This is a genomic window from Paenibacillus sp. FSL L8-0644, from assembly GCF_038008165.1.
Taxonomy (GTDB): Bacteria; Bacillota; Bacilli; order Paenibacillales; family Paenibacillaceae; genus Paenibacillus; species Paenibacillus polymyxa_D.
This window is the reverse complement of the sequence record NZ_JBBOYN010000001.1, coordinates 2,478,771-2,536,441: the sequence shown is the minus strand read 5'-3', so window position 1 is coordinate 2,536,441 and position 57,671 is coordinate 2,478,771. Positions and strand designations below refer to the sequence as shown.

53 protein-coding genes and 1 pseudogene (2 of these 54 cut by a window edge) are annotated in these 57,671 nt (G+C 46.2%); 13 read left to right on the top strand and 41 right to left on the bottom strand.

The features are described 5' to 3' along the window. A protein-coding gene (locus NSS94_RS11680; RefSeq protein WP_209950364.1) for a rhamnogalacturonan acetylesterase crosses the window boundary here: on the bottom strand, positions 1-167 show its 5' end (the start). 994 nt of this gene lie to the left of the window's left edge; the window shows 167 of its 1,161 coding nt (coding positions 1-167); it begins with the start codon at positions 165-167; the stop codon falls past the left edge of the window. Between the two features lie 227 nt (positions 168-394). Further along, the gene (locus tag NSS94_RS11675; RefSeq protein ID WP_029518442.1) at positions 395-817 is read right to left on the bottom strand and encodes a hypothetical protein; all 423 of its coding nucleotides are present in this window, start codon (positions 815-817) and stop codon (positions 395-397) included. Positions 818-985: 168 nt separating this feature from the next. Between NSS94_RS11675 and NSS94_RS11670 the strand changes: the two genes are divergently transcribed. The 4 genes from NSS94_RS11670 to NSS94_RS11655 all read left to right on the top strand — a co-directional run bounded on the left by NSS94_RS11670 (position 986) and on the right by NSS94_RS11655 (position 4,759). Next, positions 986-1,411, top strand: a complete 426-nt coding sequence (locus tag NSS94_RS11670; RefSeq protein WP_023988435.1) for a CHRD domain-containing protein — start codon at positions 986-988, stop codon at positions 1,409-1,411. A 223-nt stretch (positions 1,412-1,634) separates the two neighbouring features. Then, complete coding sequence (locus NSS94_RS11665) at positions 1,635-2,825, top strand: acyltransferase (protein ID WP_341040407.1); 1,191 nt, start codon at positions 1,635-1,637, stop codon at positions 2,823-2,825. Between the two features lie 110 nt (positions 2,826-2,935). Next, entirely contained in the window at positions 2,936-3,637 is a 702-nt protein-coding gene (locus NSS94_RS11660) for a response regulator transcription factor (protein ID WP_341039328.1), read from the top strand. A gap of 15 nt (positions 3,638-3,652) precedes the next feature. Next, positions 3,653-4,759, top strand: a complete 1,107-nt coding sequence (locus NSS94_RS11655; RefSeq protein WP_069012375.1) for a sensor histidine kinase — start codon at positions 3,653-3,655, stop codon at positions 4,757-4,759. Between the two features lie 12 nt (positions 4,760-4,771). Here the strand turns inward: NSS94_RS11655 and NSS94_RS11650 are convergent, their stop codons facing one another. The 10 genes from NSS94_RS11650 to NSS94_RS11605 form a co-directional block, all read right to left on the bottom strand. Next, positions 4,772-5,527, bottom strand: coding sequence for a LutC/YkgG family protein (locus tag NSS94_RS11650; protein ID WP_341039327.1), 756 nt, complete (start codon positions 5,525-5,527; stop codon positions 4,772-4,774). Beyond that, entirely contained in the window at positions 5,520-7,040 is a 1,521-nt protein-coding gene (locus tag NSS94_RS11645) for a LutB/LldF family L-lactate oxidation iron-sulfur protein (RefSeq protein ID WP_341039326.1), read from the bottom strand. Before NSS94_RS11645 ends, NSS94_RS11650 begins: the two co-directional genes overlap by 8 nt. Further along, entirely contained in the window at positions 7,037-7,765 is a 729-nt protein-coding gene (locus NSS94_RS11640; protein ID WP_039275138.1) for a (Fe-S)-binding protein, read from the bottom strand. Before NSS94_RS11640 ends, NSS94_RS11645 begins: the two co-directional genes overlap by 4 nt. 252 nt (positions 7,766-8,017) lie before the next feature. Next, positions 8,018-8,776 (bottom strand): DeoR/GlpR family DNA-binding transcription regulator, encoded by a 759-nt coding sequence (locus NSS94_RS11635; protein WP_029518449.1) that lies wholly within the window; start codon positions 8,774-8,776, stop codon positions 8,018-8,020. A 20-nt stretch (positions 8,777-8,796) separates the two neighbouring features. Beyond that, entirely contained in the window at positions 8,797-10,272 is a 1,476-nt protein-coding gene (gene rhaB / locus NSS94_RS11630) for a rhamnulokinase (RefSeq protein ID WP_341039325.1), read from the bottom strand. Next, positions 10,269-11,489 carry an L-rhamnose isomerase gene (gene rhaI, locus NSS94_RS11625; protein ID WP_341039324.1) on the bottom strand — a complete coding sequence of 407 codons (1,221 nt, stop codon included), beginning with the start codon at positions 11,487-11,489 and terminating at the stop codon, positions 10,269-10,271. The genes rhaB and rhaI overlap by 4 nt, the downstream gene beginning before the upstream one ends. A gap of 242 nt (positions 11,490-11,731) precedes the next feature. After that, positions 11,732-13,801 (bottom strand): bifunctional aldolase/short-chain dehydrogenase, encoded by a 2,070-nt coding sequence (locus tag NSS94_RS11620; RefSeq protein WP_341039322.1) that lies wholly within the window; start codon positions 13,799-13,801, stop codon positions 11,732-11,734. A gap of 289 nt (positions 13,802-14,090) precedes the next feature. Continuing rightward, a complete protein-coding gene (locus NSS94_RS11615) occupies positions 14,091-14,732 on the bottom strand; it encodes an acetyltransferase (RefSeq protein ID WP_341039321.1) in 642 nt (213 codons plus the stop codon). Continuing rightward, positions 14,729-15,868, bottom strand: coding sequence for a DegT/DnrJ/EryC1/StrS family aminotransferase (locus NSS94_RS11610; RefSeq protein WP_029518454.1), 1,140 nt, complete (start codon positions 15,866-15,868; stop codon positions 14,729-14,731). The genes NSS94_RS11615 and NSS94_RS11610 overlap by 4 nt, the downstream gene beginning before the upstream one ends. 34 nt (positions 15,869-15,902) lie before the next feature. Beyond that, positions 15,903-16,769 carry a glycosyltransferase family 2 protein gene (locus tag NSS94_RS11605; protein WP_029518455.1) on the bottom strand — a complete coding sequence of 289 codons (867 nt, stop codon included), beginning with the start codon at positions 16,767-16,769 and terminating at the stop codon, positions 15,903-15,905. Positions 16,770-17,005: 236 nt separating this feature from the next. Between NSS94_RS11605 and NSS94_RS11600 the strand changes: the two genes are divergently transcribed. Further along, entirely contained in the window at positions 17,006-18,535 is a 1,530-nt protein-coding gene (locus NSS94_RS11600) for a glycosyltransferase (protein ID WP_341039320.1), read from the top strand. A 130-nt stretch (positions 18,536-18,665) separates the two neighbouring features. Here NSS94_RS11600 and NSS94_RS11595 read toward each other — a convergent pair whose 3' ends face one another. The 5 genes and pseudogenes from NSS94_RS11595 to NSS94_RS11575 all read right to left on the bottom strand — a co-directional run bounded on the left by NSS94_RS11595 (position 18,666) and on the right by NSS94_RS11575 (position 25,372). Further along, positions 18,666-19,055 carry a hypothetical protein gene (locus NSS94_RS11595; protein WP_341039319.1) on the bottom strand — a complete coding sequence of 130 codons (390 nt, stop codon included), beginning with the start codon at positions 19,053-19,055 and terminating at the stop codon, positions 18,666-18,668. A gap of 478 nt (positions 19,056-19,533) precedes the next feature. Continuing rightward, a pseudogene (locus tag NSS94_RS11590) lies at positions 19,534-20,916 on the bottom strand (hypothetical protein); the annotation flags it as partial. Between the two features lie 494 nt (positions 20,917-21,410). Next, entirely contained in the window at positions 21,411-21,764 is a 354-nt protein-coding gene (locus NSS94_RS11585; RefSeq protein WP_029519178.1) for a hypothetical protein, read from the bottom strand. Between the two features lie 517 nt (positions 21,765-22,281). After that, positions 22,282-23,358, bottom strand: coding sequence for a glycosyltransferase (locus tag NSS94_RS11580; RefSeq protein WP_080658678.1), 1,077 nt, complete (start codon positions 23,356-23,358; stop codon positions 22,282-22,284). A 1,000-nt stretch (positions 23,359-24,358) separates the two neighbouring features. Next, the gene (locus NSS94_RS11575; RefSeq protein ID WP_029519174.1) at positions 24,359-25,372 is read right to left on the bottom strand and encodes an LLM class flavin-dependent oxidoreductase; all 1,014 of its coding nucleotides are present in this window, start codon (positions 25,370-25,372) and stop codon (positions 24,359-24,361) included. A 244-nt stretch (positions 25,373-25,616) separates the two neighbouring features. Here NSS94_RS11575 and NSS94_RS11570 point away from each other — a divergent pair, with 244 nt between their 5' ends. The 5 genes from NSS94_RS11570 to NSS94_RS11550 all read left to right on the top strand — a co-directional run bounded on the left by NSS94_RS11570 (position 25,617) and on the right by NSS94_RS11550 (position 29,484). Then, positions 25,617-26,093, top strand: a complete 477-nt coding sequence (locus tag NSS94_RS11570; RefSeq protein ID WP_080658677.1) for an Rrf2 family transcriptional regulator — start codon at positions 25,617-25,619, stop codon at positions 26,091-26,093. Positions 26,094-26,124: 31 nt separating this feature from the next. After that, on the top strand, positions 26,125-27,006 hold the full coding sequence (gene hslO / locus NSS94_RS11565) for an Hsp33 family molecular chaperone HslO (RefSeq protein ID WP_318626561.1): 882 nt from the start codon (positions 26,125-26,127) through the stop codon (positions 27,004-27,006). A 155-nt stretch (positions 27,007-27,161) separates the two neighbouring features. After that, on the top strand, positions 27,162-27,995 hold the full coding sequence (locus tag NSS94_RS11560) for a class I SAM-dependent methyltransferase (protein WP_165147210.1): 834 nt from the start codon (positions 27,162-27,164) through the stop codon (positions 27,993-27,995). Between the two features lie 37 nt (positions 27,996-28,032). Beyond that, positions 28,033-28,263 (top strand): hypothetical protein, encoded by a 231-nt coding sequence (locus NSS94_RS11555; protein ID WP_029519170.1) that lies wholly within the window; start codon positions 28,033-28,035, stop codon positions 28,261-28,263. A 351-nt stretch (positions 28,264-28,614) separates the two neighbouring features. Then, positions 28,615-29,484: an aminoglycoside 6-adenylyltransferase gene (locus NSS94_RS11550; protein WP_341039317.1), complete on the top strand. Its 870-nt coding sequence runs from the start codon at positions 28,615-28,617 to the stop codon at positions 29,482-29,484. A gap of 61 nt (positions 29,485-29,545) precedes the next feature. Here the strand turns inward: NSS94_RS11550 and NSS94_RS11545 are convergent, their stop codons facing one another. The 12 genes from NSS94_RS11545 to NSS94_RS11490 all read right to left on the bottom strand — a co-directional run bounded on the left by NSS94_RS11545 (position 29,546) and on the right by NSS94_RS11490 (position 38,758). Continuing rightward, on the bottom strand, positions 29,546-29,887 hold the full coding sequence (locus NSS94_RS11545; protein WP_069010190.1) for a cupin domain-containing protein: 342 nt from the start codon (positions 29,885-29,887) through the stop codon (positions 29,546-29,548). Positions 29,888-30,008: 121 nt separating this feature from the next. Then, a complete protein-coding gene (locus NSS94_RS11540; RefSeq protein ID WP_029519167.1) occupies positions 30,009-30,344 on the bottom strand; it encodes a YolD-like family protein in 336 nt (111 codons plus the stop codon). A gap of 12 nt (positions 30,345-30,356) precedes the next feature. Continuing rightward, the gene (locus NSS94_RS11535) at positions 30,357-30,551 is read right to left on the bottom strand and encodes a hypothetical protein (RefSeq protein WP_013310131.1); all 195 of its coding nucleotides are present in this window, start codon (positions 30,549-30,551) and stop codon (positions 30,357-30,359) included. A gap of 104 nt (positions 30,552-30,655) precedes the next feature. Next, complete coding sequence (locus NSS94_RS11530; protein ID WP_341039316.1) at positions 30,656-31,144, bottom strand: hypothetical protein; 489 nt, start codon at positions 31,142-31,144, stop codon at positions 30,656-30,658. Between the two features lie 85 nt (positions 31,145-31,229). Continuing rightward, on the bottom strand, positions 31,230-31,592 hold the full coding sequence (locus NSS94_RS11525) for a response regulator (protein ID WP_029519165.1): 363 nt from the start codon (positions 31,590-31,592) through the stop codon (positions 31,230-31,232). Positions 31,593-31,925: 333 nt separating this feature from the next. Next, a complete protein-coding gene (locus NSS94_RS11520; RefSeq protein WP_029519164.1) occupies positions 31,926-32,915 on the bottom strand; it encodes a metal ABC transporter substrate-binding protein in 990 nt (329 codons plus the stop codon). A 54-nt stretch (positions 32,916-32,969) separates the two neighbouring features. Beyond that, positions 32,970-33,818: a metal ABC transporter permease gene (locus NSS94_RS11515; protein WP_341039315.1), complete on the bottom strand. Its 849-nt coding sequence runs from the start codon at positions 33,816-33,818 to the stop codon at positions 32,970-32,972. After that, on the bottom strand, positions 33,764-34,471 hold the full coding sequence (locus NSS94_RS11510; RefSeq protein WP_039273487.1) for a metal ABC transporter ATP-binding protein: 708 nt from the start codon (positions 34,469-34,471) through the stop codon (positions 33,764-33,766). The genes NSS94_RS11515 and NSS94_RS11510 overlap by 55 nt, the downstream gene beginning before the upstream one ends. 217 nt (positions 34,472-34,688) lie before the next feature. Continuing rightward, positions 34,689-35,711, bottom strand: coding sequence for an ABC transporter substrate-binding protein (locus tag NSS94_RS11505; protein WP_340955340.1), 1,023 nt, complete (start codon positions 35,709-35,711; stop codon positions 34,689-34,691). A 64-nt stretch (positions 35,712-35,775) separates the two neighbouring features. Next, on the bottom strand, positions 35,776-36,564 hold the full coding sequence (locus tag NSS94_RS11500) for an ABC transporter ATP-binding protein (RefSeq protein WP_318626564.1): 789 nt from the start codon (positions 36,562-36,564) through the stop codon (positions 35,776-35,778). After that, complete coding sequence (locus tag NSS94_RS11495; protein WP_318626565.1) at positions 36,561-37,685, bottom strand: FecCD family ABC transporter permease; 1,125 nt, start codon at positions 37,683-37,685, stop codon at positions 36,561-36,563. Before NSS94_RS11495 ends, NSS94_RS11500 begins: the two co-directional genes overlap by 4 nt. Then, positions 37,682-38,758, bottom strand: coding sequence for a CobW family GTP-binding protein (locus NSS94_RS11490; protein WP_341039314.1), 1,077 nt, complete (start codon positions 38,756-38,758; stop codon positions 37,682-37,684). The genes NSS94_RS11495 and NSS94_RS11490 overlap by 4 nt, the downstream gene beginning before the upstream one ends. A 235-nt stretch (positions 38,759-38,993) precedes the next feature. On the opposite strand from NSS94_RS11490, the gene NSS94_RS11485 reads away from it, so the two are divergent. From NSS94_RS11485 to NSS94_RS11475, 3 genes are read left to right on the top strand one after another with little or no spacing between them, the layout of a single operon-like run. After that, a complete protein-coding gene (locus tag NSS94_RS11485; RefSeq protein ID WP_029519157.1) occupies positions 38,994-39,995 on the top strand; it encodes a permease in 1,002 nt (333 codons plus the stop codon). A gap of 8 nt (positions 39,996-40,003) precedes the next feature. Then, positions 40,004-40,981: a TIGR03943 family putative permease subunit gene (locus NSS94_RS11480; RefSeq protein ID WP_029519156.1), complete on the top strand. Its 978-nt coding sequence runs from the start codon at positions 40,004-40,006 to the stop codon at positions 40,979-40,981. 18 nt (positions 40,982-40,999) lie between these two features. Beyond that, positions 41,000-42,109 (top strand): CobW family GTP-binding protein, encoded by a 1,110-nt coding sequence (locus NSS94_RS11475; protein ID WP_341039313.1) that lies wholly within the window; start codon positions 41,000-41,002, stop codon positions 42,107-42,109. A gap of 111 nt (positions 42,110-42,220) precedes the next feature. On the opposite strand, the gene NSS94_RS11470 is transcribed toward NSS94_RS11475, so the two are convergent. The 12 genes from NSS94_RS11470 to NSS94_RS11415 all read right to left on the bottom strand — a co-directional run. Beyond that, entirely contained in the window at positions 42,221-42,466 is a 246-nt protein-coding gene (locus tag NSS94_RS11470; protein WP_013310118.1) for a type B 50S ribosomal protein L31, read from the bottom strand. Positions 42,467-42,550: 84 nt separating this feature from the next. Then, entirely contained in the window at positions 42,551-42,772 is a 222-nt protein-coding gene (locus NSS94_RS11465; RefSeq protein WP_238437774.1) for a hypothetical protein, read from the bottom strand. Positions 42,773-42,976: 204 nt separating this feature from the next. After that, on the bottom strand, positions 42,977-43,126 hold the full coding sequence (gene rpmG, locus NSS94_RS11460) for a 50S ribosomal protein L33 (RefSeq protein WP_013310116.1): 150 nt from the start codon (positions 43,124-43,126) through the stop codon (positions 42,977-42,979). Between the two features lie 68 nt (positions 43,127-43,194). Then, the gene (locus NSS94_RS11455; RefSeq protein ID WP_029519154.1) at positions 43,195-43,764 is read right to left on the bottom strand and encodes a hypothetical protein; all 570 of its coding nucleotides are present in this window, start codon (positions 43,762-43,764) and stop codon (positions 43,195-43,197) included. Between the two features lie 80 nt (positions 43,765-43,844). After that, positions 43,845-45,227, bottom strand: coding sequence for an MFS transporter (locus NSS94_RS11450; RefSeq protein ID WP_069010194.1), 1,383 nt, complete (start codon positions 45,225-45,227; stop codon positions 43,845-43,847). 93 nt (positions 45,228-45,320) lie between these two features. After that, positions 45,321-45,788, bottom strand: coding sequence for a MarR family winged helix-turn-helix transcriptional regulator (locus NSS94_RS11445; RefSeq protein ID WP_029519152.1), 468 nt, complete (start codon positions 45,786-45,788; stop codon positions 45,321-45,323). 230 nt (positions 45,789-46,018) lie between these two features. Next, complete coding sequence (locus tag NSS94_RS11440) at positions 46,019-49,042, bottom strand: GAP1-N2 domain-containing protein (protein ID WP_341039312.1); 3,024 nt, start codon at positions 49,040-49,042, stop codon at positions 46,019-46,021. Next, complete coding sequence (locus NSS94_RS11435) at positions 49,039-50,304, bottom strand: TRAFAC clade GTPase domain-containing protein (protein WP_029519150.1); 1,266 nt, start codon at positions 50,302-50,304, stop codon at positions 49,039-49,041. The genes NSS94_RS11440 and NSS94_RS11435 overlap by 4 nt, the downstream gene beginning before the upstream one ends. Before the next feature lie 16 nt (positions 50,305-50,320). Further along, positions 50,321-50,974 carry a hypothetical protein gene (locus tag NSS94_RS11430; protein ID WP_029519149.1) on the bottom strand — a complete coding sequence of 218 codons (654 nt, stop codon included), beginning with the start codon at positions 50,972-50,974 and terminating at the stop codon, positions 50,321-50,323. A gap of 18 nt (positions 50,975-50,992) precedes the next feature. Continuing rightward, a complete protein-coding gene (locus tag NSS94_RS11425) occupies positions 50,993-52,282 on the bottom strand; it encodes a vWA domain-containing protein (RefSeq protein ID WP_165147237.1) in 1,290 nt (429 codons plus the stop codon). Between the two features lie 46 nt (positions 52,283-52,328). Further along, positions 52,329-54,695: a transcription initiation factor TFIID gene (locus tag NSS94_RS11420; protein WP_341039311.1), complete on the bottom strand. Its 2,367-nt coding sequence runs from the start codon at positions 54,693-54,695 to the stop codon at positions 52,329-52,331. Positions 54,696-54,698: 3 nt separating this feature from the next. After that, positions 54,699-57,671: the 3' portion of a tubulin-like doman-containing protein gene (locus tag NSS94_RS11415; RefSeq protein WP_165147240.1), read on the bottom strand. The gene runs 417 nt beyond the window's last position; only the last 2,973 of its 3,390 coding nucleotides appear in the window; its start codon lies beyond the right edge, outside the window; it ends in the stop codon at positions 54,699-54,701.

Genomic DNA, 57,671 nt, shown 5'->3' with positions numbered 1-57,671 from the left:
GACAGCGAAGCGCTCACTCCGGTATAACCCGTTTCGACCGTACCTCCGCCAAAATCAAACTTGTACTCGCCAGCGGATGCCTGGGCCGGGAGAGCTATGCCCACACCTGTTGCACCACATAAAAAAGCTGCTAAAAGCATATGAGTCAATCCTTTTTTCCACACCATTCTTCATTCCTCCTCCAGATTTTTAATTGTACGAAGCAATGGATATTTACTGTAAGCGCATACATAAAATTCTACCCATTGTTGCAGGGTTATGCCTGTGTAATTCTTATGCAAAAGAAAAGTAGTTTAATCGTTAAGCTTGAAACTTGTCTTGTACACAAAAAAGCTTCGCAGTTACATCTGCGAAGCCTCATGAAGCGATATTTCGTCATATCAAAATTACTACATTAATCCGCAACCAAAATTCCGTCAAAGCTCTCTGGACCTACACGTATTGTACCCAGCAGGTTAGCTGAAACAAAAGCAGTGTACACCAATTGTTCCGTAATCGGCGGGTTAAAGTCATCGGCTGAGAATGCAATAACCTGTGGAGCCAACAAACTCAAACTAAAAGTTGACGTGGCCGAATAAACAACAGGGTCAGTAACCAGGGTACCTCTTACAATAGTGATCGTTATTCCGACTAAAGCAAGCGGAAGTTGAAGCGATATAGTTCCTTTAAGCAAAACCCGTGGCGTACCTGTAGCTCCCAGTGTGTTTAACCCGATCTGCCCGAACAATTGAGGCGTATTTATAAGAGTGATCGGAATGGCAATAGAGTTGGCTGTCGAAGCATTTTGGGATGTTCTCCCATCAATAAATGTTCCCATGGTTTCTCCTCCTCTCTCTATCAGATACTCATAGACTATGAAAAAGTTTGTTTTGTGCTTGGACTGAATAACTTGTAAAACACACAACTTCTGATGAATAGGCTAATGTGCAGCCCCTTCTCTAGCCCTGTGAATACACTAAACCAACACTGAGAAAGGAGGGATGTCATGTCTAATAAGTTTAGAGCCACCTTAAGGGGGGCTAATGAAGTGCCTCCTGTCAGAACAAATGCGACAGGAACAGCCGAATTTCGTTACCGTCCAACGAGCCAACAATTAAGCTTTGAACTGACTGTACGCAATATCTCACGGGTAACCGAAGCGCATATTCATCTGGGACGAAGAGGTGAAAATGGCCCTGTTGTTGCTACACTGTTTGGTCCTTCGAAGTTTGGAATAACCGTTAGAAGAGGCGTCGTTAGCGGCGTGCTCCGTGCATGTGATCTTACCGGTCCACTCAGAGGCAGAACCATTTATGATTTGGTGTGCCAAATTAGAGAAGGTAATGCCTACGTCAATGTCCACACGATCCGTCATCCGAATGGTGCTATTCGTGGACAAATTAGACGCGCACCAATCAAACGTTGCAAATAACGAATAATCATGAGTATAAAAAAGAACTTCCATACCACTCATTTTGAGGCTATGGAAGTTCTTTTCTTAATTCAGGATTTTTGCAAAATCCTCAATTCTTAACAAAAGTTAAGAAGTTCATAAGCGTTTCTTAAGCCGTTCCCTTTAGGATTGTTAAGAACTTTATCTTTTAATAGAAAGAGTTCAACAAGATACAGTTCACTCCTGAAAGGAAATGAAGCTTATGAAGCCTACGACCAAAGAAAAAATTCCCGAATTGCAGTTGGTCAGAGCCATGGCGATTTTAGCCGTCTTGATGGTACATGCCACTTCTTATGCAACGGTTCAGCTTACAAATTCCAGCCTATATGTTGTATACAATGCGCTCAATGTGTTGATGAAGTATGGAACCCCCGTATTTATCGCGCTTAGCAGCATGGTACTGTTCTACAACTACAAGGATCGTCCAATGGGACGACAGCTCTTAAGTCGCTTTTATAAGCAGAGATTGCTGTATATTCTCTTACCTTACGTCATGTTCTCCCTATTTTATTTCATCCTGTCTCTTATGGCTGGCAGTTCCGGACCATGGAGTTTAGCTACACTTGCGAAAAGCTTTGCTCTGAAGCTGGCGACAGGCAAAGCGTATACCCATTTATATTATATTTTTATCATGATGCAATTCTATCTTGCATTTCCATTCGTACTGTGGCTGTTCCAGCGATATCGGCAACTTCCACAATGGTCTATTGTCCTTGGGCTGTTGCTACAGTGGTCATTTGTAATTGGCAATAAATTTCTATTTCAGGTGCAAAATAAGGGCAGTTGGGCACTGTCTTATGTAGCCTGTTACATGCTGGGTGCTGCTCTAGGTTATTACTATCCACAGCTGAAAACGTGGCTTCTGATGCATAAGGGGCAACGAAGTGTTGCCGGAGTGCTGACATGGATCACAATTTGGGCTTTATGGCTGATTTCAGCCACCATGCATGTCTATATGTGGTACGAAAATAGAATGTACGTAATCTCGTATAATTCGCTAGTTTTCGAACTTATGTATAATATGTACAGCCTGTCCAGCACACTGGTAATACTACAGATTTCCTTTTTAATGTATAGACGACAACATTCCTTTGTCACTCGCAAGCTGGAACGTCTGGGCACACTGTCCTTTGGTGTGTATCTGATTCATCCGTTTTTCCTGCTTCTGTATCGGCAGTTATCACCACATATCGGTTCTCCGCAGCTTATTCATGTGTGGTACGCTGGAGGTTTTTTCTTTGCACTTCTTTGCTCTTGGCTCGTCGTGTCTACCATCTCCCGTTTCCTACCATTTGCTTGGATCCTGTTCGGTCAACTACCGGGAATAGAAAAAAGACAATTCAAGCAAGAAAACCGTATTTCTTCAACTGAAACAGCACTATCCAAAGGCTGACGTCCCCAAGCAAGCGAACTGAGAAGAGTGTCCATAGCCTCCATCTTTAAAAAAGTATATAATACGCCATATTGAATACTGCTGGAAAGAACAGAAAGGGTGCACGGGCCATGCATAACGGAACCATTTTATTAGTAGACGATGAGCCTGAAATTATTAAGCTGATGCAAATTTATTTGGAAAATGAAGGATATCGACTGCTTATGGCACGAGACGGACTGGAAGCTCTGGAGCAAATCAGTCGGGAATCGATAGATGTGATGGTGCTTGATGTGATGATGCCCAATATGGACGGGGTTGAAGCTTGCATGAAGATCAGGGAAACCGAGCATTTTCCGATTATTATGTTGTCTGCGAAGGGACAAGATGTGGACAAAATCACAGGACTCAGCGTTGGGGCCGATGATTACGTCACTAAGCCGTTCAGCCCGTTGGAACTGGTGGCACGCATTAAATCCCAGCTGCGTAGAGTACGGAAATATACCCATTCCTCCCCTGTATCGGAGCATGAAATGATACTGGATGAACTCTCCATTAATTCTGCTACGCATGAGGTCACTCTCGCCGGAGAATCCATTAAGCTGACCCCACGAGAATTTGCCATTGTCGAGCTGTTGGCACGTAATCGTGGTCAAGTGCTGAGCATGGAGCAGATCTATGAAAAAGTGTGGAAGGAGCAATATCTGGAATCCAACAACACGCTGATGGTTCATGTGCGTAAAATTCGCGAGAAAATTGAGGCTGATCCGAGAAAACCCAAATATCTAAAAACGGTGTGGGGCATCGGCTACAAAATGGAAAAATTCGATTAATGGAGGATTCACGTCTTGAAGGCAAAACGATATGATACGTTGGGATGGAAGCTGGCAGCCCTTAGCCTTGCCGCTTTCGCTCTAACCGGACTGATTTTGATGGTGTCTTATTATGGAGCATCTTTGCTACTATGGCTGAATCCTTCCCGTTCATTTTTTGGCACCCGTCTGGTTCGCTGGACCGTAAATCACATTGGGTCCCCACTGATCATGCTGGTAGGCGGGCTACCTACATATATTTATTTCTTTTTCCTTTTTACCAAAAATACGATTGGTTACCTTCGCGAAATTACGACGGGGATGCAAGAGTTTGCTGACGGAGACCTGTCCTATACGATTCCTGTTTCTTCAGCGGACGAGCTGGGTACCTTGGCGAAAAATATGAACACCATGGCGGACAAGCTCCGTCTCTCGCTGGAAGAAGAACGGGCTTCTGCCAAGGCCAAAAACGACCTGATCACTGGCGTATCCCATGATCTTCGTACCCCGCTAACATCCGTGATCGGTTTTTTGGAATATATTGAAACCGACCGCTATCGGGATGAAATTGAGCTGCGCTATTATGTGAACATTGCTTATGAAAAGTCATTGACGCTTAAGAAGCTGATCGACGAGCTGTTTGAATACACGCGTGTGAGCGGTGGCAGCCTGCCACTGGAGCTGGAGCCTGTAGACCTCGGCAAATTGCTCACTCAGCTTGCTGAGGAATTTGTACCCTCTCTGGAACAGGCAGACATGTCCTACCGTGTCCGAATCGTCGAGCCTGTTCGGATTCTAGCCGATACCGACGAGATGGTACGCCTGTATGAAAATTTGTTTTCCAACGCTATTCGATACGGAAAAGACGGCAAACGCCTCGATATCACCATAGGACGCGAAGACGACGAGGCGGTGGTAATCTGCACCAACTACGGCACCCCAATTCCTGCGGAAGATGTCCCGTACTTGTTTGAACGGTTTTACCGGGTGGACAAATCACGTTCCAAGGAAACTGGAGGCACCGGGCTGGGCCTTGCGATTACAAAAAGTATTACCGAGCTGCACAATGGCCGCATTTCGGTTAGGAGTAATCGCAGACAAACAGATTTTGAAACCCGTTTTCCCCTCTATCATGCTCGTTAGGCGGTCTACACGCTAGCCCACTAACAACGTATAGACGATACCTGGCCCGTGTACACCGATCGTCAAATCATTTTCAATATCCGACGAGCGGCTTGGTCCAGTAATAAAATGAATGCCTGCAGGCAGTTGCTCACGCCCGACTTCGTCAAAGCGGCTTAGAATCTCGCCCAGTCGTGTTCGCAAGCGCTCTACTGGCAGAAGAATGATCAGTGCGGTTGGCAAAAGGCTGACCGCACGGCCTTTCTCCGGCGAGGATAGCACCGCTACCGAGCCGGTGTAAGCAGCCGCTTCGTCGGCGATGACGATGCCGATATCCGCCTCAGCGGCGCGGGCCTTCCAATCCTCGACTGGATCGGTGTTCCACACCGATAAACGGACTTGCGGCAGTGCCGATTCCAGCTGGAGCGCATCCAGGTCCAGCTCATTCTGCCGGACGATATAGGCCGCTCCCAGCTCTCGCGCTTTGCACGCGATCCAGTCTGCGGTCTGCTCCAAATTCGGCAGACGCACGACATGCCCGCCAACACTTGTAAAGTTAGCAGTGAACTCCTCGATGCGCCGCTCCGCGCTCCAATCGAATTCGTACCAAAATGCAGGTGCCCCGCGAAACGGCTGAACTGGCGGCTCCGTCTGTCGTGGACGCTTGAGCCGCGTCGCGATGCCGTCCATAAAGCGTACCTGCTTGGCACGGGATTCTTCTTCCATTTGATGAAGCCACGCTTCATGGGCCGCTTTTGCTTGCGCAGAAGGATTACTATGCTCACTCATGCTGCGTCCCTCCTTTACTTCTATCTGCCAAAATCTTCTCCATTCGGCTGAGAACATCCGGCTGCATCACGTTGCGTTCCTGCTCCAGCTTATGCTCCAGCGTGTTCCATTGCTGACGGAAGGATTTTTTCGCCAGAGAGGGAGCCACACGGTACGTATTCCAGCCTTTTAACGGGCCCAGCTTCAAGGTAATTTCACCTTTACGGACGATCGCTTTCTGGGCGATCTGCCCTAGCCGAATCGCCACTGCGAATCCCTTCGAGTTGGAAACTACGGTCGCAAAACCTTTCATCCCTGCCGTTTCCAGCTTATCTCCTTGTCCCGCCTCCACCTTGCGTCTGCGCAAATATACCAGCATATCATGCAGCGGTATTTTGACCGGACAGGCTTCATAGCACGCACCACACAGACTGGACGCACTCGCAATATCGTTCCACTCTTCGATGTTGCTATGAAGGGCAGGCGTAAGCACCGCACCGATAGGGCCACTATATGTCCCGCCATACGCGTGCCCGCCAATGTGTCGGTACACCGGACAGGCATTCAGGCAAGCACCACAGCGAATGCAATTCAGCAACTCTTGAAACTCGGGATTGCCCAGCTGTAGTGAACGTCCGTTATCTACGATGATGATGTGCATTTCGTCAGGCCCATCGGCATCTTGGCTGCGCCGAGGGCCTGAAATACCAGACATATACATGGTCAGCTTCTGCCCCGTAGCGGATCGTGGCAATAATGTAGCCATCACCTCCAAATCCGTCCAGGATGGAATAATCCGCTCCATGCCCATCAGCGTAATTTGGGTTTTGGGCAGAGTGGATACCATCCGTGCGTTCCCTTCATTTTCAAACAGGACCATGGAGCCTGTCTCGGCGATGGCGAAATTACAGCCCGTCATGCCAATATCCGCTTCTAGAAACTTCTCACGCAGCTTTTTGCGGACAAAGCCCGCCAAAATCGTCGTATCCGCGGACAGTTTCTCACCTGCTTCTTGGGATAACAGTTCGGCAATCTGAAAGCGGTTTTTGTGAATCGCCGGAATGACGATATGAGACGGGGGCTCTCCTGCCAGTTGAATAATATATTCACCGAGGTCACTTTCAATCGTCTCGATATCCGCACCCTCCAGCGCCTGATTCAAATGTAACTCCTCCGACACCATCGACTTGGATTTGACGACGGAACGGGCTTGGCTATGTGCAGCAATATCCAGGGTAATACGTACGGCATCGGCTGCTGTATCGGCAAAATGGATATGCACCCCGTTGGCACGGGCATTTTCTACAAATAGATTTAAGTAATAGTCCAGATGGGCAATGGTATGCAGACGAATTTGACGGCCCCGTTCACGCCATTCTTCCCAATTTCCGTGTTGCTCTGAAGCCACCTGCTTTCCGTTACGCAAACGCTCTGTAGTGAAACGAACTGCATTCCGCAGAAAATCATTATTTAGGGCCAGCTCTGCACGTTTTTTGACCTTTTGGTTCATGGAATGTGAGTGTACGACGGTCATGCGTGCTTCACCCCTTCGTACAGCAGCTCAGCCAGATGCATGACCCGAACTGGCTCCTCCCGATACCGAAGATTTCCGGCAATGTTCATCAAGCAGGCCATATCTAGTCCGACCAGTACCTCGGCTTCGGTCTCCCTGATATGGTCCACTTTTTCAGTCACCATCGCTCCCGAAATATCTGGCATTTTCACCGCGAAAGTCCCGCCAAAGCCACAGCAGTCCTCAGCAAAGGGAAGTGGTACTAATTGCAGCCCCTTTACACTGCCAAGCATCTTCATCGGTTCCTCCTTCACGCCGAGCAAACGTGTGCCATGGCAAGACGGATGATAGGTTACTGTATGCGGAAAAGACGCGCCCACATCGGTCACGCCAAGCACCTGTACCATAAATTGCGTAAACTCATACGTCTTTTGTTCCAGCCTCCGTGCTGAATCGAGCCATTCGGGCTCATCCTTAAACAACTCCGGGTAATGATGAATCATATATGTACAGGAACCGGAAGGAGATACGACAAAATCGCTGTCGTTAAACGCTTTCAGAATTGTTTTGGCAGCAACCCTCGTTTCATCCCAATAGCCGCTGTTATAGGACGGCTGTCCGCAGCATGTCTGTACCTTCGGAAAATCCAGCTGAACACCATATCTGGAAAGCAAGCGTGCCATCGCTTCCCCCACCTTGGGATAAATCGCATCACTCAGGCAAGTAATAAATAAGGATACCTTCATACGGAACACCCCTTACGTCTATGGAATAGCTATTACTTTATAGAGGATACCAGCGGATCGGTTCATTTGAATCTGGAGAAGCGTCAGCGTTTGCCTAAAAGCTTTCCAAAGGAAAGCTCTCTACGTAAGCATAAGCTTGCAGTGGGATTCTCACCTAAACGTGTTTTACATCATCAAAGAATCCCACTGCAACAGCGAGCGTAAGAGCAAATGAAACGCGGAGCGACACTCTCCACCTCGACATTTTTAAATTCACACAACCGTAACTGGAATAGCCTGCTCCGCAAGTTGACTGCGAATCGGATCCGACAACCTCGAATCCGTAATAATCTCGGATACCTGCGACAGGTTCACGACATGCGTAAACGCCTGTTGCCCAAATTTGCTCGCATCGGCCAGTAAAATCACACGGTCTGCAATGCTGACCATTTTCTGCTTCAAACGAGCTTGCAGTTCATTCGATTCACTAATACCGCGATCCAGATGAACCCCCTGGCTGGAGAAAAACAATTTATCCACATAATAGGTTTCCAGGGAGCGCTCTGCGAGCGGGCCTACAAATGACAGCGAGCGTTGAAGCAACTGCCCCCCCGTCGAAATGACCTCGATTTTTTCTTTACCCGCCAGCTCTGTAGCTACCCGAATCGAATTCGTTAATATCGTCAAAGGAATATCCGGTAAACTTGAGGCCATATACCAGGCGGTTGTGCTGGCATCCAGCAAAATACGATCATTCGGCTGAATCTGCTTAACCGCTTCTTCGGCAATTCTGCGCTTTTCCTCTGCGTTCATAATTTCCCGTACCGCATAGGGCGTTTCAGGCTGCTCGTTTTTGACACTTACCGCTCCCCCATGCGAACGGCGCAGTCGTCCCGCCTGCTCCAGACGGTCCAGATCACGACGAATCGTTTCCTCCGTTACTTTGCACAACTCACTCAATTCGGACACTCGTATGCTTCCTTTTTCATTCACGAGCTGCACAATCATCTCATATCTTTCTGCGACCAGCATGGCAATCTCACTCCACATCTTTAATGTACAAAAAGTCCCGCTACCCGCCGGAATTGCCCATAGGCATCCTCCCACGCTTCTGACTCGGCAGGCTCATATTCCTCCACGGAAATAGAATTCGCGATGACCCGGCGGGCTTCCCATATATCGGCGAACTTTCCCTGTGTCATCCATTGTACCGCAAGATTGCCGATTGCGCTCGCTTCTGCAGGTCCCGCCCACACTGGTTTTTGAATCGAATTGGCCGTCCATTGGCACAACAAGCGATTTTGAATCCCTCCTCCGACCATATGTAAACCATTAAACCGTTGTCCTGACACCTGTTCTGTAAGCTCCAAAATGTAACGGTACTTTAACGCCAGACTCTCCAAAATACAACGCGTGATTTCTCCCGGCGTCTCGGGCAATGGCTGTCGGGTATTGCGGCAATATTGGCGAATTCGTGTTTTCATATCCCCGGCGTGCAGAAATAATTCATCGTCCGGATCAATCAAAGAAGTGAATGCTGGAGCCTGTTCTGCCATATGAACCAGTTCAGGGAAGGAATAGGAGTACCCCTGCCGTTCCCACTCCCTACGCGCCTCCTGTAAAATCCACAAGCCCATGATGTTTTTAAGCAGCCTGTAAGTTCGGCTGACCCCACCTTCGTTCGTAAAATTAAAACGAAGCGTATCGTCATTGATTACAGGCTGTGCCGTTTCCGTTCCCATCAGGGACCATGTTCCACAGCTCAAGTACGCAAACGAGCGCTCCAGCGCAGGCACGGCAGCCACAGCAGATCCCGTATCGTGCTCTGCTACTGCAATCACAGGAATCGCTCCAATGCCCAGATCGTTCATAACCGACGAGCGGATCGTTCCTGCAACATTTCCTGGCTCCAGCACCTCACCAAACCAGGAATGGGGAATGTTGATTCCAGACAAAAGCTCATCATCCCATTTTTGCTGCATCGGATTATATAATTGCGTGCTGGTCGCATTGGAAAACTCATTGTACATTTCACCTGTCAGAAAATACCGTAGCAGATCTGGAATCATCAAGAAATGCTTTGCCTGCTCCAGCAACGGTGAACTCGCATTTCGCATAGCAGCCAGCTGATAAATGGTATTAAACGTCAAAAACTGAATGCCTGTGCGCTGGAAAATAAACTCTTTTCCCAGCCGTTCCTGTACTTCTTCCATTACCCCATGGGTGTGCCAATCCCGATAATGATAAGGGTTGCCCAGCAGTTCTCCGGTTTCTCCGATCAGTCCAAAATCGACCGCCCAGGAGTCAATCGCCAGGCTGGATGGATTCATTCCCCTATGCTTGGCTTTGATCAATCCTTGCTGAACCTCGTGATACAGACGCAACAGATCCCAGTGCAGATGTTCCCCAACCTTGACCGGATCATTCGAAAAGCGATGGATTTCCTCCACCACTATACGTGAATCCGTCAATTCTCCGAGTAGAACCCTTCCGCTGCTTGCCCCCAAATCATAAGCGAGGATACTCACCAGCTTGCACCACCCTTGCCTCTTTGCAAAATCTGCGTGCCATACTCAGACGCTAAGTAAGCTTTCATCGGGTCTGCTGGTAACCCTTGCTCTTCACGGATCGCTCTGAGCAATGGTGACACATCAAACTCAAACGCTTGTCGCACAGCATCCTCCGCACCCAGCACATTCTGGCGGCTCGATGCTTCCTCCACTTCTGCATGATTAATTAGGAGCGCTTTCGCATATTGAGTCTGCACATTCAGCACCGAACGAATCATCGCCGGAATTTTTTGCTCAATATTGTGCGACTGATCGATCAAATAAGCAATTTTGTCCACCGTATGCCGAATATCTTTATCCACATCCTGAGCCGCATTTAAAATTTGATAAAAAATCAAGAACAGTTCATACGGATTCGCGGAGCCCACGATCAGATCATCATCCGCATATTTGTAGCTATTAAAATGAAAACCACCTAATCGCTTCTCATCAATTAGAAACGCCACAATATGCTCCACGTTGGCTCCCGGCAGATGATGCCCAGTATCCACCAGCACCTGTGCCTGCGGCCCCAGCTTGGTTGCGTAATTATACGCCATGCCCCAATCGGCAATATCCGTATGATAAAAGGCTGGCTCGAACGCCTTGTATTCAATCAGCATGCGCATGTCAGATGTGAGCGCCTTATACATTTCACTGAGCGCTTCCAGCATCCAATTTTTCCGTTTGCGAATGTCCCCCTGACCGGGATAATTCGTTCCGTCTGCGAACCATAAGCTAAAGTCGTTCGAGCCCGTTTCCTTCGCAATATCTACGCATTCTAGCAAATGGTTGATGGCCTTGCGGCGGATGGCCGGGTCTACATTGGTGACACTGCCGAGCATGTAGTCCTCGTCTTGAAACAGATTAGGATTCACGGCCCCAATCCGCAGACCGAGGCTTTCCGCATGACTGCGAAGCTTGCCGTAATTGTCTACTTTATCCCACGGAATGTGAATGGCAACGGATGGACATAAGCCTGTCACGGCATGAACCTGCGCCGCATCCTCTAACTTTTCGAACGGATCACGCGGCACGCCCGTTTTCTGAAAGACTTTAAATCGTGTACCTGAGTCGCCATATCCCCAGGATGGTGTTTCTATGCTAAGCGATTTCAGCTTTGCCTTTACTCGCTCCAGGTCAATGCCTCGTTGTTGCTGTTGTTCCTCGAATAAGGCGTACGCTTTGTCACTCATCATGGTTCCTCCTTGGAAAAATGAAGTGAGTTATGGGAGATCGCTTCGCGTGCGGATTGTTCTTCCGATCGCTCCGCTGCTGACCACCCATAAAGTCACTTCTATTTTTAAAGTGTTAGTGTGTGTATAACATGTGGCTTGGATTAGTGAAATAGATTAGTACATTAAATTAGTTCGTTATAATCCTAAGTGTTGAGCCGTTGAAATGAGTCTATCGCTTACCCAGGTTCATTTTAATTCGGCTAGCGTGTAAAGGCAGCGGGGACGCCGCCGTCGATGGTCAGCATACAACCTGTCGTTTTCTCTGCCTTGGATGAGGCGAAAAAGGCAATGCCCTCAGCGATATCCTGCGGGTAAATATTGACCAGCAGCGTCGTCCGTTTGCGATAATGCTCCTCCAGCTGGTCGGGCTCAATGCCGTAGGCAGTGGCGCGTTCATTACGCCAGTTGGAGTTCCAGATTGCCGAGCCTTGCAGAATGGCATCCGGCAAAATGGTGTTCACACGGATACCATATTCACCACCTTCTGCGGCAATACAACGGGCTAAGTGCGCTTCCAGCGCCTTGACCGAGCTGTAGGCCGTTACATTTTTACCTGCGTAGACCGAGTTTTTGGAGCCGACGAACACCATGCTGCCGCCAAGTGTCTGCTCCTTCATGAGCTTGAACGCTTCTCGTGCAACCAGAAAATAACCCGTTCCCAGCACATTCACATTTAAATTCCATTCCTTTAACGATGTTTCATCGAACGGACTGGATGTAGCAAGGCCTGCATTGTTGACGATGATATCTACACCGCCATAGGTCAATGCCGTTTCTGCATAGGCAGCCTGAATTTGCTCCTCCTGCGTCACATCCATTTTTACGGCAATGGCACAGTTTTCTCCGTAGCTACTATTGATCTCTGCGGCTACCTTTTGCGCGCCTTCCAGATTCAGGTCTGCCAGTACGACATGTGCGCCTTCATCCACCAAACGACGTGCGGTTGCACTGCCAATTCCGCCTGCACCACCTGTAATGAACGCAATTTTACGGGAAAATTCAACTTCTGCTGGCGCGAGTGACAGCTTATAAAGCTCCAGCGGCCAATATTCCACGTTATATGACTCGTTCTCACTGAGTGAAACAAACTCTCCTAACGTCGTTGCCCCTTGCATGACAGCGATAGCCCGATGGTACAGAGCACCGCTTACCTGCGCATTGCTCCAGCTTTTACCTGTGTTGATCATACCAACACCCGGAACCAAAATTACACGTGGCGCAGCCTCAAACATAACATCTCCCTCATGCCGATTGCGCTCGAAATAAGCTTGATACTGCTCCTTATAGGCTGCAATACCCTCGGCAAGCTTAACTTTCAAGCCCTCTACATCCTCCACATCCGGTGTCCAATCTACATAGAGTGGCTTCATCTTGGTATGGACCAGATGATCCGGGCACGCAGCCCCGACCTGGGATAAAGCAGCAGAATCCCGGCCGTTCACAAACTCCAACACATCTTCCGCGTCATCAAAGGTTAAAATCATCTTTTTCTCATCACTGACCGCTCCCCGAATCGACGGCATAACTTGAGATGCAATGCTACGGCGCCCTTCATAAGTAAGCGCTTTATATTTTGTTCCTCCAAACGCCTGCTTTTCCTCTTGACGAGCTTTAATATAGCTTTCTGCTTCTCGGATGATATCGATCGTTTTGGCATAAGCCGCTTCGGATGTGTCTCCCCACGTAACCAGACCATGTTTTTCCATCAATACCAATTCAGCTTGTGGATGATCGAGTACACCTTGGGCAATCATTTTCGACAGCTTAAATCCAGGACGGATATAAGGCACCCATACAAAACGGTCACCGAAAATTTCCTTAGCGATTTCCTTACCGTTGTGCGCACAGCACAAGCTAATAATCGCGTCCGGGTGCGTATGATCGACATGTCTAAAAGGCAGAAAAGCATGTAATAGCGTCTCAATTGAAGCCCGTGGATGCTTGGCATCTATCATACAGTTCGCCAAATATGCGACCATATCCTCGTCAGACATATCTTCTCTTTCAAATAAAGGACGAATATCCTCCATACGAAGTCCTGTGAAGTTATGCGTTTTCATTGTTGCGAGATCGGAACCGCTGCCCTTGACGTACATCACTTCTACTTCACGCCCGCGAAAATCTGGTATCGTCGTTTTGGCCGAAGTATTACCGCCTCCCCAATTGCACACACTCCTCTCTGTACCAATCAGGTTAGAACGGTATACGAGCTGTTCCAGCATGCTTTTCTGCTCAGACGCTTGTGAAGAAATCCACAGACTTTGTACCATAGGAAAAAGACCTCCAAGTTTAGTTTTAGTTTTGAAAGGCTTTATTACAGTGGTTATTCTTTGTTTATGGAGACTATAACACCTTTGTTTTAATTTGAAAATAAGTAATACAAAAATAATCAAAAATAAATTTTAATTTTCATCCATCTGTAATCTGTGTACATTAATCAAAAGCCGCGCCGGGATCAGGTTATGAGAACCTTTTCCGGCACGGCCTTTTGGTAGGTAAATCACTTCATTGCCAAGCATATTACTACAAATCGAATACGTCCGTCCAAAGAAAGACTACTCAGGGAATATCAAGTCGTTTTTTAACGACTGCTGGTACCCCTGCAGCCATGGTAAAGCTGGGTATATCATCTTTAACAAAGGCACCTCCACCTATCATAGACCAACAACCAATGTGACATCTCTCCCGTACCGAGACACCGACGCCGATATAGGCCCCCTCATCTATGGTTACGTTACCTGCCAAATTCACACCAGGGGCTATGGTTATATAATCGCCAATAACCGCATCATGACTCACGTTAACACTCCGATTGATAATCACATGCTGTCCGATCTTAATATTGTCCGACAGGACAGCCCCTTCAAAGATCATACTTCCCTCTCCAATGGTGTTTCTTCGAGACAAACGAACACGCGGATGTATTAGCGGGGCTGCGATACGAAATCCCGATTGAATTGTATGATAAGCGAATCGTTTCTTTAATGCTGGGTCACCCACTCCCGCACATATCAGTTCCACCTCATATTTTAACGCTTTAATGTCGGTCAACGTCCCCAGTACAGGAACCCCATTTACGATCTGCCCTTTCGTCTCAGGCCGTTCGTCTAAGAATCCTATCACTCGAACTCCTAACTCTTCACATAACCAGTTAATTTCCTTGGCATGTCCGCCCGATCCCCAAATCACGAGTTTCCTCATCTGGCTGTCTCTCTTCCCAAGCTTCTTAGAACATTTACAATTCTTCGAACGATAATCTCATCCAGTTCCTCCCACAAGGGCAGGCTGACAATATGTTTGGTAATATGCTCGGTAACATGAAGAGTAGACCGGGGATAACTTTGGAACTGCTTCTGCTGATGGCACGCCGGAGAAAAATAGGTTCTGGCTTCTATTGAATTAGAGGCTAATAACTTAACGACCTCTTGATTCGTGTGTGAATCCGGACTAAGAATAGGGATAAATTGATGGACAACCGATCCTTGTGTTTTTTGTACAGACCATCCTCGTTCTAATAAGTCTGCTTGGAGCAGTTCTTGAAGATAATATTCGTAGATCGTCCTTCTATTCTCCCGTACAGTTTTGAAGTGATCGAGAGTAGCTAAAGCGATAGCAGCGGTATACTCGGATATCTTACTGTTAAGACCTTGGGTGACAGACTCCCTGCTGCTGGAGAAACCGAAATTCCCCGCCTGACGAATTCGCTTAATGAGATCCTGGTCCAAACTGTATACCAATCCACCCTCTCCGATACCAAAAGATTTGGTGGCATGAAAGCTGAATACTACGGCCCCTCCAAAGCCTTTACCAAAATGGGTGGCTTCCTCGGGAGATATAGTCCCAAAACTGGCAGCAGCATCAATGACTACCGGAATTCCTTGCTCCTGCAGCTTATTGTATACAGACAAATCAATGGCTGTACCGAAAGTGGCATAAGGAACGATTACCGCAATCTCATCTCCCAGCAGCTTGACTGCCTGCTCTAACTGCTCCCTATTCATTTGCCAATTCTCCGGTTCAATGTCAAGGAAATAGGGTTCTAACCCGCACCACTCAGCAGCAAGTGGGGTGGCAGCAAAAGTAAAACTTGGCATAACTGCATATTTGCCCTGTGGTCGCTTGCTGTGAGCGATAGCCAAAATCAAGCCGATGGTAGCGTTACTAACAGTCACAGCCGAACCGATTCCATTAAACACTTGCGCAATGACCCGCTCTTCAAACAGGTTATTTAAGGGGCCATAATTGGAGTAAATTCGCGTCTCTTCTATTTTCTCAAAATTAGCAATAAATCGTTCCTTTTTTACTAAACTAGGTCGTAAGAAGGGAATTTCAAACATAAGCCAAGCCTCCTTTGCACATGGGATGAGCAAGTTAGGATTCCAATGTTTTTAATATCATTTCAATTCGCTTGATATCTGCAACAAATTGTGGACGGCCTTTTATACGTTCATGATAAGAATGAAGTGCAGTTTTAAACAAATCGTTGGTATCAAGAAATCCATCATCTCTCGAGGCAATCATAATATCTAACCATTCCGTGAACGCATTTTGACCAAGCGTTTGATTATTTTGATTGGGATGTATTCGAAAATAGCTTAGCGCTTCAGGAATATAAACTGCTTTTCCTTTGGATAGTAAGTTCAACCAGGAAGCTAAATCATTAAGAAGAGAATACTGTTTCCCTTTATAAACTCCAAACCGTTCGATAAGATCTGTTTTTTTGAAAAACACTGTTGTAGGTTCACCAATCACATTTAAACAACGAGTTAATGCAACGTTTGCCAACATTCTTCCGTCCATTATCCTTGTTTCTTCGTATAACTTTTCCGTTGCATAGAGCGGTGGGAGAATAGCCCCTAATTCATTCATGGTTTGCCGATACGAGGTAACCAGTGTGATGTTTTCAAAATTTTCAAAAAAATAGAGCATCCTTGCTATTTTTTCTTTATGAAACATATCGTCATCCATCAAGTAATTGATATATTCACCTGATGCCAAATCAAAACATTTATGCCAATTTCCAAGAAAAAGATTTTTATCATTTTTATAATATTTAACTTGGGGAAAAGAATCTAAATAAGAATCAATCATTTCTTGTACTTCATTCGTTGTACTGTCATCACAGATAATAATTTCGATGTTCGGGTAAGTTTGTTCCAATACACTGTCGATGGCGATTTTTAGTGTATGCGGCCGGTTATATGCAGGTATAACTACACTTACTAATGGGCATTCCACACTTACTCCACCTTTCTTTAATGCTTCGGTGTTTACGACGGAGGTTTCAAACGGTTTATTCGCTATGTTCATATGGGCTGGTATTTTTCTCACATCCCCGAACACATACACATACATATATACTACTGGGAAATAAAATGATGCCAGGAAAATGGTTGTTTCAATAAAAACAATAGCTTACGTCTGAACGGCACCTCCCTCTCGTTGATGTTCGAAACTGGTAAAGGGGAATGATCATGTCATTGAATTTCACTCCGCTACTGACAACTCATTTATTTGTATCGAAGAAGGTTTTAAAGGATCATGTAAAAGAATTGATAGATAGATTGGAAGAAAATAACATTACAATAAACTTGTATGAGGCTGATCAGCCACTTATAGACAATAGCCTCCAAAAACCTCGGGTTTACGTCTCGATCGGAGAAGAGTGGGGAGAATTTTCAGCACTAAAAGCATTGCCTGGTCACGAAAAAAAACGCTGGTTACACTTCCAATCACCTGACGAAATTCAACCTATGCATTTATTTTTCTGCTGGCTTAAGGCAACAGATCCTCTTTCGGAGAATAGAACGATTCCTCCTACACATTTTTCTTCAAACACACCTTTAATATCCGTCTTTACTGCCAGCTACAGATCAAAGGAAAAAATTCAACGACCTTATCAATCTTTATTGAAGCAGACCTACAAGAACTGGGAATGGGTAATCGTGGATGATTCCGGTGATGAAGATGAAACGTACAAGGAGTATTTACTCCCTTTAGAGGATCACCGTGTGCGGAGATATCGCCAGGATTCCCGCAATGGTTATATAGGGGCTATCAAAAGGTTTGCAGCAGGTCTATGTACAGGGGAAATTTTGGTAGAAGTCGATCATGATGATGAGCTAACTCCTGACTGCCTGGAGAAAATCGTCAAAGCATTTCAACAAAACCCTGACTGTGGCTTTGTTTATGGGGATTGTGCTGAAGTGTATGCAGGGAGCAATCATGCACATTGGTATGGCTGGGATTGTGGCTTTGGCTACAGTGTTCATTATCGAGTCTGGCTGCATGAAATGAACAGATGGCAAAATGTACAAAAACATACGACCATTAATGGCAAAACCATTCGACATTTGGTCGGTTTACCCAATCATCCCCGTGCGTGGACAAGGGACTGTTATCATCTGATCGGGGGACATCGCAATGAACTACTGGTTGCAGATGATTACGATATGCTGGTCCGGACGTTTCTTTGCACTAAATTTGCAAACATCCCCGATTTGATATATATCCAATATCGTAACGAACATGGGAATAACACTACATTCCTAAGAAATAAGCAGATTCAGGTTCTTGTAGGGGAACTAAATAGATGCTATTTTCAAAGGATACAAATGAGACTGAAAGAACTCGATTTACCACAGCAATTGCCTTATCGTCGTATATGGGAGACTTCTACGGATGATCCTGCCCGGAAATCTGCTCACGTTATTCAAGAAGATACTTCTAAATTCTCGATATTGTTCCCTATCCCCCATTCCTGTCCTGAAATAGAGCACACCCAATTAATTAAAACGCTCCAAAAGGGCATTGAAAACAACTTTAGGGAGATCGAAATTGTGGTTGTAGGTCGAATTCCATCAGAAATCGAAACCTATGCCTCCAAAGCTCCCAGGGGAGCCATACGATGGTGGCCTATGGAGCCAAATGATTCATTAGAAACTTGTATTCAATATGGAAAATTTATTGCGTCCTGCAAAGAGAAAGTGGTTGTGTTGCCGTAAATTACAACAAGGCTGATTAGAATATTAGCCAACAATTATTTTCCAATACCTTTGTCGAAGTCTCTCTGAATCATTTCCATGAGACTTCGACAAAGGTTTTTTTTGTTACAGCAGGACTGCAAACATGAACTTAAGACAAAAAAAGAACCCAAAAGTTATAAATAACTTTTGAGTCCTCTAAATATACCTTGACCTTAAGCTGGTCCTTGGTCACCTTGCGGTCCTTGAACACCCTGAGGGCCTTGGTCGCCTTGCACGCCTTGAACTCCTTGAGGTCCTTGGTCGCCTTGGACGCCTTGAACTCCCTGAGGGCCTTGGACGCCTTGAACTCCCTGAGGGCCTTGGTCGCCTTGCAGTCCTTGAACACCCTGAGGGCCTTGATCGCCTTGGACTCCTTGAGGTCCTTGGTCTCCTTGTACGCCTTGAACTCCCTGAGGGCCTTGATCGCCTTGGACTCCTTGAGGTCCCTGATCGCCTTGGACTCCTTGAGGGCCTTGGTCTCCTTGTACGCCCTGAACACCCTGAGGTCCTTGATCGCCTTGGACTCCTTGAGGTCCTTGAACTCCTTGAGGTCCTTGGTCGCCTTGGTTGAACTCCCTGAGGTCCTTGGTCACCTGCCCTGAACACCCTGAGGTCCTTGGTCACCTTGTACGCCCTGAGGTCCTTGGTCGCCTTGAACTCCTTGTACGCCCTGAACACCCTGAGGTCCTTGGTCACCTTGAACACCTTGACCTTGGTCCCTTGACGCCTTGAACGCCTTGAGGTCCTTGGTCGCCTTGAAGGTCCTTGATCCCTTGAACAGGTCCTTGGTCTTGTCGCCTTGAACACCTTGAACTCCTTGAGGTCCTTGATCGCCCTTGGTCTCCTTGAACGCCCTGAACACCCTGAGGTCCTTGGTCGCCTTGCACGGGTCCTTGGTCGCCTTGTACGCCCTGAGGTCCTTGGTCGCCTTGGACGCCCTGAGGTCCTTGATCACCTTGTACGCCTTGAACTCCCTGAGGTCCTTGGTCACCTTGTACGCCCTGAGGTCCTTGGTCGCCTTGAACTCCTTGAACACCCTGTGGTCCTTGGTCGCCTTGCACGCCTTGAACACCCTGAGGTCCTTGGTCGCCTTGGGCTCCTTGAACACCCTGAGGTCCTTGGTCACCTTGTACGCCTTGAACACCTTGAGGTCCTTGGTCGCCTTGCACGCCTTGAACGCCTTGAGGTCCTTGGTCACCTTGGGCTCCTTGAGGTCCTTGAACTCCTTGAGGTCCTTGATCGCCTTGTACGCCCTGAACACCCTGAGGTCCTTGATCGCCTTGGACTCCTTGAGGTCCTTGAACTCCTTGAGGTCCTTGGTCGCCTTGAACACCTTGAACTCCTTGAGGTCCTTGATCGCCTTGGACTCCTTGAGGTCCTTGGTCGCCTTGCACGCCTTGAACTCCTTGAGGTCCTTGATCGCCTTGGACTCCTTGAGGTCCTTGGTCACCTTGGTCGCCTTGAACACCCTGTGGTCCTTGGTCGCCTTGGACTCCTTGAGGTCCTTGATCACCTTGGGCTCCTTGAACTCCTTGAGGTCCTTGATCGCCTTGGGCTCCTTGAACTCCTTGAGGTCCTTGGTCGCCTTGGACTCCTTGAACTCCCTGTGGTCCTTGGTCGCCTTGAACGCCCTGAGGTCCTTGGTCGCCTTGGACTCCTTGAACTCCCTGTGGTCCTTGGTCGCCTTGAACGCCCTGAGGTCCTTGGTCGCCTTGGACGCCCTGAGGTCCTTGATCACCTTGTACGCCTTGAACTCCCTGTGGTCCTTGGTCACCTTGTACGCCCTGAGGTCCTTGGTCGCCTTGAACGCCCTGAGGTCCTTGATCGCCTTGGACTCCCTGAGGTCCTTGGTCACCTTGGTCGCCTTGAACACCCTGTGGTCCTTGGTCGCCTTGGACGCCTTGAGGTCCTTGATCACCTTGGGCTCCTTGAACTCCTTGAGGTCCTTGATCGCCTTGGGCTCCTTGAACTCCTTGAGGTCCTTGGTCGCCTTGGACTCCTTGAACTCCCTGTGGTCCTTGGTCGCCTTGAACTCCTTGAGGTCCTTGGTCGCCTTGAACTCCTTGAGGTCCTTGATCGCCTTGGGCTCCTTGAGGTCCTTGGTCGCCTTGCACGCCTTGAACACCCTGAGGTCCTTGGTCGCCTTGGACGCCCTGAGGTCCTTGATCACCTTGTACGCCTTGAACTCCCTGTGGTCCTTGGTCACCTTGTACGCCTTGAACTCCCTGTGGTCCTTGGTCACCTTGTACGCCCTGAGGTCCTTGGTCACCTTGGGCTCCTTGAACACCCTGAGGTCCTTGATCACCTTGAACTCCCTGTGGTCCTTGGTCACCTTGAACACCCTGAGGTCCTTGGACGCCTTGATCGGTTCCTAAAAGTTCATCAGATACTAACCGATGCGCAGGTACTAATTGCCCCAATGCATCTTTACCCCAAACAGAAATTTGAGTTTCATTCACTGCTGGTCCGCTTGTGGTAAACACGAATTCAAATGCGTCTAAATTTGCAAAGAAATTCCTAGTTATAACCGCATTTGGTCCCACTACAACTAGTTGTTGTACATATACTGTTCTACTGCCGTTTAAAATAAAACCCTCGATCAAAACAGTAGAAGAATTTACAGAATCTCGGTTATCTATTTTTACTGTGACCAGTTGGGTGGGTCTGACTCCTAGAACAGGATCGTTTGCAATGGGTCCAGTAGATAATACTGCCATTTAGATATTCCCTCCTTTCTAGTAAAAGCAAGCTTTTCTTGTAAACAATGAGGTCTTTCTCAAGATCATGTTCCCTCTATTTTATTTCTAAAACATGTGATATGATTGTGGCTTTACCTCTGTGCATTTGTTGAGTTTTAAGACTCTAACTGCTCATCCGCAACAATACGCTGAGCACCAATGATTGTACCACTCCCGTTTTTTCCCCAAACAGAAATATCAGTACTTTCTTCTGCCAAACCGCTTGTGGTAAAAACGAATTCATATGCGTCGAAGTTCGCTAGATAATTTCTCGTAACAACTGCATTGGGGGCTAAAGCTATTTGTTCTAGTACATGTAATGTTCGTAAACCATTTAAAATGAATCCCTGAATTAATATTGTTGAAGAATTGACTAAGTCACGGTTTACCATTTTAACAGTGACCTGTTGGATCGGCCTGACCCCACCAACAGGACTGTTCTCAATAGGACCAGTTGTTAATATTGCCATTAAGTTAACGCCTCCTTTACTGGTTATTAACAATAACTCCATGCAATCAAGTAAAATACTAGGACGAAAATAGAAAAGGAACCTGGAGTTCCCATGTATTATATTAATAATTTGTTAGATATGATTGTTTGTTTACCCATTAAAAAACAAGATATTATTTATTCTGTCATTCGGTCCGATCGAGCCTCAAACTACTCGTTGTTCTCAAGTTTTGGAAATCTCCTAATTCTCTCTCAAGGAAAGGAAATGAAAGATTTGCCCCTTCCTATATCATTCCAAACCATAAAAAAAGCACCCTAAGAGAAAGGGGTGCCCTCATCCTTGTTACAAATACCACTTGCGTCATGCTACAACACTCTTACAGATTTGTTTTTTAAATCCTCAAATTGTTCCTGCTTTTGTTTCTCATTCCATAAATAATGAAACCCCCATCGATTTGCGGTATCCCCTTCTCGCAGCTCTTGCTTCAAAGCTGAAAACCGTGAGTTAATATAGTCAAAACCCAAATATTTATAAATTACTTAAATATGTTAGCAAGCTTTGATTTCACTATTTGACTAGCATTAAATTTACTTTTTATCTTATTAGAACCATTTTTTCCAACAATCAACGCTTCTTCAAAGTGATCCTGGATCCAAAACAACCTCTCAGAAATTGCGTACCCGTTAGGTTCAACTTCAAAATAATCCTTTCCTTCCTCAAGAATAAATCTATCATTTCGGGGGTTTGTCGTAACAAGTACACATCCTGTCGATATCGCATCAACGGCAGCCGTAGTTGGAAAACCATCTAAAGCAAATCGATCCGGAACACTGCAATTTAGAAATATATGAGTTCTTTCGTACACTGACTTTAACTCTTCAGGGGAAAGTAGGCCATAGAATGTATAATTCTTATTTTTCAATAGAAGTAATTGATCTTCCCAATCACCAATTAGATTAAGATGAAAATCATCCGTAAGTCGATTAAATGCATCTGCCATAATGGGGAAACCTTTTCTAATGGCATTAAAAGCACAGAATGTTAACTGTATAGGCATTTCAACTTTCTTCTGTTTGAATGTATATAAGTCGGTATTAATCACAACGGGATAATAAATACTTCCAACAATCGATTCCATAACTTCATTGATGTTTGTAAATACGGTCGAACAATGCTGTCCTGCAATGGAAAGAAACTCTTTTTTTGTCCATGGATCCAGTCCGCCACCAGGGTACAAGGTAGCATGAAGATTAATATTTCGGTCATCTAAGAATGGCTTAATATTTAGATTAGGATTTGCTCCTGGCAAATAACTTCCATCCGGAAGAAAGCCATGACCAAGCAAACTAAGTGTTAAATTTAAGAAAACACAATATACATCTGTAACCCCCTCAGACACTGCAACTTTCATAAAATCAGAAAAAGGATAAACTTTAGAAGGAAAATAATCATCATTAGGTTCAGTTGCAAAGAACAAAGTATCAGGCCTTTGCTCGAATATATTAAAGTTCTCCCAATATCGAAAACCACTTAGCTTCCATGGAAACTTCGTATCAATTACTGCAAGACGCCGGTTAGTATGCGATTGAATTTGCTGACTAAATATTTCCATACTTTCACCCTTTCTTAAGTTGCTGCTCCCTAAAGCTGTACACCACAGGCGTTTCCCGTATACATATGTGGCTACAATGGCCGATGTTCTAGTACAGGATAGCTGAATCATTCCTACGGTTAGAAAAGCTTCTTAAATTTGTAAGGCTTCCGCTGGTTCGCAAGCAGGTGATCCTGTGGCAGGAACGGCGGGTTCGTCAGGCTGGGAGTGTTTGGACTTCCGGCCGCCACTCTCACCATTCATCATATAATTCTTTAGCTCAATTCATCCCACCAAACTTTTGAACAATAATTTTTTGTGATGAACAACGGCTGCGAATACACGAATTCCAAGCACCGTCATATCCGCTGATTAGGTTGAGGTTTGATCGGACCGATTGACTGAATAAATGTCTAAATTTTGTGGGTAAACAAACAATCATATCTAACAAATTATTAACTCAACTTTCGCACCTAGAAAATCAGCCTAACCCTTTGAGTGAGTAAGGAAAAATCGAATAAATTTTTCCGTATTGACAAAAAACACCTTACTTGTTTGGTATCATGGAAGTGTCAAATCAACCATGCCAACAAGAAAGGTGCGTAACTTTATGTTACAACAACATTCCATGTCTGAATAGACTCGCTTTTCCAACATTTTCGCAACCCTCCAAATGGAGAAATTCTTACAAATTGTGGGGATTTCTAAGTCTTTTAGCTTACCTAGTCCCGCAGTTTTCCAAATCGTCTTCTCACTGGTTTTTGAAGGGTGGCTTTATAACATCCCTGCAGGTAAAGCAGTATGCCTCCCATCAGAATGGAGCGGACACGTTCTGAGAGTTGTACGATCCCCATAACAAAGCCTTTTCACCCTACGGCAGCTATCTAATCAACAGCTACTGTCACGCGTGGAGCTGGACCCCAACCTATTTGATTCGTAAATATAAGCTTTAAAATATAATAAGGCCATGCCAGATCAGGTTATGAGAACCTTTTTCAGCACGGCCTTATGGTTTGACCAACTAATCGTCTGTTCGCATTACTTTGGCTAGCAGCTCATACGAGCGCAGGCGCGCTTGATGGTCATATACCTGAGAGGTTGTAATCAGCTCATTGGCTCTAGTCTGGTCTATAATCCAATCTATCTTTTGCTTGACGGTGTCAGGACTGCCAATGGCTGAATACCCCAGCATATTACCACGAACCGCCTCCTTTTCCTGCTCACTCCAGAGTTTCTCCATGTCATCAACTGGTGGCTTCAGTCCTCCGCTGTGCCCGCGCAGCACATTTAGAAACTGTTGTTCTTGTGATGTAAAGAGCCTTTTCGCTTCCTCATCAGAATCTGCAACAAGCACATTAACACCGACCATCACATAGGGCTTATCCAGTGCTTTAGATGGTCGAAAATTGCGATGATACAACTCTAAAGCCTGTAGCAAATGAGCCGGGGCAAAGTGGCTGGCGAACGCGAACGGCAACCCAAGCTGACCTGCCAGCTGTGCGCTGAATCCGCTTGATCCCAGTAACCAGATGGGAATGTCCAGCCCTTCTCCAGGAACCGCTCTTACTCCCGGAACTGCTCCGCTTAGCGCTGGATTCAGGTAAGAACGCAGCTCATTCAATTGCTCGGGGAAATCTTCCCCAGTACTATGAAGCCCTCGCCGCAGTGCCCTCATCGCGGGTTGATCCGTGCCTGGAGCACGGCCAAGTCCCAGATCAATTCGTCCCGGATAGAGCGACTCTAATGTTCCAAACTGCTCCGCAATCATGAGTGGAGCATGGTTCGCCAGCATAATACCGCCTGAACCGACCCGAATCTTGTTTGTATGTGCAGCTACATGCCCGATGATCACGGACGTAGCTGCACTAGCAACTGCCTGCATGTTATGATGCTCCGTTAGCCAGTACCGATGGTACCCCCATTGTTCTGCATGCTGGGCAAGATCCACCGTGTCGCGGAAGGAATCGGCAGGAGTGCCGCCTTCAATGACAGGTGCAAGATCTAATATAGATAGTGCAACGTTCCGCGTAGTCATTATATATAAACCCCCTGTCAAAATATTATTATACGTATTTCCCTCAACACCTTAATTCTTTGACCTATCAATTGATACGTCAATTATAATAATGTGTCCCGTTATGAATTGCAAATGATTTAAATTTTTAGTTTTTATCAAAAATCAGTTTACTTTTATGATAAGCTCATCTATTATGCAAATATGTGGATAATGGTTATCCACATTAGCCTGGTTATAAATATTGAGGTGATTGCTAGTGCATATGAAAACAGGTGTCGAACAATCTGTCTACGCTCTTCTTCTACTCACGATGCTGCCGGACAAAGCTGTTTTACCTGGGGAGGCCATTAGCCAGCAGTTAGGTGCTTCACCTACTTATTTTCATAAACTGTTACGAAAATTGGTTAGCTCCGATTTGATTACTTCTGTACCTGGTGTCAAGGGCGGGTTCAAATTAAAGAAAAAACCTGAGGATATACGGGTATTTGATATTTACCTAGCGATTGAGGGACAACAAACCCTTTATTCTTCCAGTGGTATATACAACGAAATGCTTGAATTAAAGAAAGACGATCAGTGTTGTTTACTGACAAATTTGATGGAAGAAGCGGAAGCCTCCTGGAAGGCCGTTCTGAAAAGGGAAACCATCGCGTCACTATCCGCTGACTTTTTTAAAGAAGGATATGATGCCAAAATTACTTCTTTGGAGAACTGGATTCAGGAAAAAATGGTCTTGTAAAGAACACTAATTATCAGAGAGGAACATGAACATGAACGATTACTTAGTAAAAGCTCTTGCCTACAATAATCAGGTACGGGCTTATGCCGTGAGAACAACGGAAACGGTAAGTGAAGCCCAACGGCGTCATTATACCTGGCCCACAGCATCGGCTGCATTGGGACGTTCTATGACGGTCGGCGTCATGCTGGGAGCCATGCTTAAAGATGAGGATAAACTGACGATCAGAATCAACGGTGGCGGGCCTATCGGCACTATTCTTGTCGATACCAACTCCAAAGGTGAAGTTAGGGGTTATGTAAAAAATCCACAAACCCATTTTGAGCTTAATCAGATAGGGAAATTAGATGTCGCCAGAGCTGTAGGAACAGATGGAGCGCTCATTGTATCCAAAGATATCGGCTTAAAACACCCGTTTGTTGGACAAATCCCTCTCATATCGGGTGAGCTGGGCGAGGATTTCACATCTTATCTCGTCCAATCCGAACAAATCCCCTCTTCTGTAGGAGCGGGAGTTATTGTTAACCCGGATAACTCTATTCAGGCGGCTGGAGGTTTCATTATTCAGCTGATGCCAGATACGCAGGAGGAAGTTATCAGTTTTATCGAGAGACGCATTGAGAGCATTCCAAGCATCTCCGCAATGGTCATGGAAGGTCTTACGCCAGAGCAGATTCTGGGTCAGATTTTGGGAGAAAGCAACCTGAACATACTGGAAACCATGCCTGTACAATTTCATTGTCCCTGCTCAGAAGAGCGTGTTACCAATGCCATTATCAGCTTAGGGAATAAGGAAATAGAAGATATGATCCATACCGATGGACAAGCTGAAGCTCATTGCCACTTTTGTAATGCACACTACCATCTCACCAAAGAAGATCTCGAAGGGATGCTGGAAACAAACATCATTTAAATATGGGTTGTTCCCAAAAAGTAGGTCTAGCTACTGGGGAACAGCTTTTTCTTTCCCAATGCTTCCGACGATTTCTTTATCCTAAATACGGTAGACTTGTTCATGATGTAAGTGATAATGTTATATTATTCCAATCACCTGAGATGAGGTGCGCTATGCTTGAAAATGATACGCATGAAATTCTGGCTTATTATGATGGCGGTGCAGAAATAGGCAGGTTAGAGCGAGGCATAGGAAAAATAGAACTGGAAAGATCAAAAGAAATCATTTCACGTTATCTCAGCGAGTCTACTCATGTTATTTACGATATCGGCGGCGGTGTAGGGGTCTATTCTTCGTGGCTGGCGGAGCTGGGATACGAAGTTCATCTATTTGATCTATCTTCCCAAGCCATTGAATTCGCTCGTCAGCAGCAACTGAATAACCCCATCATCAGTAAGCTGGAAACCGCGGATGCCAGAAATCTTCATCGTAAAGATGAAAGCGCGGACATCGTGCTATTGATGGGACCTTTATATCATTTAACGGAACAGAAGGAACGAGTAAAAGCACTACAAGAAGCGGCGCGTGTCTTAAAGAAGGGCGGAACGCTGATTACTTCAGCTATTTCCAGGTTTGGCTCGCTACTGTGGGGACTATCGGTGTACGACGAGCGCAATACCATTGTGGAGGAAGATGAGTTCATGAATATGGTTAGACAGGAGCTGACAGATGGTCAGCATGTACGACCGGCGGCCTATCCCTCTTTTATCACACGGTCCTACTTTCATACATCGGATGCCTTGCGTGCAGACTGGCAGGCGGCTGGATTGCCGAAGCCTCGTGTACTGGGCGTGGAAGGACCCGGCTGGATTGCACCCGGATTTGAAAAGAAGTGGGCGATCCCTTCCCATCGTAGCCGTTTGCTGGATATAGCACAGCAGGTTGAAGAGCAGGAATCTGTGATCGGTATGAGCCCGCATATGCTTGCAGTCGGTATCAAGCCTTGAAGCTCATCAACTCTACAACTATGGAGAGATATAGCCTATGAGAAGACGTAATCGTTACATCGTTAAGTCTGCAATCATTCTGATCGCAGCTATAATCGGAATGGTTTATATCGTAAATCTGGATACCTCTTTTAGAAAAGTCGTTTTGGATCGCATGGATACAGCCAAGATTAATACTATTCTCATTAGTAAATCGCCAGACTATACAGACCAATTGGTAAAAGACAAAAATGAAATTCAAAGTACCTCAATGCTCTTGCTGAAATGAAATTAAGAAAATCCAGTGTATTAGATAAAGGTCTTAATTCTGTATACATGCTCAGTATTTTCGTAGATCGCGAAAATGAAAGGGACTTATTTGGAATCACCCCTATATGACCAAAACTATATAGAAATATATGATGAAACCAAAACGAAAAATAAAGTTACTTCAGGGCCTTGGCAGTACAGTTGAGTAGCTTCTGTGTATAGGCTATTGTAAGTACAGGAGACTTTTTCCAGATAAACTGAACTACAGGAGGTCGTTTTTCTTGATGATCATTGAACTGGTGGCCATTATTTCTACTGCTGTCTTATCTACGTTTTTTTCCTTTCGATACCGCTTGTGGAGACAACTATAGTGAGAAGTGAACAAGAGATGCTGCATACCATTCTCCAATTTGCTCAAGAGGACGAACAGGTGCGTGCCGTGATTATGAATGGTTCACGCGCTAATCCACATGCTCCACGAGACGTTTTTCAGGATTATGATATCGTCTTTCTCGTATCTTCCATGGACAGCTTTATTCAGGAACGTCGCTGGATCAACCATTTTGGTGAATTGATCATTATGCAGACGCCCGATGAGCATATGGAACCTACTTCGACGCCCCATGATCGCTTTGCTTTTCTCATGTTATTTACGGACGGCAATCGCATAGATCTTACTCTCTACCCTGCGAATAACATCGCCAATTGTACCCGAGACAGCTTAAGTGTACTGCTGCTGGATAAAGATGGACTGGTGGAGCCTTTCCCACCGCCAAGTCTTCAAGATTATAAGACGATACCTCCAACTGCCCAAGTCTATGCGGATTCCTGCAACGAGTTCTGGTGGGTCAGTACTTATGTAGCTAAAGGGTTATGGCGACAGGAGCTGCCCTATGCCAAATTTATGCTGGATCGGCCTGTGAGAGATGCGCTTCACTTGATGCTGGAATGGCATATTGGTATACGAACCGACTTCGCGGCAGATCCGGGAAAGCAGGGAAAATATTTCGAGAACCATCTTGAGCCTCGACTTTGGACGCTCTACATTCAAACGTTTGCGGATGCAGATTATGAACATATGTGGCAGTCTCTTTTGATCATGGGAAATTTATTTAGAGAAGTTGCCTTGGAAGTAGCGAACCATTATGGTTACGAATATCCGACTCTGGACGATCAACGTGTTACGAACTATCTCCATCGCGTAAAAGCTCTCCCAGCAGATGCTAAGGACATTTATTGATAAAAAACCAGTCGGCACTTGATTTATATGTGCTAGGCTGGTTTTATTTTTATACTCTAAGTTATTCGGTCAGAACCCGATCGCCTCTGCTCGCAGGCTGAGAGATAACCAAAAATTCAACATCCTCATTCGTTTCATTAAACATTTGATGAGGTACCATAGGAGGAACCTCACACCCTTCCTGAGATCCTAATTGGATTTGTTCACCATCCACTTCAAGTACCGCTGTACCTGATAAAATAAAGAAAAATTGGCGTGCATGATGATGATAATGTCTGACCTCATGAGTATTTCCGGGCATCCGCTCATGAATAATACTCAAATCCTTATTTTTCACTAAGCGCCAACCATCACATTGATCTCCCCATATATAATGTTCAGCATTATTTTTACTTATTTTCATATTGAACTCCTCCTTTTTGCAATTACAGTTTCATTTTAAATATGGATTCATAGAGCTACAATCTTATTTTAAAAAACGGCGGGACAAATGTAAAAAACACTCCGACTTAGTCAGACTGTTTTTATATATCCGCCTCGATAATTTCCTCCAACTTAATCCAGCTAAAATCCTCTTCCCCACGGGACAGCTTCACTTCTCGCCGACTTGTATTAATCACCGTGACCAGTCCACGCAGCTCCTCATCATCAAATGGATTGAACACTTTTAGCGTAATAGGCTTACGTTCGTTATAGGATACGATGATGGCCTGTTCAATCTGCTGCATTTCCTGATCGTCCAGTGTCGGCTTGCCGCGCCTTCCTTGCTCCTTCATCAGTCTTAAATATGCCTCCCGATGCTCAGGCAAAATCATGCGCGAGCTTTCCCATATGCCATTTCCTTCAAGCTTTTTCCCCATCGTAAGCCCCTCCTATGCTGTTCTGGTTACCGGATGCCATGCCAATACATGATCTAATCGAAAAACACGTGGCTGGCCTGTCTGTAAACAGGTGGCTCGTATCAAGCCATTCTGCACACGATGCACCTCAATACGCCGATGAGACAGTTTGCCCTTCCGATCCAAATACACGATTTCCACGATCTGCCCCACGTATTTTTCCAACATGATCCTTCACTCCTTATCAGAACGTTTGTTTGTATTATATGCGAACATGTGTTTGATTATCAATGTAAAAAAATCCCCTGAGGGATTTGACTCTCTCAAGGGAATTAAAATTCATAAGTGGATAGCTTAATATCTTCTTTATTCAAATCTTTCAGAGGATGGACAGGGCCATTCCAATAAGTGAAAATATCAAGCGGCTCATTAGTACCATGTTCTTTTAAAGAAAGAGATAATTCAAGTAATAAATGGGGAAGTTGATAAGAGCTTGTTAAAAACTGATATTCCTCTGGGCTTTCACAGTCTTCTGCTCGATAGAACACAAAGTATCCCTCGGTATGATCCCCAATGAGTACAATATAGCGAGCAAGAAACATAATTTCGCCATTGGCAAAAGGAATGGAATATGTCGAAGCAGAGATCAAATCTGTCTCTAATCCCTCAATTCGAAGGGTGAGTTCATTGTTAAGAGCATCCATTCTTTCTCTTTGTTCGCTGACGAGTTGTTCATAATTTACAGGGACAAGCCCTCCTTTCTTGATCGTAGCGATCAGTTCGTCTATAAATACTTTTTGAGACAACACTCGATTGCTCATCCTATTCATCTCCATATTCGTGAAAATAAGCATGGAATTCCTGCTTCTACATGTTCAATAATTATGTATTAAAAATCTTGATTCATTAACTATCAAGCAATTTTGTGACTGCATTCACGACCCTTTCCATCTCAAATGGCTTAACAATAAAGTCTTTTGCACCTGCCTGAAATGCTTTTATAATCGCTTCCTGCTGCCCCAAAGCAGAACACATCAAAATGTTGGCTTGGGGATCAAGTTCTATGATCTTTTTAACAGCCTCAAGCCCGTCCATCTTAGGCATATTAATATCCATGGTGATTAAATCGGGACGAAAGTGTGCGTATTTCAAAACAGCATCATACCCGTTTTCTGCTTCCGCAATAACAGCGTGACCTAAATCCAAAAGAATATCTTTAAGCACAGAACGCATAAACAAAGAATCATCCACTACTATAACTGCTGCCAAATTAATCTCTCCAATCCGTTGTCAAATGATATGCACGCCCAAACTTCAATATCGGTGAATAAACTGGTAATATTAATAGAAAGAATCTGTAAAAATAAAAACGCTACCAATGAATTATAAAAGAAATTTGAAACTAGCTACTACAGAATTAGTTTTCAAAAAAACGTTTCACAATGACGTAAATCATTTCTGAAAAGCAAATTACAAAGGACTATATATCTACTGTATCTTGAGCACTAGCCATAAAAGCACAATCTTCTTGGATAGTTATAAAAAAAACTGAGGTCGGTATCATTCCGACCTCAGTTTATAAACTTATTCGTTTAGCATTTCTTATTCATTCAGAGCTTTTTTCAAAGCCTCCAGATTGTTTTTCATCACACCAAGGTAATCCAGGTTCTTCTGTTTGTCTTCATCCGTCAATCCTTCGAGCGGATTCAGTACATCGGTTTTTGAACCGATTTCAGTAGCTACGGTCTCAGCGACCTTCGGATCAACAAGAGTTTCGAAGAAAATCGTTTTCACATTATTTTCTTTAGCGAATTTGATAATACCCGCCAGCTTGTCCGGTGTAGGCTCTTGCTCTGGAGATAATCCGGCAATGGGTACTTGGGTCAGACCATATTGCTTAGCTAAATAACCAAAAGCAGCATGCTGCGTAATAAAGTCTTTACGTTTTACATCTTTCAGACCTGTTTTGAACTCGGTATCCAGCTCTTTCAGCTTGGCGATATAAGCATCAGCGTTTTTCTCATAATCAGCTTTGTTTGCTGGATCGGCTGCTACAAGCCCTGCTTCAATGGACTCCACTTCTTTTTGGGCCAAGACTGGATTAAGCCATACATGAGGGTCCATCACATGATCGTGATCATGGCCTTCCTCTGCATGTGCTTCTTCTCCTTCTTCCTCCTCAGCGGTGCCTTCCATCAGGTTTAACCCTTTGCTCGCTTCAACTACAACACGCTTATCGTTGGACGCGCTACTCAAAGCCTGTTCTGCCCAGCCTTCGACGATACCGTTATAAACAAACACGTCAGCATCCTTTACCTGTGCCATATCTTTGGCGCTCGGTTCCCAGTCATGCGGCTCGGCACCAGCTGGAATCAACGCGGTTACGTTAGCATGGTCTCCAGCAACTTGCTTGGTAAATTCATACATTGGATAAAAAGTGGTGACCACATTCAGCTTGTCTGCTGTTTGTGCCGCATTCGGCTCGGTTTGGGAAGCGTTTGTAGCTGTATTATCAGATTTGGCTCCGCAGCCAGACAAAATAAGTGCTAGTCCCGCAGACAATACAAATGATTTTTTGAACCATGTATTCATATTCATTACTCCTTTATCCGTTAGATTTTTTAGTTATTCTCACTGTAATTACACTCACTGACCTGCCGCATTCTGCCGTCGCGAAGCCTGTTGCTTGCCCAGCTTGCGGACCAGCTTTTGTATACCAACTCCTACAATCAGGAATAATAACAGCACCATGGCAATTGTCCCCCCTGGGGGTGTACTAAGTTCATACGATGCCGTTAAACCCATAAATACGCCGATCAATGCAGTGACCATAGATATCCAGATGGCTGCCGCGAAGCTCGGTGCAATTCGAATCGCCAGCGCTGCAGGGAGCACGATGAGTGAGGAGACAAGCAGCACACCGACAATCGGCATTGCAGCAGCTACAATCATCCCTGTTAAAATACTAAATGCAAATGAGATGGACTTGACAGGAAGACCGTTGGTCTTCGCCGTTTCTTCATCAAAAGTAATCTGATACAAAGGGCGCCGAAACACGAAAAAGAAAATACCTCCGATCACAGCCACAACGATCATCAACATCAGCTCTGTCTGATTGACAGCTACTACCGAACCAAATAAATAAGCGGAAAATCCTTTGTTGATGCTCTGATTCAGATTCATTAAAATAACGGCCGTCGAGAGGCCACCTACCATAATAATAGCCACAGATATCTCACTATATGTTTTATAAGACCTGCGGACGTACTCAACGATAATCGCGCCGATTACGGCAACAATAAATCCGGTTATCGTCGGGTTAATGCCTAAATAGGCACCTGCTGCCACCCCTGCCAGCGATACATGCGATAGCATGTCCGCCATGAGAGCCTGACGCCGTAGCATCAAGTATACTCCAAGCACCGAGGCCAGCAGTGCAATTACCCCACCGGCACAAAATGCCCGCTGCATGAAGTCGTAGTGCAACATTTCCATCCGCCATCTTCCTTCCTCTCAAGCTCAATAATTCGATCCAGATAATGTTGCACTTCCGATAGTCCATGGGTCACCATGACCACGGTTCTTCCATATTCCTTAACCTGTTGATTCATCAGATCGTAGAAGTGGTAGCGGCTTTCCTGATCCATTCCGGTCGTAGGCTCATCCAAAATGAGCAAATCCGATTCCTGAGCGAGCGCTCTTGCCACACAAATACGCTGCTTCTGTCCACCGGACAATTCGCCGATTTTACGGTGACGCAAATCCCACATGCCTACCTGACGCAGCGCCTGCTCCGTCAGATCATGATCCTCAGACCGCATACGGCGTAACCAAGAGCCATGAGTATATCTTCCTGAACGGACAAATTCCAAAATCGTACTTGGAAATCCGCCATTGAAGGCGGCAATTTGTTGGGATACAAATCCAACAACGAGCTTTTTGCCTTCACCTGTACGATTAGACATGAACACCTTGCCCTTCCAAGGCTGAAGCAAGCCGAGCAACAGTTTGAGCATGGTTGACTTGGAAGCACCATTCGGTCCGGTAATGGCTACAAATTCTCCCGAAAAAATTTCAACATTGGCATCCACCAAGTTAGGAACATCTCCGTAGCCAAATGTGACCTGTTCCAATGAGGCCAATAACATGACGCAAATCTCCTTTTCCTTTAAAAAGCCTGGAGCCATCTGAGCAATCATCCTTTGCGCAGATTCTCCAGGTCGTTTATGATCATTAAACCATCTACCGTAATTATTACGATTTGGTGATAAAAAAATAAGCGTTTGATAAACGTAACCTTTACGCATTAGCAAGTTTAACAGTTTAGGCAAGGTTCGTCAATGTTTTGGCAACTCTTTTGTTTGTTTACTTCACTTTGTCCGGGTACAAGCCTGCAGCCAAGGTTTTCAGTGCAATTGGTGCACGCACGCCTTCAGCCGCCGCGGACAATGGCAGGACTATAAAGCGTTTATTTTTGATCGCTTCCACACCAGCTAATGCAGGCTTGCTCAGGAGTAGCTTCTCTTTATCCGCCAGTGAAGTATCTCCATAGTCGAGAATGACAATGACGTCAGGATTACGGTTCACAACCTCTTCCCAGCTTACCTCAGTAAAACTTTTGTCGATATCATCAAAAATATTTTTCGCCTTCACACTTTCAATCAAAGACGTTAGATAATTGTTGGCAGCCGTAAAGGGCTTGTCTTCTCCGCTGTCATAAACAAACACCTTGGGTGCCTGTTCAACAACACCAATTTGAGTCTGAATGGACTGCACTTGTTCACGCATTTCATTTACCAGCTTTTCTGCACGCTCCTCAACCCTAAAAATACGCCCAATATTTAGTATATCCTGATATACATCTTCTAATGTGGGGCCCGACTTATTTGAGGACTCCTGTATATAGGTCAGCACCCCTTGTTTGGCTAGCTCCTCACGGGAACCCAGATTTTTATCATTAAAGGCACTCTTCCAGCCCGCATAGGCAAAATCCGGTGCAGCGGCCATAAACACCTCTTTGGACGGATATTGTTCGGCCAGTACCGGGATTTTGTCATATTGAGCCTTATATTTTGGCAAAATCTGATCATCCAAATACGCAGTTCCTACCATAGAGGATTCCAGTCCAAGAGCCAGCATAACCTCAGTCGCGTGCTGGTTCAGTGTAACCGCGCGTTTAGGCGCCTCGGGAAATGCCATTTTAACGCCCATGTTCTCAAGCTCTACCGACGTCTCCTTGGTTGCTGATTGGGATGCGGCAGGTTGCTGCCCGTTTGCGGATGGATCGCTTGTTTGGGCCGTGTTTCCTGCTGCACAGGCTGATAACAACAGCATCATTGCCAAAGCGAGCATAACCAGCGGTAACGCGGGCCTGCTATATCTTTTCATATGTACCGTCTCCTCTTTTATTTGTAGTTAATCTTACCTCATCGTATCGCCTTTTCTGTTAACATCATGGATGGCCTCCTCTCCTGAGAGAATCCGGTAAGAAGGTAATATTCGGCTTTCCGGTTTTTGGATGAATGCAGATTTCTGTCTCGACCCCGAATACACTCCACAGCAGGTCTGGCTGAAGCACATCCTCTGTTATGCCGGAGGCTACCACTTTGCCTTCTTTTAATACATACATTCGATCGCAATAAAATGCCGCTAAATTCAAATCATGCAGTGCAGCTAGCGTAGTTATCCGAAGTGTTTTGACCAAATCCAGAATTTGCAGCTGATACCGGATGTCCAGATGATTCGTCGGCTCATCCAAAACAAGAAATTTCGCCTGCCCGGCCAAAGCTCTGGCGATCAATACCCGTTGCTTTTCGCCGCCGGATAAGGTGGCAAAGCCCTGATCTGCCTGAGCATTCATGCCTACCCGCTCCAGCGCCTGCTCGACCAGTTCATGATCGACGACAGTATCTGCTTCCAACAGTTTCTTATGCGGATGGCGACCCATCAGGACGATGTCCCGTACTGAAAAATCAAACGTTTGCGGCGTATCCTGACTCACCACTGCCATTTGTCGGGCTGTCTCTTTATACTTCATCCGTAGCATATCCTGGCCATCCAACGTAACCACACCACTGTCAGGCTTTAGCACACGATACATATTTTTGAGCAACGTCGACTTCCCGCTACCATTCGGACCGATCAATCCGACTAGTTCCCCTGCTTTTACCTGGAGACAGATGTCGTCGATCAGCCGTTTGTCGTGAATACTGAAGGTCACACATTCGACTTCTATATTCATTTTTCGCCTCCAAACGAGTAGGAACTACGACGCAGCAGCCACACAAAAAAAGGTCCTCCGCACACAGCCGTCACAATACCAATCGGCAGCTCCTGTGGAGCCAGCACAAGCCGGGCACATACATCAGCCCACACGACAAAAATAGCTCCTGCTAACAGACTGACGGGCAGTACACGCCGATGATCTGATCCCACTATCAGTCTAACGATGTGCGGAATCATAAGTCCGACAAAGCCAATCGAGCCACTCACAGATACGACTGCCCCGGTTAAAAGAGACGCCACCACAACCAGTAATACGCGGAACGCCTGTACGTTCACACCAAGCGTTACTGCGGTCTCTTCACCCGTTAGCAAAGCATTCAGCGACCGGTATCGGGTCAGAAGCACAGCCGTTCCAACGACTACAATAAGGCTTGGAATGAAAAGCGTGTCCCATTGAGCACCTGCCAGACTTCCCATCATCCAATACATCGCGTCACGAATGCCTTTTTCATTCGGGGCCATCGTCACGATAAAGCTAGTCACAGCCGACAGCATCATAGACACCGCCACCCCTGCCAGCAATAAGCGGGTCGTCGATATGCTCCCAGCCACACGTGCTAACGCGAACACCATAAGCATTGCAGTTAACGATCCTATAAAAGCAGATAAAGGCAGCGCAAGTCGTCCTAAAAATCCGAAAGCTCCGAACACAATTACCAATGTGGCTGTCACCGAAGCCCCAGACGAGACTCCTAAAATATAGGGATCCGCTAACGAATTACGAATTAATGCCTGTATAGTCGCCCCTGTAACAGCAAGTCCTGCTCCTACGACAACACCTAACAACACGCGCGGAAAGCGGATTTCCCAAACGATATATTGCTCAGGCTTGGTCCATGTCACGGGTATCCACTGGTCCAGCCAGGGAAGATGGGACAGTGCAATTCGCCATATCGTCCCCGGTGCGACAGCTACAGGGCCCAGCATGACCGCGAGTGTGACCGAAAGCAACAGCCCAGCAGTCAGCAGCAGAATTGTTGTAAATCCCCAAGTAGGCTTGCCCGCTAGGTGTGCACGAGAATGATGTTGCGATGGATTAGGTCTTGATGGATTAAGGTGACTCGTTCTCGAAGTCATGAATTACTCAATGGCTTTTCGGCCGCTTCCAGCTTTCTCAATTGTTCCTCGACCGCGGAAGCAGAGAAATTCTCACCCATGACCACCGCTACATCGTTCACTGGCTTTTGCGGGCGGATCGGAATGATTTCCATCTCCCGATAGGCAAATTGAAACATCATCTGACCCTCTGATTCCAGAAACCGCACAATTCCTTTGGCCCGATAAATTTCAGCTGGCAAACTGCGGAACAACTGTTCAAACTCGTAGCGTGGCACAGGTTGTCCAAAAAAATGCGTGTGAACAACTACATGGTCGTAGGAATGATAATGCTCCCCATGTTCGTGTTCGTGTTCGTGGTCATGGTCATGAGACTGATGATCTGTATGGTCATCATGGTCATACGTGTGCAGATGATTTTCCAAATGAGGATGTTCACTCTCAATATCAACTGCGGATTCCTTATGTCGCGAAACATCCATACGCTCCTCTCCTTGAGTGGAGAAAAAAATTCCAGCGTCCACGTCACTTCGTTGCGTGCTCACAGTCAAAACATATGGATTTAACTCTTTTACGAGGGCCTGTACTTTCTGTAACTCGCCCGCAGCCAATAAATCGGTCTTGTTAATAATCAGTTTGGAAGCGCATCGAAGCTGATCCTGCATCAAACGAAGCGATTTGCTTCTCTCGTTCCCCGAGGCAAAATCCAAAAATTGACGCGCGTCTATGACCGTGATAACGGATTGTAATATCATAGTAGAATAAATTGAGGCGTCTGTCACTGCATCTACAATCTCCATCGGGTTAGCCACTCCGGTACATTCTACAATAATCACGTCCGGCTTATATTCCTCAGCAAGATTCATGAGCTCGACGCCCAAGTCCCCGCGAATGGTACAGCATATACAGCCACTGAGCATTTCCTTCATGGGTGCTTGTCCATTCACCAAACTACCGTCCAGATTAACATCACCCAACTCATTCATCAAAATGGCTGGCTTGAGACCCTTTTCCTTGTAGTAAGCCAGCGCATGCTGAAGAAGAGTGGTTTTACCGCTACCCAAAAAACCGGATAAAACAACAATCGGTATCATATAACCCCTCCTTGTCTTTGCAACATTTAATATGGATCGTACCTTAAAAATTTCCTTCTTGCAATCATTTATCGGATTTTAATCGTAATAATTACTATTAATGAGTATAAATATATATGAGCATGCTCAGATTTGTCAATATAGGGAGGTGATTCACACACAATCCGGCGGGCATGATTGTCCCCTTACAGACATAGGCTGTAGATAAGAACCCTTATTCCCAAGGAGACGTGGAATGAAAAACAGTACGCTGTTGAAGATGCTGCCTTTTATGATTCCGTTTGCCTTTCTCATCCCTGTGCTTGTCACGCTATCTCCCCAGTGGCTTCGTTTGTTAGATGTGGGGCAGCTGCAGCCATTAAAAACGGTATTTATGGGTATTTTTCTGGAAGCTGTTCCGTTTCTCCTGATCGGTGTGCTCGTCTCATCCCTTTTGCAGTGGCTTGTACCGGAGACATGGATTCGCAAAATAGCGCCTGCACATCCTGTACCGGGTGTCCTGCTGGCCTCCTTACTAGGTATACTGTTTCCCATCTGTGAATGCGGCATGATCCCTGTCGTTCGCCAATTAATGCTCAAGGGAATGCCTGCCTATATGGGTATCACTTTTATTTTAAGCGGGCCCATTATCAATCCCGTGGTACTGGCTGCGACGATGATGGCTTTCCCTTCCCATCCCGAGGTCACTGCCGTTCGAACGGGTTTGGCTTTTACCGTTTCCGCGATCATCGGACTGATCGTGTATGCCTTTGTGCGAGTACATCCGCTCAAACGGTCGTTACTCTCTTTTAACCAGCAAAAGCAGAACAATCAGACTCATCGGCATAATCGCACATGGCGGGGATTTTTTGTACATGCTGGGGACGAGTTTTTGGACATGAGTAAATATCTCATTATCGGCGCATTATTGACAGCCTGCATCCAAACCTTCATCCCACGTAATGAGATGCTTTCGTTAAGTGAAGGAACGGTCGGATCGTACGCCTTTATGATGGGTTTTGCCTACATACTGTCGCTGTGTTCCACCTCTGATGCCTTTGTAGCCACTGCTTTTTCACATACCTTTACACTGGGTCCACTGGCGGCCTTTCTTGTACTTGGTCCGATGCTAGATTTCAAAGGCACGCTCATGCTACTAAGCACCTTCCGCACCAAATTTGTCGCCATCCTGGCCTTGCTCATTGTTTCACTTGTTCTAGTGGGTTCTATAGCTGCTGAATGGTTATTGGGGAGGTGAATACAAACGTGAATTCAACCTTTAGCATCCGCTGGCAATATGGCATTCGCTCCTTGCTCATGATCGGATTGGCTGTATACATCATCTCATTAAGCCGCACGAATGCACTTCATTACTACCTAGCTCCCCATATGCAAAAGCTACTCCTACTCTGTCCTGTACCCCTCTTGTTCATCGCATTGGCGATGGCATGGCACGGAATCGTTGGGGGGCGGGACGGTGAGGATGTATGTGATTGTGAGCACCCGTTGCCGCAAAGCTGGTTCAAAAAAACACTCGTATATGGAATGCTGCTCATTCCGCTCCTATTCGGTTCTTTGCTGCCCAATCAGGCACTTGGTAGTGATATGGCCGCCAAAAAAGGCATGTCCTTCACGTATCCCAACCCGGACATCCGACGGAAAACAGATACACAGACCACGAAAGCATCCACCTCCTCCCTTTTATCAACTGCATCTTCTGTCCCCACTTCGCCCCCTCCAGAGGGGAAATGGAGTCAGGAAACGCTGGATAAGCTGTTCGTTCCGCCTGATAAGTACAATGTGGAATTCGCCGAACTGGCGAAACGCCTGTATCAGCAACCTATCATACAGATCAAGCCAGAGATTTTTTCCGAAACTATTGGAGCCATTGAATTATATAAACAAGCTTTTGAAGGAAAAAAAGTACAGGTGACTGGCTTTGTTTATAAAGACGACAATCTGCCGGGTAAAGGGCTTTTTGCAGTAGGAAGATTCCTCGTCATGTGCTGTACTGCCGATGCCATGCCCTTCGGGATCATCGTCCAATCCCAGAAAGCCCCGTCCTTTGACAAGGATACCTGGGTGACCATTGAAGGAACACTGCATACCGCACAAAAGGGAAACGCTCCCGTACTTGAAATTCGATCCGAAAAAATAACCGCTGTCGAGCAGCCAGAATCCCCTTATGTCTATACCCAAGCAGACTCGGTAGCTACCTTTGATCGCTTGAACACAACACACTAACCCCGCCAAGGAGGAAAAATGATGAACAAAGTTCCTGTTATTTTAATCAGTGGTTTTCTTGGAAGCGGCAAAACAACACTGCTTTTGCGCCTGTTAGCCCATACCCGCCAAATTCCCCTTCGTGCTGTTGTTTTAATGAACGAAATGGGTGAATATAATGTAGACAGCGCTATAATTTCAGAGGAAATGCCTGACGTAACAGTAGAAGGATTGCTAGAAGGCTGCATTTGTTGCAGCAAAAGAAATGAACTGGCAGGGGCTTTGCATACCCTGCTCAGCCAGGAGCCAGATCTGATCTTCATGGAGACCACCGGGGTAGCCAACCCCGAACAAGTACTGGAGGAGCTTCGCTCCCCTCTACTGGCAGATCAGCTTTATCTGGTTCACAGCATCAGTGTTGTGGATGCTGAGCTGTTCCATGAATACAATAGCCGTTTTACGGCTGATAAAGAACTGGTTCGCACCCTGCACGGACAACTGCGCACCGCAGACTTCATTGTGGTGAACAAGACGGATGCAGCAAGCAGCCGTGAAGTGACGAGGGTCGTCAAAAGCATCCGCAAGCTCAACGATACGGCCAAGCTGCAAACTACTGAATATAGCCGGGTTGACCTTGAACCATTGCTAGAGCCTGTTCTGGCCTCCACATCCGTTGCCGCGAAACCTGTACAGACACCTCAACCAGCACCTGCACAGGTCCAGCCCACTGATGCAGATGCACTGTCTGTCCCCATTCCCGTCAAAAGTTCCGGACGACCCAGTATTACCTCTATAAGTACGCCGTTCAAAGTTATTTCTGCACACAGTCATAGCCACAGCCACGATCCCAACCAGACCCACTCGTTTTCCCATTTGGAGAGCTTAACGCTGCATCAATATTCTCCTCAGCCACTCGAAAAACAACGATTGGAGCGCTTTCTGACAGGGCTAGGCTCCTCTCTGCTTCGAGCGAAAGGTTATTGCGTGCTTCCTCAGGAAGGGACAATGCTTTTGCAATTTTCAGGAAATCACTTGGAGTGGCAGCCTACTGCACTTCCCGTGAGTCAGGGATATGTCACGCTCATTGGGGAGCAGCTCGACAAAGCATCCATTACCGACCAATGGGAACAGTGCTTCATTTCGCTATAAATAACAGGTCTAAATTAAGACAAAAAAACCTCCTGCAGATGCAGGAGGTTTTTTAAAAAGCGATGTTCACGGATTATAAGCATAATCCATGAACACAACGCTCGACTGTTCTTACTTAAGGTTATATTTTTTGTTAAAGCGATCCACACGGCCACCGATATCCACGTTTCTTTGTTTACCAGTGAAGAACGGGTGGGAAGCGGAGCTAGTATCTACACGGATAACTGGGTATGTGTTACCATCTTCCCATTCCATCGTTTCTTGCGAATATTTAGTGGAAGCACTCAGGAAAGTAAATCCACAGCTAGGGTCCAAAAAGATAACTTTGTTCAATGTTGGATGAATATCTTTTTTCATTAGTTTCACCTAATCTTTCATGTAGTTTTAGTTTCAACCTCAAACGTACTGGCGCAATACTCCATCAGTTGGCAAAAGGAACGGTTATGTCCCAGAAAAAAAGACGACAGACCTTAACGGTTGGCGCTCAAGCTCGTAAACGACAAGCAAACGATGCCGCATATATCGCATCGCCCATTGCACGAACGCTCCGGATCTTTCGTCAGCCTTCATCGTTATATAAGCATATAGTGAATGGTCCTCCGGCTCGTCCCAAATGCTGACACCAGCACAGGAGAAGTCGGTAGCCACGTGCTTTCGATTCAAAAGGCAAAGCGTGCCATGTAGCTCAGCATCTATCATACAGCCGTGAAAAAAAGCCGTTCTCTTAGATGCAAGCTTTAACTTTAGACGCTCTGTCCACTGGACTAATTCAAGTTTTCGCCGGTTCCATAACGCAGGCTTTTGCAAACTTAACAGGCTTCGCTCAGGAAGCAGGATAATTCAGGTTGCTATACAGCAGGCCTCAAATTATCTAGTTTCACGATGGATCGTGTACTTTTTCAGACGCGGAGAGTATTTTTTCATTTCAAGACGGTCCGGATGATTTCTTTTGTTCTTAGTTGTTGTATAGTTGCGGTCACCGGATTCGGTGCATGCCAAGGTAACAATTACGCGCATTTCTCTTCCTCCTTAATTGGAATACATGGTATACAATTACAATAGTAATTTTTACGATTAGTTTTATTCTATAATTCATGCTCCGCTTTGTCAACCTTAGAGTCACGGTTTATCGCTTCTTCTACCGTGTTCCAGCGATTACGGTACTGTGCAAGCTTCGGATGAAGTTGTAGTGGTTCGCTCGAAAGCACCAATCTGACATTTCTAATCCATTCTCCAAACGATGCATAGGAAGCGCACAAATTTGCCATTTCAGGACTCATGTACAAAAAAAGTGGGGTCGTATACTTTTCCGCCAAAAAACGAATAGCTGCTTCAATCGGCGTATACTTTTTACGCTTACCTTCCCAGCTCTCAATGACAACAGCACTCAAAGCCTGCTCCCGCTGCCACTCTCCCAGCTCGTCCACCCGCTTGTAATACGAACGTACCGGCTGCTTCCACATTCTTCTGACGGTTTCTTCATGCAGCGGATACAGCACCAGCTTTGTAAAAGATAATGCAGCCCCCGTTTCGGCAAAAAGCTCCAGCTCTCTGGCTGTAATCTGCTCGAACGTATCATAGTAGACCATGGTCCCTTTATGCGTCTCGATCGGAGGCTCATAACCATAGGGTACATATTGAAGGTTTCTTGTCATGCCGGACACTCCGTCCTTCCATAGATGAACTTTTCCTTCTATATTATACCCTTGTTTTGGCATGAGGTTACATCAAATGTTTATCCTTGTTCAACAGCAGGCGTATTACCGCGTGGACCCCTTCGGAATTGCAACGCATAAAGTCCCATCGTCACAAGCGCAATCAGTGCAAGCACCGTAAAAATATTGCTAAAGTTGAACACCTGCACATTAGATACGACAGGATTCAGATGAAAGGACGACGAACTATCTAGCGTTTTGCCCAAGATACTTGTCGTAATCGCTCCGGCAATGAAATTCAGCAGAGATAGCAGCCCCATTCCAACACCAATCTGGTCTTTCGACAAGGTACGAGAAATCGTGTTGGACATGGCAATTTGCATGAAGGTCTGACCTACGTTTCCGAAAATAAGCAAAAACAAAATCAGATACGGAGACGCACCCACAAACGTAGACAAGCTGATAAAACAAATAAACAAAAGCGATACAGCTGTATAGACGAGAAACGAATTTCCTTTGCTATCCGCCAAACGCCCCCCTCTTTTACCCAATAGAGCCGAAGCAATAGCAGCCGGAAACATAACCAGTCCAATTATTGCGGGCGTAAGCTGATTGAGACTGTTCAGAAACTGCGGTGCCAAGTACGGCAATCCAAAGCTAATCCCCGTCCCTAAAAAAGCGATAAGGAGCCCGTATGAATATTGTTTGTTACGGAACAGCTTCGGCTGGATGAATGGGTCATGTGCAGTGTTAATGCGCCATATAAACAGTGCAAACAGCACCATACCGACCAGAAAAAACATCATATTGGTTTGCGAAATCGAAAGTAATAAGAAGGCTACTGTTCCACCCAGCAATAATCCACCAAGAAAATCGAACTTCTGATCCTCTCCACGCTGATCGTCCAAATATTTACGAAAGAACGGCAATGCGATCAGTGGCAGCATGGAAATGACGAACAAAAAACGCCAGCTTGCAAAGCCTGTGATCAAACCGGAAATAATCGGAGCCAGTGCAGTACCTAACGCCAAGCCGATTGCTGTGACGCCCAAAGCACGTCCTCTTTTTTCAGCCGAGAAATAACGGACTGGGACGATCATAGCAGTGGCCGGAATAACAGCAGCCCCTGCAGCCTGAAGCAAACGAGCTACAATGAGCATCCAAAATTGATTGGCCAACAGTCCAATAAGCGAACCCAGTGCAAAAAAGATAATCCCAAACGTCAGCAAATCCTTAAGACGATATTTATCTGCCAATTTGCCGTAGGTCACCGAGCCAACCGCATACACGATCATATAGCCAGTCAGCAACCAACTTACATCGGAAGCACTAATATGAAACTCCTCTCGAATCACAGGCATAACGACATTAAACATAAAAGCGTTCATCACTGAAAAAACAAGTGTGAAAGCTAGCACACGCATAAGCTTATCCGCATTCGGATAAGTTTGTTCATTTATCATTTGGTTGTCTCCCTCTCCTGTAAACCTCTTATCTAAGATCGTAATTCACTGCTTTTGAATACCCCTATCCGGGTAAAATCTCTATATATTCGCTCATGCACGGGCGTCCGCAGGGTGGTAGTCGCGGAGAATTTTTTTAAGCAGGCCGCGCAGCGTCTCCGATTCTCCGACAGATAACGTTTCCCCTACCGAGCTTTTAATTGCCTCAATAGTACGTTCAGCTACCTTGTGAATCTTCAAGCCTTCCTCAGTCAAATAGATTTGCTTCATGCGTGCATCTTCCGGGTGACTTTTGCGTACTGCCCAGTTTTTCTTAACGATCCCGTTAACCAGGCTAGTAACGCTTGATTTATCAATAAGCAATAGCTTTTCCAAATCCGTATTGGTGACTCCAGGCGACATCGCCAGTATATAGAGCGTCTGCGATTGTGGGGAGGTGAGCCCCAAAGGGCGCAGTGCTATTTCAATTTCGCGCCGGACGGTAGTGAAAATCCATTTAATTAAATACATCGTGCTCTCTTCCTCCCAAGGAAGACAAACGGGATACACCTCGCTTCCCATCTCACTACGAACCTCCATATCTATCTAATTTTAATAGTTTGAATTCCAACTAATTTTAATCAGCTGTCTACTTAGTGTCAATACTTTCGTAACATGATGCTTTATTAGATAGGGTTAATTTTGAATTACAAATTCATCCTTTATGGAAATATAGGCACAATAAAAGACGAGTCCTTTGAAGGAAACCCGTCTTTTACTTCATTCATCATTCATTTCTGTTTTATAGTTGCTTAGTCCGCAGTTTTCACTTGAACTAGCGGATATTCTTCTCCATCAACGGTAACCGTGCTAGCATCATTCAGTTCCAACCGCTGCCAAAGGGTCAATAGCGTACGATAAGGATACTTCTTCAGATCATACTCCGATGGTGTGTCAGTGTCTGTGTCTGTGTCTGTATTTGCTCCATTGCCACTACCCTCAGTAGTAATCTCCGAAGTCAAGCCTCCGTCCGTGTTGCCAGTCACTGCTCCAGATTGATCACCACTTTTTCCACTGGATGTACCCCCACGAGCTGTGGAACCATTGTCCGTGGATTGTCCATCTGCTGTCGTGCTTTTTGTAGTGGCGCTCCCAGTGTTTACATCACCGGATGGATCATTGTTCGCCTTACTGGCTGCTTCCTTGTCGTTCTGTTCAGCAAGTGTAAAATTTTCGTATAAGTGCTCCTGCTGATCCGCACCGACAATGACGAGCTTCTTCGGCTTAAATTCTGCCTGCTCTGTCGATGTCTGAAACGCAAACAACAGCTTGACCATTTTCGTAGTGGACTTGGTATTAGGCACATGTGTCACTATCGCCGTAGGCTCCTTTTTTACGGGCACTGTAGGCTCTACAGGCTGTTGTTGTACAGGCTTCGGAGTGGCAACAGGCGCAGGTGTGTCAGCAGATCCGATCACCCCAGTTGCTTTCAGGCCGCCTAGCGTACCTGCAATGACAATCAGCACGATCCCGGAAATCACCCCACCTTTACGGAAACGACGAAGCGTTTTGACCAGAGGCGTGTCCGTCTCACGCTTTGCTGCCAAATAGAAATTTTTAAAGGCAGGCTTCGCAGGTTCAAAATATTGACGCCACAGCGTTTTTTTATGCAGTCCCTCTCGTCCTTCCTTTTGGAAGAATAGAAGTAGCGCACGTCTGTAGGATGGTTCAAAACCGCCGCGTGGAGTAGCAAACTCAGGGTGTTCCTCCGACCATCGGATAAAGCGGTACATCGTATCGTTATCCTTTGCCCATTTGCGAATCGAACTGACCAGGCGAGCGAAATCCAATATTCCCTCTCCCGGCCCGTCAGAACGATAAAAGGCAGGCAACAGACGGGCAAAATGGCCTTCCGCAAGCTGCTGGGGCAGCCAGCTGTAAGCCCAATCCTGTACCTTTTCTACTTCGCCGGGCTCCAGACCGTCCAGCACCGACGGTTCCGGGTCCTCCGCGTTAAACCAATCATAAGCCGCAACTAATCGCACAGCTTGTCCCTTAAGAGGAGCAGGCAGCTTTCCAACCCACTGCACCAAATCAGGCCGTGTGAAAAAAGGAATCTGTACGACCTGATCGGGTGATATTTCCTTTAGCTCTACTTCGGTAAGTAAATACCGATCCGACGCTTCCTGCAAGCGTTCTGTCAATCCAGATTGCTCCAGCGGGGACAGTTTGCCTACGGCAGAGTTGCTGTCCCATTGACGCAAGCGTTGGTGAATGGCAGCCACAGCCTCTACTGGTTTTCTTTCCGCACGCAGTCGGCCCATCAGTGCAGATTCTGCCAAAAGCTGAAAATCGGCATTCGCCGACACTTCGATATACCTACTGCCCCATTCGTGCACAACAGCCAGCAGCCCCTTGGCATCCGGTGTTCTTTTCATCTGACTGTCCATGTAGGGAATGAACAGCATTTTTGTCAGTGCCGGATTACCCAACACTTTCGTAAAATATGCCTTGCCTAATGATGGATTCTCTTCAATTGTATGATAAATATACGTGACTGCTTCCGTATTTCTGGCAGTATAAGCATTGTTTAGCGAACGGATTAAATATTCCACCAACCGATTTTCGCTGCTGCGTGCATGAACTTTATAATAGTCCTTGAAACTATCTACCAGGCCTACATCCGGAATATATCCATCCTTCACCCGATCAAATTCATGATCAAAGAACGACAGAAACAGATCATTCAGCCTCATTTTACGTGGCAGCGCATCGGGTGGCGATAAATAATCAGTCAGGCTTCGTAACACAGTGATTCGTTGTTCGTTGTATAATGCCCGCTCTCCCTGCTCAATTCTGTACAACGTAATTAGCTCATGATAGCTGGATGGCGTCAAATCACGCCCGGCCTCCATACCTGTCAGCATTTGCTCGGCAAATTTGAAGAAATCGTCCGGCGTCTCACCATTCAACAACGTACGGACGATCCAGTCAAAATACGGCTGTCTCACCTGCTCTGCATCCACATTAAGTATTCGACTATGATTAGACAGGTCAAATACAAAGTCCTTTTCTACATTCCGATCACCGGGACGCAAACTAAAAGGCTCAACAAACATCAAGTGAATACCTTTTCTGCTGTTCGGTTCCTGTGCATATGTAAGAAATCCGAGTCTGTTCCGAAATGCATAAGGCAGTGCCGCATACAACACACCCAGCAGCTGCTTGGCTGAAGATCCGACCGCTTCTACAGGAACATTCAGCGCTACGTATACCTTTTTGCGACCCGCTGCGGACATCATGACTGCGTATAAAAGCTGTTTGAACACTTCTTCGCTCAGCTGCAATTGAGCCAGCACTGTAGACGGGTCAACAGCCGGAAATACACTTCCACCTGGTAGGCGCTCCAATTCCGGCAAATCCGTTCCCTGCTCAATATCATAAGTATCAACAAAGGAGGTGTTCAGCCACTGCTTATAGTCAGACGGAGATTCACCATGTCCGGCTGGAATCACATAGTTGTGCGTGAAAAGGGCGCTTCGTAGCCCAGTAAAATCCGCAGCCTTATAAATACTGCGGCCAAGTACTACATCCCCGGACTCCGTCCGTACCAGATGTATGGCTTCCGGATAGACACTTTCCTGTTTCTCGCCGCGCGCCGTCAAAGCAGCAGGCGCATCATATACACATAAGGGATGCAGCACCTTTTTAATAAAAGAAGCATCCAATCCTTTGGAATTAGCCACTGTATCGAAGCCTTCCGTAGAACGGAAAATACCACGCCGTTCCCGTGTGTACATCTGCTGTTGTATCAAATGAGAGGTAGCATAACTCACTGTGATTCTCTCCCCTCAATGTACTTCAACTTATAAAGCAGCCAAATAAATGGCTCATCCACACGGATCGGACTAACCAACCCTTGCAGCTTTTGCTCAACCGGATTGCTACCCAGCGCGGAAACCGCGAAATAGGCCGTATCCGTAAAATATACATCCATCGTGCCCTTGAACGGTTTATCCACCTTTTCGATGAAGCGCCGAACTTCGCCATCAATGTTCGCAAACTCATCCAAATCCATATATTTGCGATGCTCCATCGGATTAAAAATATTGCTGTTCGTCTTGATGTATGTGCCTTCTTCATCTGCCAACGCAGTAAGCATATCACTTTTGGTCAGGACGACAGCGGTCGGAATGTCCGTTTTCCCTTTTTCCTGATAGGCGATAAAATCACCGAACATCGTAAGTACAACGTCACGCGGTTCATCATATTGTGAGACCCACTCACCCGGCTTATCGCCAAGGTTAATCTTAATGCGCTCCCGAATAGAGCGGATTTGTAGTGGATCGACCATAAAGAGAATACCTGCAGAATTCTTAATATGCTGTCCATGCAGTCCCAGATAGTCCTGATCTACCATTCCCTCACCGGCGACATCAAAAAACACTAGCGTCAGTGGCGGCTTTTCCTCATCCTTAAATACGAACTGGAAGATAAAAGGCTCCTGCATCTTTTCTTTTTGTGTCGATGTAAGCAGATCGCCTCTTTCAAATAAGGGTTCCTCATACATAGTGCGGAACTTTCGGCTGATCTCTGCATTGAGTGGCATGCAAGCCGCGTCAAAATGATCGGCCGTAACATGTTGCAGCGTGTGAATCAGGGAGGTCATATAAACAGATTTCCCTGCCTGCGAAGCTCCAATAATCGAAATGATATTGCTAGGCACCTTACCCGCAGTCACGGGCAACTCGTTATGGCAGTGCGGGCACAGTCGGTGACGCGTCAGCTCGCCATAACGGTCGGTCAGTCCTGTCAGTACATGATCAGAATACAATCGATGTTCCTCAGGAACATCAAGGGGATGTAAAATCGCCTCCATATCATGCACACTGTCCAAGCCAAAACGCTCCCGATATTTGTTCAACAGCTCATCTTCACCCAAAGCGTAGTCCTCGTCATCTTCACGGTGATGAGAAGCACGGAATACTACTTCCTCCGGGGAGAATTTACTAAAGCAATAAGGGCACACAATATCATAAAATAACGGCCTTGGCGCTGCCTGTGGCTTTCTTCTGAATAAATTGCTAAGAAAACTCATCGGTTGCGGCCTCCTTTCATTCAGGAACTAATTCATATACCGTGCCATATTTCTGGCCGTCCGTAAAAAACAGCCGCACATATTCATCTCCCCCCACTTCAACAGCGGGTAAAACATTCCGTCCCGCAACAAAAGGTGCTGTGAACGGATACAAGGTTCCATCGTCCCGATCTGCGGGATAGCCCCCACGCTTCTTCACGTAGCAAAGCGCCTCCTGCGGGACAGGAACTTCGGCTGTCACCTGAATTTGGACGGTTTTGCGGCTGCGAAACCAGCCTTTTTTATGGTGAACCGCATATCTGATTTTAGCCCTTCCGGTGCTCAACTCCAGTTGGTTGGCTCCGTCTTGCTGACGGATCACGTAAGTGTCTCCATCCTCCCGAACAGCCGGATACACGGTATACCGCACGCGTCCAATGCCTTCAATTCGGTCACGATAGCTGCCAGCAGCCTTATACTCCTCGCGTGTAAAAAGTTTTAGGCTTGAAAAAGGCGGTAAAACTTCACCTTCATTTTGCCCATTCACACCTGCATCGGCTGATTGTTTCGCAATATATACCACGGCTGCGCCCTCAGGCCACTGCCAGCGTAACACAACCCGGTTGTCATCAATTTTGTGGCTCAGCTCCGAAATAATAGGATCACCGGGCTGTGCTTCCCTATACTGCATAAGTTCCAGCCTCCCGTTCTAAAATCCACTGCTGCGTCGATTGAGCGTCGGGGCTTCCGCTGCCCCTCTCCGGCGTCCTGACGACTCACCCTGACTTCCTCCACCGGAAGATCGGCGAGTATTTTCCGCAATCGGCAGAACAAGCGAAAAGATAGCAATAAGGGCTGCCAGTACGAGCGCTGCCAACAAACGAATCATCAAGTCTCCTATAGGCGATCCAGATAATCCTTTTTCCAAAATAAAGCCAGCGAGCAAGCCTGCCGGGACTCCACCAATGGCGAAGTTCCGTGCAAGAAAACGGTTATCGAACATCAGCCCAAGAGCTAATCCCAATAGAGCGCCGATAATGACCAGAGCCGTTACACGATAAATGGCAAAATACAGACTGTCGGCATATTCACCTGTCCGCTCCGTTACCAGTGTGCGATCACCGATTTTGTTATATATTTTACCGAACGCCTGAGTAAGTCCTTGGGCATTGGCTACATTAGAATAAGTTCCGCCTGTCAGGTTAGCAATATTTTGCAATAAGGCTATACCATCCGACTCTGCCAGTTTCAGCCCAATTGTATTGACCGGAATCTGGCGCGCGATATAAGGAGCCAATGCTGTCTGGGTATCCAACTCGCTAAAGCCATCAGAGAGCATAATAACGAGAGAACCTTTTTCTGCATTGCCTTGGGTTTCAATCTCCTTGATCGTCTCGTCCAAAGCAAGTCTGATCTCCGTACCGCCTGACATTATAGTCTGCATACTATCGATTTTGGAATAAACCGCTTGCTTCTCTGCATCTGTGCGAATGGGAGTAAACGGCTGAACCAACTGTGCAGTAGAATCAAATGAAACAATGGCTACCCGCTTGTCTCCATCCATTTGACCAATCAGACTCTTGGCAGCCGTTAGGCGTTCATTATCAGGATCTGTTTGTTGCATACTTCCGGAATTATCAATCACAAGTACGAGGTCCTGTACGCTCTTGCGCCCTTCAGGGTTAACCTGATAGCCCAACTCCAATAGCAGACCTGCCACGAACAACATCACCAACGTAGCAGGCACCAGTAACTTCCAGGATAACCCGGAGTAGCGCTGCCGCCATGAATGTCCATTTAACTGTGGCGAAATCAGTTCGCCAATCAGACAGCCTAGGCCAATGCACAGGGCCATGATGCCAAAATACAGCCCGATCACGATGATATGCGGCCAATGCCCTATCAATTTGTGAAGAATAAGCTCTCCCAAGATGAAGCCTACTACAGCGCCCAGCAAGCCGAACAGTAATAGGAGAACGTTAAATTTACGCTGCTTCATAAGAATCGTTGCTTCCTTCCATCATTAAAGTAGGATGAATATGTGGCTACCGCAATTCCGGCAACCGGTCCACGTCGATTCCGTGAAACACGAAACCATTCGCAGTATATGTCTCATAATACGTTTTGCCGTTGCGGTAAACCATCAGATCCTCCAGATGGAAGCCGCCCATCAAATGCAGTTTTTCCACCCCGCTACTGCGACGCTCATGCACAAAACCCAGTTTGTAAATACGCGAAGTAATGTCCACATCCATCGCATAAGGAAGAAATTCGCCTTCGTAGTCACCAAAGAAGTACTTTTCTTCATACCGATGCTCATGGGTATAGTCGAGCAAACGTACGTTAATTCCGCCATGTTCCTCTAACGTTTGATACAGTTTTCTAAACAGCTCATCCTTCGGAACGACCAGCCGATTTTCATATGCAGCAGCTACATTCGCACGACGCAATAATTCTTCTTCGAAGGTCTGATTAAACGGCTGTGAACTGAGAATCAAGGTACGACAGGTCTGCGTAAGTCGATCCACCAATGCGGACAGACCCCCGTCCAGCAATCCGGATACAGGCCCCATATGCCGGGTATCAAAGAATATAGATTTTCCCCGCTTGCTTTCCAGCTCACGCATGACATCCTCTGTCACACGCTCGTAATACTCGAACAGGTTTTGACCTGTGTAACTGTCGGCCTGCCGAATACTGTCCGTTGCAGCTTGATGCAGTTCACGCTCCAGGCTGGCAAGCTGTACTGTAATATGCTTCGCTTGTGCATGCCATTTCTCTAGTGCCAGTTCATAGCGGCGAAGTAACTCCAAATCCGCTTGAATCCGCAGCATGTGCAGCTTGTGCCCGTAAACTGTCTCGGTCAGGTAACGGATCAAGCTGCGCACATTATGCTTATCCATGAGTGGTAGTCGTTGAAAAGGCTGGTCCTCCACCCGCCCGTTATACAGGGTATCCAGTTCAGCGGCACTAATCTGCAAGTCATTGGACGTATCCCGAATCAGCCCCCGAACAGCCGTAAGCACATTCCCTGTTTTATTTTCATCCGTCCAGTCTGTCAGCTCGAAAAATCCGATTTCAGGATATTCCTTGGCAGCTGCATTCACAGCCAACTGCAGACCTGATTCCGCCTGAAAATCTCCCAACCGTTTGTGCACAATCCGTTCACAATTATCACGGAAAAAGGCTTCGCAGCCCTGACCAAACAAGGCTTCCTCCGCCTCACGTAATGTCATTCGCTTCAACGAGCCGTAGCTGGCTCCGCTGGTCATCAGTGCACTCATGTCCGTGATCGCTTCATTACCAGGAACTAGATCATTTCGCGTGCGACCGCGCTCAGCAGCATCTAAACCAAAATAATTCAGCTTATCGCGTATGTCCCACTCCTGCTCTGTTCTGATACGCTCTAACAGCTTCACATAAAAGTGATACAGCACCGTAAGTGCGATTGACTGGTTAGGGCGGTTGACTCGGGAAAATCCAGCCGACACATAACCCTGCCGCCCGGATTCCGTCATGATGTTGTTTTTAAACGATGTATTGTTGTATCCCCCATCCTGTGACCGATAGGAATCTCCTGCCTGATAACGGTTTTTAAGAAGCTGAATGTGGCAAATGATGTCACAGCTTTCTCGCAGACTATTCGGCACCGTTACGCCGCGTTCGTTCTTGTCGGACAGCACATAGACGAGATCGAACAACGGCGATGGAGCATGGGATACCAGAATGGTCAATTTGTCCTCGGTCATATGAAGCGGTGCCGTAAACGTATACTCCGGACTCTGGATATAGTCCAGCTCTCGCATGAAAGCAACGGACGTTGCACTACTGTAGCCAAATTGGGCAGTCTGATCGCTTTCATTCACCAACACATACAGATCCATTTGTACCGATTTAAAAGACTGTGCAAAAATATACTCCGCCAACAGCGTAACTTCAGGGATTAATACGTTCATGGGGTCATCCGCTGTCGTCAAGATCGACAAATGGACACGCTCGAACGAAGAATACAACCGACCGTAATCTGCCAGATGTCCACTAGCCCGGCGCAACGCGGTGTTAAGCTCAATTAGCTGCGATTCATGTGTATAAAAGGCTTGGTGTAAGTCACGGCGTATCGTTTGGTGGCCACTTTCCTCCGGTACCGCTATCGTATGAACAATAGCATCCACCGAACGATCTACAGCCGCATGTTCTTCCTGCGAGCGAATCTGAATATATGTTACTCCCGGGCTGTTATCCCACTTGGTTCGGTTGATATCTGCAATGGTGTTCATCACCGGGTTCATACGATCCCCGATAAAAAGAAACACAGACGGGAAATGGATGCTACTGCGTCCATCCCCGCTTCCGATTAATTGGTCCTCTGCGGCTGCATAGTCAGCCGCATAACGTAACAGCTGCTCTCTCATACTTTATTTCAACTTTCTGCGGATGTCGTTTAATTTTCCAGCCATTTGAGCATAGAATGCATAAAGTTCCGCTCCGTTAGCCAGCTCCACCTTTTCATATTCCAATTGATTGCGGGCCTCTGTGTAAGTTGCAGCCAGTTCATCCAGCTTTGCCAGCAATGGTGTAATATCCTCAGATGAAGTCAATACAACATCACGGCGATCCGCCTTGCGCATTAGAGCTGCAAATTTCTTTTCTTCCAAACCACGGAAGTTTGTAAACACTTCAAACTCCACATAATTGCGGCTCTTCATGACGTTCGCAAACGGCTCCCAAGCCTCTTCCTCTTCGTCACGATCATAGACATACAAAGCGCCTTTTTTCGTAATCGTGTCCGTATAGAGAGCCTGAATGAACTGATCCAGCCATTTTTCTTCATCCTGATATTTACCCAGCAAAGCTTCCAGTTCAGCGGCTTTCGCTTCAATTTGTGTATATTTCACCAGTTCTTCACGAACCACCTGTGTTAACTCTGGTGAACGGATCAGGTTTTCCTTCGCCATCTCTTCATTGATGCTGCCAAAGATGTCCTTGCTTCCGGCCTGCTCCAGCCCTTCAGCCAGCAGACGTTTCAACTCAGACCATGCTCTTTTCACCTCACCCAAATTCGGCTTGGATTCCTGCAAACGCATATCGTAGCCTGCCAGCATCGCATTCAGATCTAGCGCATGTGAACGGATTACAGTGAAGCGGCTGCTCGTATTCTGATCGACATCCTTTTCTCGAATCACGCCAAGTGACTTGGCACGGTCAAAATCATTACGAATGCGTGCATTGTATGCTTGCACACGCGAATTGACGTAAGTTTCGCCCCATGACTTTTCAGGAATCGGCGACGGCAGATTAGTCCAGTTGTTCTGGCCTGTTTGCACCAGATGGCGGCCAATACCTTCGCGGTCAAGAATCGTTTTTTCATAGCTTTCTTCATACACTTTGAGCGGCGTATATACAAACAGAGGAACACCATTACGCGTATTGAGCCAGAAAATCCGGTTACGAACTTCACTTTCTTTAATAGTAAAGTGTGATTTTCCAATTGCATTATTTTGATAATTGCGAACGCCTTTTAGGATATTAGGCGACTGTACAGGTACCGAAACGAATCCCCAAGACGGGAAGTACAAGTTGCCAGAGCTATTGCTCAGATGGAACACAGGTACAGCTTCCTCATCCAGTTTGCTCGCAATGTAGCGCTCCACAAATTTTTCAATGGCTTCATCTTGCCCGTATTTCATGACGAGGAAATCCTCCATGGAACGGGTAATGAGATCACCGAACTTATCAGTCAAGAAATTGGAGATTGAGCTGATGATGTCCATATCCTGATCCTTCACCCATTGATCTGAATTTTCGAGCAATTCTTGGGCAAAATCACGAATCAAATCGTCACCGTTGCGGTTATCCAGCAGCTTGGTCACAACTTCAGAAATATCCGGTACACTTACCAGATTCCAATAGTACGTTTTGTTACCTTTGTGATCGGACTGTTCCTCGCCGTTAATCAGCAGATCACCATTCTTCTCGAATATTGCGCTCAATGCGTTCAAAATTTCAGTAAATACATTATAAATGCGGTTATTTTCCTTATTCAACAGGTCATACAGGTCTTCATAAAATTCAATGAGCTGCTCTGTACGTTCCACATCAGCACGCAGCCAATATTCATTAATTTTCGCTTCAATGTACGCATTTTTCTTTTTATCCTTGGATACAAACGCGCTCTTGGCATCGCCCAACTTTTCGTTCGCCTGCTCACGCGCCCATTCAATGTCCGTCGGAATACGGTGCAGTGATTCACGCAACGTCTCCACATATGAAAGCAGCATTTTCAGCAAGCTAAATCCTTTTTCAGTATAAATCATGCGGGATACATAAAACGGTCCTTGCTCAGGATGCAGAAACATCCGGCGAATTTGATCCGTAAACTGTCCTGTAATTTCACCAGGAAGCTGCTTCTTCGCTTTGATATACTCTTCGCGGGCACGCGTCAGGAACGTTTGCTCCAGCTCGGTGTCCATATTGACAACTTGCATTTTAACGACATTGCTATAACTTAACCGTTCACTGTTTTCAAAGCCCGGAAGCGGCTCAGGTACACGGGATTCAAAGTTTTTGATCATGCTATCCAGATCCACTCCCAGCTTGCGGGCAAACTTCTCTACATCCTCTTGATTAGGCGATTGCTCGAACATTTTGGACATTTTGCCAAACATTCGATAAGCCAGATACGTCGTCATTTCCTCCATTGGCAGCACCGCCGAGGAAGCCCCGATAATATTGTAATCGTAGTTTGCTGGATACGCCTTATTCATTTGTGCGATGTTGGTACGGATATTGCTGATATAGTCATGAATGGCAAATTCTTCGCCGGATTGTTTTTCCTCACTCGCCATAAAGTTGGTGATGTTTTCGGCGGTGACATTCATACAGTAATCATAAGCATTTTCCAACAGCTTGCCTTCCGTATTCGTGGCCGAAATGAGATGGCACAGATTAAACGGCGGAAGCGGCGAGTTCACGGTCAAAATATTTCCGTACTGCTGCTTAAAGCGTTCACCACGGCTGTCTACATTCATCCAGTAGTCCAGCTCTTTCAGTGCAGCATAGCCGTTCTTTTTAATATATTCACGTGTATGCTCACTCAGGCTTTTGTTCGCCAAATTGATATCCGGTGTAAACAGATACCCTAATGTATTTACACGGTCTACACCTGCAGAGCCATAATCGCGCTCAATAATTCCTCGGACGATATATGAGATATCGAGGAAAGTACCGCTTCCTGTACCGCCGGACAAACCGGACAGCAGGAACACCATAAGCTTCTTATTGGTGCCCTCAGACAAGGTTTTGATTTTTTTGTCAATGCTTTGAACGACCTGATTAATTTTGGTGAACAGCAGTAATCGTCCTGCCTGACGTACCCCTGCCGCCCCGTT

Excerpts from the sequence above, each read along its gene's own strand:
- NSS94_RS11675 (WP_029518442.1), bottom strand. The coding sequence starts at position 817 with ATGGGAACATTTATTGATGGGAGAACATCCCAAAATGCTTCGACAGCC.
- NSS94_RS11670 (WP_023988435.1), top strand. The coding sequence starts at position 986 with ATGTCTAATAAGTTTAGAGCCACCTTAAGGGGGGCTAATGAAGTGCCT.
- NSS94_RS11665 (WP_341040407.1), top strand. The coding sequence starts at position 1,635 with ATGAAGCCTACGACCAAAGAAAAAATTCCCGAATTGCAGTTGGTCAGA.
- NSS94_RS11660 (WP_341039328.1), top strand. The coding sequence starts at position 2,936 with ATGCATAACGGAACCATTTTATTAGTAGACGATGAGCCTGAAATTATT.
- NSS94_RS11650 (WP_341039327.1), bottom strand. The coding sequence starts at position 5,527 with ATGAGTGAGCATAGTAATCCTTCTGCGCAAGCAAAAGCGGCCCATGAA.
- NSS94_RS11645 (WP_341039326.1), bottom strand. The coding sequence starts at position 7,040 with ATGACCGTCGTACACTCACATTCCATGAACCAAAAGGTCAAAAAACGT.
- NSS94_RS11640 (WP_039275138.1), bottom strand. The coding sequence starts at position 7,765 with ATGAAGGTATCCTTATTTATTACTTGCCTGAGTGATGCGATTTATCCC.
- NSS94_RS11635 (WP_029518449.1), bottom strand. The coding sequence starts at position 8,776 with ATGCTGGTCGCAGAAAGATATGAGATGATTGTGCAGCTCGTGAATGAA.
- rhaI (WP_341039324.1), bottom strand. The coding sequence starts at position 11,489 with ATGAGTGACAAAGCGTACGCCTTATTCGAGGAACAACAGCAACAACGA.
- NSS94_RS11620 (WP_341039322.1), bottom strand. The coding sequence starts at position 13,801 with ATGGTACAAAGTCTGTGGATTTCTTCACAAGCGTCTGAGCAGAAAAGC.
- NSS94_RS11615 (WP_341039321.1), bottom strand. The coding sequence starts at position 14,732 with ATGAGGAAACTCGTGATTTGGGGATCGGGCGGACATGCCAAGGAAATT.
- NSS94_RS11610 (WP_029518454.1), bottom strand. The coding sequence starts at position 15,868 with ATGTTTGAAATTCCCTTCTTACGACCTAGTTTAGTAAAAAAGGAACGA.
- NSS94_RS11600 (WP_341039320.1), top strand. The coding sequence starts at position 17,006 with ATGTCATTGAATTTCACTCCGCTACTGACAACTCATTTATTTGTATCG.
- NSS94_RS11585 (WP_029519178.1), bottom strand. The coding sequence starts at position 21,764 with ATGGCAATATTAACAACTGGTCCTATTGAGAACAGTCCTGTTGGTGGG.
- NSS94_RS11580 (WP_080658678.1), bottom strand. The coding sequence starts at position 23,358 with ATGGAAATATTTAGTCAGCAAATTCAATCGCATACTAACCGGCGTCTT.
- NSS94_RS11575 (WP_029519174.1), bottom strand. The coding sequence starts at position 25,372 with ATGACTACGCGGAACGTTGCACTATCTATATTAGATCTTGCACCTGTC.
- NSS94_RS11570 (WP_080658677.1), top strand. The coding sequence starts at position 25,617 with ATGAAAACAGGTGTCGAACAATCTGTCTACGCTCTTCTTCTACTCACG.
- hslO (WP_318626561.1), top strand. The coding sequence starts at position 26,125 with ATGAACGATTACTTAGTAAAAGCTCTTGCCTACAATAATCAGGTACGG.
- NSS94_RS11560 (WP_165147210.1), top strand. The coding sequence starts at position 27,162 with ATGCTTGAAAATGATACGCATGAAATTCTGGCTTATTATGATGGCGGT.
- NSS94_RS11555 (WP_029519170.1), top strand. The coding sequence starts at position 28,033 with ATGAGAAGACGTAATCGTTACATCGTTAAGTCTGCAATCATTCTGATC.
- NSS94_RS11545 (WP_069010190.1), bottom strand. The coding sequence starts at position 29,887 with ATGAAAATAAGTAAAAATAATGCTGAACATTATATATGGGGAGATCAA.
- NSS94_RS11540 (WP_029519167.1), bottom strand. The coding sequence starts at position 30,344 with ATGGGGAAAAAGCTTGAAGGAAATGGCATATGGGAAAGCTCGCGCATG.
- NSS94_RS11535 (WP_013310131.1), bottom strand. The coding sequence starts at position 30,551 with ATGTTGGAAAAATACGTGGGGCAGATCGTGGAAATCGTGTATTTGGAT.
- NSS94_RS11530 (WP_341039316.1), bottom strand. The coding sequence starts at position 31,144 with ATGAGCAATCGAGTGTTGTCTCAAAAAGTATTTATAGACGAACTGATC.
- NSS94_RS11520 (WP_029519164.1), bottom strand. The coding sequence starts at position 32,915 with ATGAATACATGGTTCAAAAAATCATTTGTATTGTCTGCGGGACTAGCA.
- NSS94_RS11515 (WP_341039315.1), bottom strand. The coding sequence starts at position 33,818 with ATGGAAATGTTGCACTACGACTTCATGCAGCGGGCATTTTGTGCCGGT.
- NSS94_RS11510 (WP_039273487.1), bottom strand. The coding sequence starts at position 34,471 with ATGTTATTGGCCTCATTGGAACAGGTCACATTTGGCTACGGAGATGTT.
- NSS94_RS11505 (WP_340955340.1), bottom strand. The coding sequence starts at position 35,711 with ATGAAAAGATATAGCAGGCCCGCGTTACCGCTGGTTATGCTCGCTTTG.
- NSS94_RS11500 (WP_318626564.1), bottom strand. The coding sequence starts at position 36,564 with ATGAATATAGAAGTCGAATGTGTGACCTTCAGTATTCACGACAAACGG.
- NSS94_RS11495 (WP_318626565.1), bottom strand. The coding sequence starts at position 37,685 with ATGACTTCGAGAACGAGTCACCTTAATCCATCAAGACCTAATCCATCG.
- NSS94_RS11490 (WP_341039314.1), bottom strand. The coding sequence starts at position 38,758 with ATGATACCGATTGTTGTTTTATCCGGTTTTTTGGGTAGCGGTAAAACC.
- NSS94_RS11485 (WP_029519157.1), top strand. The coding sequence starts at position 38,994 with ATGAAAAACAGTACGCTGTTGAAGATGCTGCCTTTTATGATTCCGTTT.
- NSS94_RS11475 (WP_341039313.1), top strand. The coding sequence starts at position 41,000 with ATGATGAACAAAGTTCCTGTTATTTTAATCAGTGGTTTTCTTGGAAGC.
- NSS94_RS11470 (WP_013310118.1), bottom strand. The coding sequence starts at position 42,466 with ATGAAAAAAGATATTCATCCAACATTGAACAAAGTTATCTTTTTGGAC.
- rpmG (WP_013310116.1), bottom strand. The coding sequence starts at position 43,126 with ATGCGCGTAATTGTTACCTTGGCATGCACCGAATCCGGTGACCGCAAC.
- NSS94_RS11455 (WP_029519154.1), bottom strand. The coding sequence starts at position 43,764 with ATGACAAGAAACCTTCAATATGTACCCTATGGTTATGAGCCTCCGATC.
- NSS94_RS11450 (WP_069010194.1), bottom strand. The coding sequence starts at position 45,227 with ATGATAAATGAACAAACTTATCCGAATGCGGATAAGCTTATGCGTGTG.
- NSS94_RS11445 (WP_029519152.1), bottom strand. The coding sequence starts at position 45,788 with ATGGGAAGCGAGGTGTATCCCGTTTGTCTTCCTTGGGAGGAAGAGAGC.
- NSS94_RS11435 (WP_029519150.1), bottom strand. The coding sequence starts at position 50,304 with ATGAGTTTTCTTAGCAATTTATTCAGAAGAAAGCCACAGGCAGCGCCA.
- NSS94_RS11430 (WP_029519149.1), bottom strand. The coding sequence starts at position 50,974 with ATGCAGTATAGGGAAGCACAGCCCGGTGATCCTATTATTTCGGAGCTG.
- NSS94_RS11425 (WP_165147237.1), bottom strand. The coding sequence starts at position 52,282 with ATGAAGCAGCGTAAATTTAACGTTCTCCTATTACTGTTCGGCTTGCTG.
- NSS94_RS11420 (WP_341039311.1), bottom strand. The coding sequence starts at position 54,695 with ATGAGAGAGCAGCTGTTACGTTATGCGGCTGACTATGCAGCCGCAGAG.